This is a genomic window from Ruegeria sp. HKCCA4812, from assembly GCF_013034245.1.
GTDB lineage: Bacteria > Pseudomonadota > Alphaproteobacteria > Rhodobacterales > Rhodobacteraceae > Ruegeria.
Genome location: NZ_WQFQ01000001.1, coordinates 111,431 through 167,025 on the forward strand (window position 1 = coordinate 111,431; position 55,595 = coordinate 167,025).

The window sequence follows — 55,595 nt, forward strand, 5'->3', positions numbered from 1 at the left end:
GTTCTTGGGGTTTCGGCTGCTGCCTCGCAGGCCGCCTGGGCTCAGGGCGCGAAGACCGGAGAGGAACTCTATATGCACCATTGCGCGACCTGCCACGGAATCGATGCAATGGGCCAAGGTCCGATGGCAGCCGTGCTGGTGGTTCAACCGAGCGATCTGACCGCTTTGTCCAACGAAGAGGGCGTGTTCCCGACTGCCCGCGTTGTCTCCCGCATTGATGGTCGGGATCCGCTGGTCAGCCATGGTAGCCCAATGCCGGTTTATGGTCCTTATTTTGACGGGCAGGACACATCCATGAAAACGCCGCAGGGTCAGCCAATTCTGACGAGCCAACCCATCGTGGATTTGGTGGCCTATCTGGAGACCTTGCAGCAGAATTAGGTTCCGCTGCAAATCCCGTCGATCTCGGCCTCGCTCCAGGGAAGCAGGATTGCGCGCTCTCGCCCTTTTTGCGGAAGCGGGGACAGATCAAAATGCGCGCTCAGCATCCTGTGCAGCCGTTTGGTTCGGGTGGCCTGAGGGTCCAGCGCACGGCAGCAAACGTATTCCTCGACGATGGCGCCCTGCTGTTCAAACCCGTAGGACAGGAAGTCCAGCGAGGTTTCGAGGTCAAAAAGATACGGGTCGCTGCGCCCACCATGTTCCGCCGCTGCTCGCAACGGGTGGTAACCGGTGGTCCGGCGATTCTGCCACTGCCAGACATGCGTCAGTTCATGGGCCAGCAGCATCGCGGCCACCAGATTCATCTGATCCGGAAAATCGGACATGTAGTCTTCAAGATACCAATCGCGCGCAAAGTAGACCTTGTTGAACAGGGCCACGGCCGCGGGCCTGCCGGTCACCGGCCCGGGCTCTACCGGAGGAAGGATGCGCTCGCGACAGGCCAGACGTGGCCGCTCTTCGCGGAAATACGTCACATTGGCAACCGGCGCACCTTGGACCAATCGCACGCTGTCAAGATTCAGGGTTTCGCCCTGAATGGCATCCGCAAAGTTGCGCTCTTGCTTTGTCAATGGACGGCCGCAAGAGGACAGCAATAAAAGAGCACATAGGAATACGCGCAGAACCATGAGGTGAATCCTAGTCCTCTGCTTGCGATCCGCAAACCGTTTTCACAGGCTCATGGCCAGAACCCGGCTGATTTCCGTCAAAGACCGCCCGGATTGATCCATCCAGGAATTGAAGGCCCGTTGCACCGCCGCCATGGCTTTTTTCGACGTGGCGGGTTTGTCGATCACACCTTCGGCGATCAGACGGGCGGTGACGTCCCGCGACAGAATGAAACTGTCGCGCCCCGCAAAACGCATCGCATATTGCGCCGAAGCCCCGCCAAGACGAGACCCGCGTTTGGCCAGCATGGCCAAAAGGTTGACATAGTCATCAGAGGGCCAGCCCCCCAGAACCTGGCCCGCGCCGCCTTCGTCGCGCAGTTCCAAAAGGAATGCCGCGTTGTCCCGCATTGCTGCGATCTTGGTTCCATTTCGGACAATGCGTGTGTCTTGCAGCAGGGAATCGAACTTTTCATCATCCATGAACGCACACCGGCCCACATCGAAACCGTCAAAGGCGGCCTCGAATCCATCCCATTTGTTTTCGATGACCTTCCAGTTGAAACCGGCCTGAAAGACGCATTTCGTGATGATCGATAGCCACCGGTCGTCGGGCATCGCCGCCAGTTCTTCGTGGCTTTTGGGCTTGGTCAGCTGTGCTTCAAAGGCTTCGATCCCACCGTGGCGAGAGGCGGCAATATCAAAGATCTCGTCAAATGAACGCATAAACCCAACCTCAAAGCTATCTTAGGAAGAGTGTTTTGTTTTGCCTTCCTTTTGCAATGGGAATTTTCGGTGTTCGAAAGCCACCCGACCGGAATCGAAATTCAGCCCGAACAAGAAAAAACACTGAACTGTCAAAGAAATCCTCGACAAACGGGCTCAAAACGGTTTGTGATTGACTCGTCAGTCAACATTCCGTGCCCCGGGGCGGGGGATAATGGCGGGTCGGGCAGGGGTCCTTGCGGCGCCTGCGGGGGGAAATCAACGCATCAGCGGCAAGAAAGCTGCGCTGTTACAAACTGATCACTTTCCTTTTCCGACCAAATTTGTGCATGTTGCGGCATGGTATTGTCATCAGACAAAGATACCGGCGGGAAACCCCTGCCGGGGTGGGCAAAACAAATAAGACAGGGAGAAAATCCATGAAAAAACTGAGTGTAAGCCTTATGGCCCTGACCGTTGCCGGTGCGGCGCATGCGGCGGATATGGGGGCCGTGGACGAGCCGATCAAACTGGCGATCAACGAATGGACCGGTCAGCACGTGACCACGCATGTGGCGGGTGAAATGCTCAAGGCCGCTGGTTATAACGTGGAATATGTGACCGCCGGCATGATGAACCAGTTCCAGGCGCTGGCCGATGGAGACATCGACGCGACGCTTGAAATCTGGTCGTCCAATGTTTCGGATGAATATGCCAAGAAGATCGAGGAAGGCACGGTTGTCGAAATCGGCGATCTTGGCCTGGATGCCAAGGAAGGTATCGCATACCCGGCGCATGTCGCTGATCTGTGCCCCGGCTTGCCGGCGTGGGAAGCGCTGAAAGACTGCGCGCAGGTGTTCGCCACGGCGGAAACTCTGCCCGGTGGCCGTCTGGTCGACTATCCGGCCGACTGGGGCACACCTGGTGCGGATCGCATGGCCGGCCTTGAGCTGCCGTTCAAGGCTGTCCCCGCCGGTTCCGAAGGCGCATTGATCGCTGAACTTCGCGCATCGACCGAGCGTAAATCGCCGCTGCTGATCACATTCTGGCAGCCGCACTGGGCGATGTCTGCCTATGACGTGCAGTTCGTTGAACTGCCCGCAGGTGAAGAGGCGTGCTTTAACGATCCGGCGTGGGGTCCGAACCCGAACGCGGTAAATGATTGCGACTTTTCGCCATCGCGCATCTTCAAAGCCGGCTGGAGCGGCCTGGAAGAAAAGTGGCCCGCCGCCTATGAAATCCTGTCCAACTATCAACTGGCGGTCGAAGACCAGCAGCCGATGATGGGTGCGATCGATGTTGACGGCGGCCAGGTCGAAGAAGTTGTCGCCGCATGGATGGCCGAAAACGAAGACAAATGGCGTCCTGTTGTCGACGCGGCGACCAAGTGAGCCACTTAGGTGACTGACACGACCATGCCAGCCATTGCCTGCCGGAATCTCTGGCAGGTCTTTGGCCCGGGCGCTGACAAAGCCCTGACCGACGCGCTGTCTCGGTCAGGGAATGACGCTGACAAGGCCGCCGCAGACCTGCGGGAAAACGGGTTCATTCCGGCGGTTCAAGATGCCAACTTCGAGGTCAGGGAAGGCGAATTGTTCGTCATCATGGGCCTGTCGGGCTCGGGCAAATCCACGCTGATCCGCTGTATCTCGCAACTGCTGCCCGGCACGGGTGGTGAAATTCGGGTGGATGGTGAGAATGTCATAGGCGCCTCGAAAAAGGCCCTGACCGAGCTACGCCGAAAAAAACTGGGCATGGTGTTCCAGCATTTCGGCCTGTTCCCCCACATGACCGTAGCTGAAAACGTCGCATATCCTCTGCGCGTTCAGGGCGTTGGCAAAAAGGAACGGCTGGACCGCGCGCAGGAAGTGATTTCGCTGGTTGGTCTGGAAGGGCGCGAAGACAGCTTCCCGCGACAGCTTTCCGGCGGGCAGCGGCAGCGGGTGGGTATCGCCCGCAGTCTTGCCGTAAACCCTGACATCTGGTTTCTGGACGAACCGTTCTCGGCGCTTGATCCACTGATCCGTCGCCAGTTGCAGGATGAATTCCTGCGCATTCAAGCGACGTTGAAGAAATCCATCGTCTTCATCACGCACGATATTCAGGAAGCGCTGAAGCTGGCAGACCGCATCGCCATCATGCGGGATGGCAAGATCGTGCAGATCGGCACGCCCACGGATATCGTCCTGCGACCCGTCGATGACTATGTGCGCGAATTCTCGAAGGATGTCGCCAAGGGGCAGCATGCCAAAGTCGCCTCGGTCATGCGAAACGAGGCAGAGTGTGGCCCGGATGATCCCGGCCTGACTACGTCGATGACACTGGACGCGGCCTTGGCCCATTGCATGGAACTATATGAACCCGTGCCGGTGCGGGATGCCGATGGCTATGTCGTTGGCACGGTGCACCCGTCCGATCTGGCTGCCGCGCTTCAGGTGGACGAAACATGACCGCCTTAACTGAGGTTCCGACGCAGCACGGCGCGCGGCTGACGGCGGGCGCCAAGGCCGCCCTGATTACGGTTGTCGTCGGTGCGGTTTGCCTTGCACTTGAGGGCATCGCCCCATGGCTGGTCAAATGGCCCGCCGCGTGGGAACTGCCTGCAACCCAATGGGTGGGCGCGTTTCTGGATTGGTTTCTGAACCTGATCAAACCGGCGATGCGGTTGTTCTCGGATATGATGACCTATCCGATGAACTGGGCAAATTTCGTTCTTGGCAATACGCCATGGCCCATTCTGATCGGGATCGTGACCGCGCTGGGCTGGTACTTGGGCGGTTTGCCCATGGCGGCGCTGGGCTTTCTGGGCCTCAGCTTTGTCCTGGCGTCGGGTTACTGGGCTGAGAGCATGAACACTCTGGCCTTGGTCGCAGTATCCGTTCCGGTGGCGTTGATTTTGGGTGGTGGCATAGGCATCCTCGCCAACGAGGTGCCGCGGGTGAAATCCTTCGTCCAGGCGGTTCTGGACGTCATGCAGACCGTGCCGACCTTCGCGTATCTGACGCCGTTGTTGTTGCTTTTTGGCTTTGGCCCCGTCGTCGGTCTGATCGCCTCGGCCATCTATGCCGCGCCGCCCATGGCGCGCAACGTGATGCTGGGGCTGGAACGGGTCGAGCCCGAGATCAAAGAGGCCGCGATCATGTCCGGAGGCACGCGGTTTCAGCAATTGTTTCAGGTCGAAATTCCCGCCGCTACGACGCAGATCATGGTCGGTGTGAACCAGTGTCTGATGGCGGCCTTGTCGATGGTCATCATTGCCGCCGTCATCGGTGGGTTCAACGATATCGGCTGGGAGGTTCTGCTGACCATGCGCAAGGCGCAGTTCGGGGAGTCTCTGATGGCTGGTCTGGTCATCGTGGTCTTTGCCGTCGTCATAGATCGCATGAGCGGCACCTTGGCGACCGAGCGCAAACGTTATGACAGCCGGGTTGTCTGGGCGATGTTGGGTTTCGCCGTGGTCTTCACCGCCGCCTTCTGGGCGTGGTTGCCGAACCCATCCGAACTGACCTTGCTGGATCCGATGGCCGAGGCCGTGGACAGCGGCCTGACCGCGTTCACTCAGGCCAATGGCCCGTGGTTGGATGCGCTCAAGAACAACTCACTTTTCTATGTGCTGCTGCCTTTGCGGATCGGTCTAGATCAGGCGGTCCTGCCCTTCACCTGGGGCTTCCAGTGGACGGCGGGCATGAGCTTTGGCCTGTTTGCCGCAGGTGCCGGGATCGCGCTGTTGATGGCATGGCGTGGGCGGCTGACGGGTGGTCTGATCGTACTGATCCTGATTGGAATGCTGGAAACCGGCATTGCCAACCTGCCGTGGCCCTTTGTCCTGACCGGCGCCGCTGCTCTGGGCTGGGTCGCGGGGGGCTGGCGTCTGGCGGCGCTGTGCGTGGGGCTGCTTTGCACCATCCTCGTTTCGGGCCTGTGGGAGAGAGCGCTCTTGTCGCTTTACCTGAGCGGTGCGGCGGTGTTTTCCTGTGCCGTGGTCGGCGGCCTGATCGGCCTTGCCAGCGCGATTTGGGAGCCGGTGTGGAAAGTGGTCCATCCGATCTGCGACATGTTGCAGACAATCCCTCTGTTCGTGTTCCTGATCCCGGTCCTCATGGTGTTCCAGATCGGCGAGTTCTCGGCCTTTCTGGCAATCTGTGCCTATGCGATCGTGCCCATGATCCGCTACACGCGGCACGGGCTGGTCAACACGCCGGACGAGATGATGGAGGCCGCGATCTCAAGCGGTGCGACCGAGTGGCAGATCATGCGCGACGTGCGTGCGCCCTATGCCGCGCCTACGATCCTGCTGGGGTTGAACCAGACCATCCTCTATGCCTTTGCGATGCTGGTGATCGCCGCATTGATCGGCACCACGGGTCTGGGGCAGTCGATCTATCTGGCGCTGGGTCAGGCGGATGTGGGGCTTGGCATTTCGGCCGGGGCCGCGATGGCGATTCTGGCGCTGATTGCCGACCGCATCGTGCAGGGGTTTGCCGAAGAACGCCGCGCGGCGCTTGGGTTGTAAACAGGGCAGGGGCGATGCACCGCCCCTGCGCCGAACTTGATTTTGGACAAGTATACCAGTGCCGTCCTGATCTAGACCGATCCCAATAAAGCGGAGATCACCATGACCGGTTGGGTCCTATTCCTTGCAGCGCTCGTCACATTCCTTCTCAGCCACGCGATTCCGGTGCGGCCCACCATACGCGGATGGCTGATCTATACACTCGGACGCCGGGGGTATTTCACGGCCTATTCGGTTCTGTCGCTGGCCGTCCTGGCGTGGTTGATCATCGCCGCTGCCAACGCTCCTTATGTCGAGGTCATCCCGCCATTTGCGGTTTTGCGCTGGGCGCCGGTTCTGATCATGCCGGTGGTCTGCTGGCTGGCTGTCGCGGGGCTGATCATTCAGAACCCGTTTTCGTTCGGAGGGCTTGGCAATCGGCCCTTCGATCCAGAGCAGCCCGGTATCCTGCGCACCACCCGACACCCGATCCTTGCCGCGCTGATGCTGTGGGCGGTGGCACATCTTCTTGCCAATGGCAGCCTGTCACATGTGATTCTGTTCGGCCTGTTTGCCGGTTTCGCGGTCATGGGCATGGCCCTTGTCGACCGGCGTAAGTCGCGGGAAATGGGCTTTGAATGGGTCCGCTTGTCCCGCAACACGGCGCGGTTCTCACTGCGCGCACCGCGTCCCTGGCCGCGTCCCGGGGTGTGGCTGGCCGCGCTGGCCGCCTATGCGGTTCTGCTTCACCTGCACGCCCCTGTGATTGGCCTGTCCCCGCTTCCGTGAACGAGGGAGTGGCCGGGCGGTGCCTTGCGTGCTATTTGAAACGTCACAAACGAATTACAAGAGGTCCAAGATGCATCTGGCCTATGTCACCACCACCGATCGCGGCGCGACGGACCGCCTGCTGAGCGCCGTTGCGGACCGCCTGCTGGCCTCCGGAGCAAAACTGGCCGGTGTCGTGCAAACAAACACGGAATGTGCCGACAGCAGCAAATGCGATATGGACTTGCGCGTGCTGCCCGACGGTGAAACCATCCGCATTTCGCAGTCGCTGGGCACCCAGTCGCGCGGCTGCCGTCTGGACCCGGCAGCGCTGGAACAGGCGGTGGGATATGTGACCGCCTCGCTGGAGGGCGCGCCTCAGCTACTGATCATCAACAAATTTGGCAAGCACGAATCCGACGGTCGAGGCTTCCGCCCCGTGATCGGCGAAGCGCTGGCGATGGATATCCCGGTTCTGGTCGGCGTGAACGGTTTGAACGAAGAGAAATTCCAGACCTTCGCGGATGGCGCAGCGGAAGCCCTTCCGGCGGATCTGGATGCAATCGAGGCGTGGTTCAACAAGGTCTCGGAACTGCGCCCGGCGGCGGAATAGAAACTTCCAAACTCTTGGTTAAGAGACAAAAAGCGGCGCTGAAAAACAAATCAGCGCCACTTTTTTTAATGTTGGGTGCACTTAGGTTGTCTTAAGCCTGCGGTACCCGAACAGGCCCAGAACGGCACCGAACAAAAGCAGCCCGCTTGCGGGCAGGGGGACCGGTGCAACCTGCAAATTATCCACGTTGAATTCGCCACACCATTGGTCGCACCAAACGGTGTTCGACCCAAGGCCAAAGGGGAATTTGACCGCGTTGGGGACGTTCAGCGTGATCAACAGTTGATCAATGGCCGTGAACCCACTGGAGAAACCAAAAGTGTTCAAAGCCGAAGGTCCGAACGTCTGCGTCGCAACTGTGGCACCGTTCAGAAGCCCCGAAAATGTCAGGGTTGGAACTGTCGCAGCACCCGCCTTGAGCCACTGGTTGTAGGCCTGCGTTCCAAGTGCGGGTGCAGGGCCGGATCCGGTCTTGAACACGCGCGACAATCCTGACAGATCCACGGATTGTGCCGTAAACTTCGTCCCGTTTACGGCCTGCACCACCGTTGACAGCACACCGTTGTCGTCGTGCAAGTTGATCTGATTTCCAAAGTTGTAGACGGGTGCATAGTCAAAAGTGAAACCTTGGCTGGTTCCTTGAAACGTTGTCAGCCCGCTTTGAGGATCATTCGGAAAGTTATTGTCAAATGTAATAGTCAGCGCATTCGCTGCGCCTGCGACACAAACGGCAAGTGCCGCCAAAAGCAGTCTCATAACATGTCCCTCGCAAATACGTTAACAGACTAGCGGGCGATACCCGGTTTCGCAACTTTTACGAGTCTTTGCGGCCGTTATTGCGCAAAAGCATGCACGTAAGCACGCGCGGGCAATGCGTTTTGACCATCTTTGAATTCTACGGGAAAGATGGTGGGCGACCCTGGAATCGAACCAGGCGTGCGTCTCCGCGAGGGAGTTACAGTCCCCTGCCACACCTTGCGGCCTGTCGCCCACTGTCAGGCGTTGCACCTGACGTGGAGGCGTGATTACTAGCGCACCAAAGGAGCGTCAACAGGAAAATTTCGCTTTGGCGCAGGAAACCGAATTCCCGGCCCGGAGGCCCGCAAAATGAAGAAACCCAAATGGGTCGTTGAGAAGGAACAGGCGCGCAAGGCCGCGACTGCTGAAACCGTTTGGCTGTTCGGTCTGCATGCAGTTCGCGACGCTTTGATGAACCCCAATCGGCAGAAACTGCGCCTGATCGTAACGCGCAATGCGCGGGACAAGCTGGCGGAAGCGATTGAATTCTCTGGGATCGAGCCCGAGATGGCTGATCCGCGCAAGTTTACGGCACCCATCGATGCAGGCTCGGTGCACCAGGGTGCCGCGCTGGAGGTAAAGCCGCTGGATTGGGGCGGTCTGGCCGAAAATTGCATCGGTCGTGAAAATCCACGCGTCATCCTTCTGGACCGCGTTACGGACCCGCACAATGTCGGGGCGATTCTACGCTCGGCCGAAGTTCTGGGTGCCAGTGCCGTCATAGGCACCCGCCACCATTCCGCGCCCGAGACTGGGGCCCTGGCAAAAACCGCCAGCGGCGCGCTGGAGCGTCAACCCTATCTGCGGATGCGCAACCTTACCGACACAATTGTAGAACTACAGAATATGGGATTTCTGGTCCTTGGGTTGGACGGTGAAGCAGAGGTAACGATCGAAGGCGCGCTGGGCGACGGTCGGGACCGCCCCGTCGCACTTGTTCTGGGGGCGGAAGGCCCGGGATTGCGCCAAAAGACGAAGGAAACCGTGGATCAATTGGTGAAAATTGACGCAGCCGGGGGATTCGGATCGCTGAATGTCTCAAATGCCGCGGCAATCGCCTTATATGCATCCCGGCCCTGACAAAAAGGAGAGCGTTATTTCCGGTCCATCCAAAATTGCGACCTGCTGCTACTGCGGGACCCGGGCTGCGCTGGTCCTGAGGGGCAAAGAACGGCACGAGCTGAGCTGTTCCAGTTGTGGCGCACCTTTGCATGATCTGAAGATGCTGCCCAAGCGGAAGGCTGCGCCTGCCAAAACGGTGCGATCTGCGGTTTCTCATGCCCCTCCACGGAAGACCAAGCGAAAAAAGAAGAAAAAGAGCATGTTCTCGCGCGTGTTCGATGAAGCCTGGGATGTGATCGAAGACATTTTCGATTGACCGTTTTTGGGTGAAGATCGTTCACATCCACGTCAACAGGGGTTCCGCATGCAGCAAAAAATTGCATCTTGATACCCCAGTGATCTCAGATTCTGACATGGCAATGCTGACCCGACGTTCCACACTTGGCGCGCTGTGCGCTTTTTTTCTGGCGCCTGCCACGTATGCGCAGGAAAGGCCCGTTTACTACACCACCGAAGGGGTGGCGTTGGCCGGGTATGATGCCGTGTCCTTTTTCGACGGTTCTACACCCAACATGGGCATGCCCGAGAATTCCGTGATGTGGAAAGGGGCGCGGTGGCTTTTCACCTCGCAGGAAAACCGCGAGCTGTTCGAAAGCAATCCCCGTGCTTTCGCACCGCAGTTCGGCGGGTATTGTTCATATGCGATGGCGATGGGAGTTCTGAAGAGCTCGGACCCCAAGGCCTGGAAGGTCGTGGATGGTCGTCTGTACCTGACGCACTCGATCCAGATCGAGGAAATCTGGCAGCAGGATCAGGCAGAATACATTGAGTTGGCTGAAGAAAACTGGCCGGCAATCCTTTATCAGGAATGAGCGGGAATCAGCTAATCGTGAAGAGTCATCACAAAAATGCGCTGCCCCTCTTTTTTTTACCAAATATATGCCTAAATGTCACAGTGACCGCGGAATGGAACTGCCGCGGGTCATTTCACTGTCCCTCGTTCCAACAACTGGCGCCCAAGGCTTCTTGGGCGCTTTTTTCTTTTTGGAACCCTGCTAAGGATAGGGCATGCCAGACTATTCCGATCAGCACCTGAGAGCCATTCTGCAACGCACCAAGTCCGTTGCCGTTGTCGGGGTGTCCATGAACCCGGTGCGGCCCAGCTATTACGTCGCCCGCTACCTGTCGTTGAAAGGGTTCAACGTGATCCCGGTCAATCCGGGCCATGCCGGGAAAGACCTGTTTGGCCAGACGGTACGCGGCAGCCTTTCGGAGATATCCGAACCCGTGGACATGGTAGACATCTTCCGACGGTCCGAATCCGTGCCGCCCATTGTGGACGAAGCGTTGGAGGCGTTCCCGTCCCTCGGAACGATCTGGATGCAGATCGGGGTTGAACACCCCGATGCAGCCGCCAAGGCCGAGGCCCGCGGTGTGGACGTCGTGATGAACCGCTGTCCGAAGATCGAGTATCAGCGCCTGTTTGGCGAGCTGCGCATGGGTGGGTTTTCCACCGGGATCATCTCGTCCAAGCTTTAGGGCGTTGCTGGCTGATAGGGTTTCAGGCGGGCAACCTGCTCCTGTCGTCGTTTTTCCAGCACCACGTCCCGAGGGACCCAGTCATATCGGGTATCCTCGACCAGAGGTGACCAGAACAACACCCCGCCATAGCGCCACGGGTCCAGCACGACGCCCTCATAGAGCGATTCACCCTTGCGACTGATAATCGCGGTGCTGTGGTCGATCCTCAGCGGATTGTCGGCGTTGGCGATGGCGCGGTGCAATTCCAGCGTCTGGAAGTTTTCCTGTTTCAAACGACGCTCGATATCCTCGGCCCAATGCCAGCACAGACCACGCGGGCGCAATCCCTTGTTGACCTTCGCATTGTGGATCAGCGGCGGGTCGGTGATCTGGTATTCGTCCACCAGCTGCGCGGTATAGGAATAGGCGACTTGCGCTGCCCGGCGGGCTTCTTCCGGATCGATATCCGGGCCAAGCCGCTGAATCTCGGCTGTCAGGCGTTGTACCTCATCCCCGGTCGAGGGGGGAGGCGCCGCACATGCCGCAACGATGGCAAGCGTTGCCACAAGCATCAAAATTCGGATCATGTCGCGCCCTCGGCCTGCCAATCTGACGCCCGAGTATAGCGGCCGTTGCGGCGGCGCGGAACCCGGCCGTTACCTTTTGGGGCGGGCGGCCTTTTCGGCAATGCCGCTGATGCCCTGACGGCGCGCAAGTTCGGCCAGAACATCCTCCAGCGCCACGTCTCGGGCGGCCAGCATGACCAGCAGGTGATACAGCACGTCTGCGGCTTCGGCAGTCAGCTTGGCCTGATCGCCCTTCGTGGCTTCGATGATGGCTTCGATGGCTTCTTCACCAAATTTCTCGGCGCATTTCTCGGGACCCTTTGCAAGCAGCTTGGCTGTCCAGCTTGAATCGGGGTCAGCCCCTTTACGCGCCTCAATCGTGGCAGCAAGGTCGTGCAGAATGCTCATGTCAGCCTCATCGGAATGCCTGCGGCGGCCATGTGTTCTTTGGCTTCGCGGATCGTGTATTCTCCGAAATGGAAGATCGAGGCCGCAAGCACCGCACTTGCGCCACCTTGGGTGACGCCTTCTACCAGATGATCCAGATTGCCGACACCGCCGCTTGCGATCACGGGCACGTCCACTGCATCGGAAATCGCACGGGTCAGGGGCAGGTTGAAGCCAGCCTTGGTGCCGTCGCGGTCCATCGAGGTCAGCAGGATTTCTCCGGCGCCTTTGGCGACAACGGTTTTTGCGAACGCGACCGCATCAATGCCTGTTGGCTTGCGGCCGCCATGCGTGAAAATCTCCCACTTTCCGGGGCTGACCGTCTTTGCGTCGATGGCGCAGACGATGCACTGGCTGCCGAATTGATCTGCTGATTCCGCGATCACGTCGGGATTGGCAACGGCTGCCGAGTTGAAGCTGACTTTGTCTGCCCCCGCCAGCAACAGGGCGCGGACATCATCCTTGGTGCGAACCCCGCCGCCGACGGTCAGAGGTACAAAGCACTGCTCGGCGGTGCGCTGTACCACATCGAACATGGTGCCGCGGTTTTCGTGGGTTGCGTGGATATCAAGAAAACAGATTTCGTCCGCGCCTGCGGCGTCATACGCCTTGGCCGATTCCACGGGATCGCCCGCATCGCGCAGACCGACAAAATTCACGCCTTTGACCACGCGGCCATCGGCAACATCAAGGCAGGGAATGATCCGGGTTTTCAGCATCTGATCGTCCTTCGTTGCCGGACCTTTACCGGCAAAGCGCCGCCGATGCCACAGACGTTTTGCCGCCCACGGCCCTGGTAGCACGGGCCATGGGCGGAGCGGGGGGCTTAGTGATCCCGGTTCTTCAGCAGCTTCAGTGCCGAAAGCAGGTTTGCCTTGTCATCGGTCCATGGCAGCGCGCCGTCGGTTTCGACGATTTGCCAGTTTCCATCCTGCGCAAAACTCTCAATTCGGGATTTGTCGGGGCTCAGGATCACAACGCTGCTGGTGGCGGCTCCGGTTTCAACCTGCTCTTCACCCACGGCCAGCCGCTGATGCGCAGCGGTCAGGTTCAAACTGTCGGCAATTCGGGCCAAAGGCAGGACCAGATCGTAGAACCGGTTTGTGATGTGGAACACCAAAACCCCATCATCGGCCAGGCGGCTGGTATACATCTCCACCGCCTCGCGTGTGATCAAGTGAAGCGGAATCGCGTCCGAGCTGTACGCATCCAAAACCAGGATATCGAAGGCAAAAGGCTTTTGCTTCAGAACGATTCGGGCGTCACCCAGATGGGTTTCGGAATCGGGCGTGCATTCCGACAGATAGGTGAACAGCGAAGGGTCGCGTGCGATCTGGTCAACGGTCGCGTCGATCTCGAAGAAGTCCCAGTTTTGCGCAGGCTGCCGATAGCAGGCCAGTGCACCTGTTCCAAGACCTACAATTCCGATGCTGTCGGATTGCTTGCCGAAGTCCGACGTGATGACCTGCGCCATCGGTCCTTCGGGGTGATAATAGGACAGCGGAGTGGGCCGAGCGCCATATTCGGATTCGCGTTGCCAGCCATGCACCGTGGTGCCGTTCTTGTAGACACGGTAGCCCTCGCTTGAATACACCGAATGCACGCCGAAAAAGCTGCGATCTTCAAACACCGGATTGTTCTTTACCGCAAATGCGGGCAGCAGAACGACGGTAAGAACCACAGGGATACGCATGGCCTGTGCCCGAAACAGGTACAGCACCGCGAATATCAGCGCGAACAGGGCACCTGCACGCGGGATATCCGCGCTCAGGGCTGCGACGCCGCGTGTCGCACCTGCGATGACGAGGATGAAAACACTTGCCGCGATGCCCATGATGACATGGCGAAGGGCAAATCCCGGCGCGCGGACAAGAAACAATCCTCCGGCCAGGATCATGGTGATTGGCGCCTCCAACTCACGTGTGAAGGCAATCGGCGCAACGATCGAGTTGAACAGCCCGCCAATCGCTCCGCCCACGGAAAGGGCGATGTAGAACACGGTCAATTGCTCGGCGGATGGGCGCATGTCGTACAGCAGGCGGTGCGCAAAAAGGGCGATGATGAACAGCACCGGGACATAGAGCAGAATAACCACCGGCGCGTCATGCTCGCTGACCACCTTGGACACCAGTACGACACCCGCCGCCAGCGCCGCCAGCATGGGCAGGTTCAAGGCGTCAAGGGTCAGGTGTTTCCATTTGGCAAACGCGATGATGAAGGACAGGATATAGACCGCCAGCGGAACAACCCAGATCAACGGGAGAGCACCCAGATCCGTGCTGACCCGCGTTGTGAAGGACAGCATCAAGGAAGAGGGGATGAAGGCGACGAACACCCAGACAGCGATCTGCCGCAGGGTCGGGAAACTGGCCTTGAGCGCCGTTTGGGCCGACGGCTTCGTGTGCCGTGATCCCCGCAAGGCGATCATGCCACTGCCAAGCAAAAGCGCGCCGAACAGAACGAAGCCGACCAGCCAGGCACGGCTGATCTCGGCCGCGCCAAAAAATGGATCCGCAACCAGGGGGAAGGCCAACAACGCCAGCAAGGATCCGACATTGCTGGCGCTGTAAAGAAAATACGGATCATCCGCCGAAGGCCCGCCCGACCTGGCGTACCAGGCCTGCAACAGGGGCGCATTTGCCGACAATACCGCAAAAGGTACACCCACACCTACGGCGAACAGGCCAAGCGTTTGCAGCGCGGTCGAGGTCGAGGCGTCATAGCTCCAGCTTTCGCTGGTGGACAGCGGCAGGAAAGTCAGCGCCGCCGCCCAAAAGGCAAAATGGGCGATGATCTGCCAGCGCAAAGGCAGAAACTTGGTCAACAGGTGCGCGTACACATACCCGAGTATCAACACCACTTGAAAAAACAGCATTGCGGTCGTCCAGACCGCCGGGGCGCCGCCGATTTTTGGAAGAACCAGTTTGGCAAAAAGCGGCTGGACAAAGAACAGCAGACTGGCGCTCGTGAAAATCGCCGCGCAGAAGATCGCAATGGTTGCTGATCCGAATCTGGACGTCTTGGGAACGTCTAGGTTGGAAATACTCACGTTTGCCACCCGGGTTGTTGTGTTTGACGAAGGAGTTAAGCGGGGATTCCGCCCGAATTATGGCTCAACACAGTAAAATGTTTGGCTTCTGGTCGGATTGTTCTCGAAAGCAAGGGTAAAATGGGGGCCTTCAATTCTGGCAAAGCTTTGCTGATGCCAGACTTGTGATTGTCAGATTTCCAAAACCTGTGAGAATTGGAGTGAATATTACAGAAGGAATACCAACATGCGTAGCTTGATACTTGCTTCAATTTTTTCGCTCGGAGGGGCTTTGGCCGCCATGGCTGACGACATCATCAAAGTTCAAACGAACAAATCCGTAGCCGAGGCGCTGGATGCGCTGGAAGCGGCGGTTGGCAACGCAGGGGCCACTGTCTTCGCCCGTATCGACCACGCGGCCGGGGCGGAAAAGGTCGGTACGCCCATCCCGGCCAATCAAGTGCTGATTTTCGGCAATCCTGCGCTGGGCACGCCGGCCATGCAGATCGATCCGCGTGCAGGGTTGTTCCTGCCGCTCAAAGTACAGGCGTATGAGGATGGGAACGGTCAGGTCTGGTTGGCCTATGAAGACCCCAAGGAAACGATGGACGAGCTGGATGACGTCGAAAAGTCACCAGTCATCGAGAAGATGCGCGGTGCGCTCGCCAAGTTGACTGCTGCGGCCGCGGGTTAAGACCTTTTGGGTCATGTGCTTGCGCTTTTCACACGCGCAAGCGCGTTTCGCGCGATCAGGATGTGAAATGGCAGGATCGCAGCCAGGTACAGGCGCCCGCCAAGGTTATGGCGTCGGACCCACGTGGCCAGCGAGATGCGGCCGTTTTCCGACAGGACGGAAACCCGGAAATCCAGGTGGCGATCGTTGAATCCTGCGATCACCTCGGTCCTGCCATCATGTTCGACCGGGAAGATCCCCAGCTTGTCGCCAGCATCCGGGCCTGTCGTGCTGAGGCCAAAGGGTGTCACCAGCAGGCCGCGCAGCCGAACCAGTGCCATCGCCCATCCGGGGAACGCGGTAATGATTTCCGCGGCCCGGCGCGGCGGAAGATTGGATTCAACACTGAAGCAGTCCAGAAAGTCGCCGGTTTTGAACCGTTCGTTCAGCAGGCTGTGCGCGGACAGTTCGGAACGCTTTACCGGCGAATGAAACATAAAGCTATCCTCTGAGCGTGGTCAGAGCCTCTTTCAGATCAATCGCTCCATCATAAAGCGCGCGGCCGGAAATGGCACCGTTCAAAGCTGCGCCACAATCGCGCAGCGCGATCAGATCGGCGATCGAGGACACGCCGCCAGATGCGATGACCGGAATATCGACCGATTTGGCAAGCTCTGCGGTGGCCTCGACATTGGGGCCCTGCATCGCGCCGTCCCGGTTGATGTCGGTGTATATGATCGCGGCGACGCCCGCGTCTTCGAAGCTGCGGGCCAGATCCGTTACCTGAACGTCGGTTTCTTCGGCCCAACCCTTGGTGGCAACCAGACCGTTGCGCGCGTCGATGCCCACGGCGACCTTGCCAGGAAAGGCTTTGGCCGCTTCGCGCACCAGATCGGGGTTCTCGACCGCGACCGTGCCCAGAATCACGCGGGCCAGACCTTTGTCGATCCAGGTCTCGATGGTGGCCATGTCGCGGATGCCGCCACCCAATTGCGCGGGCACGTCGCAGGCTTTCAGAATCGCCTCGACCGGGGCGGCGTTGACCGGCTCACCTGCAAAAGCGCCGTTCAGATCGACCAGATGCAGCCACTCGCACCCGGCCTCGACAAAGGCGCGGGCCTGCGCGGCGGGGTCTTCGTTGAACACGGTGGCCTTGTCCATTTCACCACGCAGCAGGCGCACGGCATTGCCGTCTTTGAGGTCGATGGCGGGGTAGAGGATCATGTCGGGCGGCCCTATATCTGTGTTGCACGCGCGGGATATCGCACAGGCGGGGCAGGGGATGCAACGCGACGCTGGGTCATTCTTGCCCGCAGCTGGCTGCCGGGTCAGACTGCCATCAAAACAGGGAGACAATCATGAAGAAATTTACGTTTGCAGCGGGTTTGATGTTTCTTGCGACCAGCGCGATGGCTGCGGATCCCGTCGATGGTCTGTGGAAGACTGCACCCGGTGATACCGGCGGCTATCTGCACGTGACGATTTCCGGATGCGGCAGTGCGATCTGCGGAACCATCGACAGCGCCTTTGATGCGGATGGCAACGAGCAGCTGGAATATGAAAACCTGGGCAAGCAGATCATTTGGGACATGGTGCCCGATGGCGGCGGAAGCTATGGCAGTGGCAAGATCTGGGCACCGGACCGGGACAAAACCTACAATTCTAAAATGTCACTGGACGGCCAGAACAAATTGACCGTCAAGGGATGCGTGGCGGGCGGTCTGATCTGTCGCGGTCAAACCTGGACACGTGTTCAGTAAGCCTCAGGGTTTCCAGGTTAGGAAGTTTCCCAACATGCGCAGGCCAACGTCCTGGCTTTTCTCGGGGTGAAACTGCATTCCAACCATCGTGTCACGGCCAATCACGGCCGTGACCTCCTGCCCGTAGTCCACATAAGCCAATCGCTGTGCCGGGTCGGATACCCGGAAGTGGTACGAATGGACGAAATAGGTGTGATCGCCGGATTTCACCCCGTCGAACACCGGGTGATCGCTGTCCAGAACAAGATCGTTCCAGCCCATATGCGGCACTTTCAGCGATGTGTCTGACGGCTCGATCCTGACGACATCGCCGGCAATCCAGCCCAGACCATCCGTTTCGCTGTATTCATGGCCGTTGGTTGCCATCAACTGCATGCCCACACAGATACCCAGAAACGGGCGGCCTTTCTGCTCGACCGCCTCGACCATCGCGTCATAGATGCCCTTGTGCCCACGCAATTCGGCAGCGCATGCCGGAAACGCCCCGTCGCCGGGCAGAACCAAGCGATCGGCGCGTGCCACAACATCCGCGTCCGAGGTGACGACAACCTCACCCGCGCCGACCTCTTGCGCCATGCGCTGAAACGCTTTTTCCGCCGAGTGCAGGTTGCCGCTTTCGTAGTCGATAATGGCGGTCAGCATTTACAACGCGCCTTTGGTCGACGGAATCGCATCTGCCTTGCGCGGATCGGTCTCAACGGCGTCACGCAGCGCGCGGGCAACGGCCTTGAATGCGGCCTCGGCAATGTGGTGGCTGTTGAAGCCGTGCAACTGGTCGATATGCAGCGTGATGCCGCCATGGGTGCTGAGCGCCTGAAAAAACTCGCGCACAAGTTCTGTGTCGAATGCACCGATTTTCTGTGTCGGCAGGTCCACGTTCCAGATCAGATAGGGGCGGCCCGACAGGTCCAGCGCACAGCGTATCTGAGCATCGTCCATCGGCAGGTGGCATTCTCCGTACCGCCGGATCCCTTTCTTGTCGCCCAGGGCCTGCGTCAAAGCCTGCCCCAGCGCGATGCCGGTATCTTCGACCGTGTGGTGATCATCAATGTGGTAATCGCCCTTGGCGCGGATCGTCATGTCGATCAGGGAATGGCGCGCCAATTGATCCAGCATGTGATCAAAAAAGCCAACTCCGGTCTGGTTGTCATACATGCCGGTGCCATCCAGATTGATCTCGACCGAAATTTCGGTTTCGGCAGTCTGGCGGCTGATCTTTGCGCTGCGCATGGGCGAATTCCTTTTGCTACAGGCGCGCTTATAGACGGGGAAGGTCGGGGTTTTCCAGACCGCGCGTTGCGATCGCTGCAAACTGTTGCAGGGGATTGCGCCCGGCTTGGCCCCGTGTCAGCTTGCCAACAACACGAACCGATAGGGTCAATCCATGTCCACCTGCGTTTTCATCCAGATCCGTTGCAAGCCCGGAACCACCTACAAAGTCGCCGAGGAAATCGCCCTGCGCGAAATCCACTCTGAACTGTATTCCACCAGCGGTGAATATGATCTGCTGCTCAAGCTCTATATCCCCGAGACCGAGGATGTGGGCCATTTCATCAACGAACACCTGCTGGTGATTCCCAATATCGAACGCTCGCTGACCACAATGACGTTCAAGGCGTTTTAACCCAGTTCGAATGAGGTGACGCCAAAGACTCGGCTCAGATCGATATCCGGCGCGCGGCCGGAATACATCCGGGCCGTTTCAAACACCTTTTCCAACCCGAGCTTTGCGGCCAGCACAAACGCGGCCGTGTTGGGCAAAGGCATGTCGATGAAAACGGCATCCTGTGAATGGTGGGCTGGCACGGTTTCCAGCAAACCGGCCAGCAGGGCTTCGGCGATGCTCTCGCGATCTGCAAAAAGCGGCCCGATCTTGTACCCTGTCCGGCAGGGGCGCAACGTTGCGTACCCCTTGATCTGACCATCCTCGGAATACACGCGGGACATATGGCCCGGCGCGCTGATCCAGCCCTGCAAGAACGCGTCGCGGCGGGCCGGAAAAAGGTGCCGGTCGTAGGCGAACAAAGCCTCGGACGCCGCCGTCAGGGGCTCAACGCCGGTTGATGGGGTCAGAGCCTGCTGCAACTTCTCTACAGTCGCCGTGAAACGATAGTTGTTATAGGCGAAAGAAAATCCCGAACTGCGGTAGTTGTGTTGCTGGTCGACGACCCCATCCAGACCGATGTTGTCCGTATTGCAGTTTTCCAAGGCGTGCTGCCAGATTTTCAGCCCGTGGCCCGATCCGCGAAACTCGGGCCGGACGATGTAGAAGCCAAGGAACGCAAATGCGTCATCATACTGAACGACCGAGATGGAAGCGATCATTTCGCCATCCAGGAATCCCCCGAGAAACCCGCGAGTATCCGTGCCGTGGAAGCAACGAGCATCGTGATGCCCCGGGTTCCACCCTTCGCGCCCGGCCCAATCAACGGCCTTTTGGACCTCGTCAACGGTAAGAGGGCGGATGACGTAATCAGACATGGGTGAATCCTGCGTTGGGCAATGCAACCAGAATGACGCAATGTCATGTGAAGAACCAGCATGTCTGGAGAATTTTGTATCTGGAGCGGGCGAGGCGATTCGAACGCCCGACCCTAACCTTGGCAAGGTTATGCTCTACCCCTGAGCTACGCCCGCATCAGATACATATGTGGTCCGAAGACCTCTCAATGGAGCGGGCGAGGCGATTCGAACGCCCGACCCTAACCTTGGCAAGGTTATGCTCTACCCCTGAGCTACGCCCGCGCCGTTGAGTGAGGAGGGATTTATAAATTCCCACGCGGGGCTGCAAGCGGAAAAACACAAAATAGAGGAAAAATATTTCGACGGAACCCGGCATCTGGCCCGTTCAATCTCAAACACGGATCAAAAAAGGACACAGGCAGAGGGGCTTTCATGATTTCTGTTGCAGACATGAAGATAATGGCGCTGGCCGCAATGATCTTGCTGGTCACCGCGATGCCGAAATCGGACGATCACGAACACGGTCAGATCACGCCCGTTTTGTCGAAAGCTCCCCATGTGATGATTACGGATCTGACGGGATAACACCCGCCAACCGAGCTACAGCGCCAGAATCAGGTTGGCGATGGCCGCAACCATAATGGCCAGGAACGTCAGGCTCATGCCAGCCTGCCGCAGGATGACGATCTGGGGCGTGCGCCCGAATCCGTAAGCGTGCAGCAGACGCCCGGCCAGCAACATCAAACCCAGTATATGCACAAGCAACCCTCCGGCGCCCTGCAACTCCACCATGGCGATCAGCAAAAGGGCGATAGGGGCGTATTCGGCGCAATTGGAATGTGTCCGTATCGCCTTGATCATCAATTTGCTGCCCCCATCCCCGACCGAGATTTTGTCGCTGCGGCGCTGAAGGATCACTTTGACGCTGAGTGCCACATAAAGAATAGCGATCAGGGCCGCATAGATCGGGGTGATAGCAAGCATGGTGGGTCTCCGTTCCAGCATAGAAAAAGGGCCGCGCGGTTTCCCGCGCGGCCCTTTGAACTGTAACCGGTTCGGCAGGTTATTCCAGCTCGACCAGAAGGTCCTTTGCGTCAATCTGGCCACCGGGCTGCACATGAACGGCCTTGACGGTCGCATCGCGCTCGGCGTGGATGCCGGTTTCCATCTTCATCGCCTCGATGGTCAGCAACATGTCGCCTTCCTTGACCTGCTGGCCCGCTGTTACGGCGACGGTGGCAACAACACCGGGCATCGGCGCACCGACATGATCCGGGTTGCCGACCTCGGCCTTGGGCCGCGCCTGCGTGGTCGAGGTGACCAGCCGGTTCGGAACCCGGATCACGCGCGGTTGGCCGTTGAGTTCAAAGAACACTTTGACCTCGCCCTTTTCATCCGTTTCGCCGATGGCCTGACACCGGATTTCCAGCGTCTTGCCGGGGTCGATTTCCGCGGTGATCTCTTCGCCCGGCTCCATGCCGTAGAAGAAGGTGCGCGTTGGCAGGGTACGAACCGGGCCGTAGATCCGGTGGCGACCCATGTAGTCCAGGAACACCTTGGGATACATCAGATAGCCGTTCAGATCCTCGTCATCGACCTCTTTGCCTTCCAGCTGCTTGGACAGCTCGGCGCGGGTGGCTTCAAGATCGACCGGGGGCACGTCCTTGCCGGGTCGCTGCGTGTTGGGAACCTCGTCTTTCAGCACCTTTTTGATGATGGTCTCGGGGAAACCGCCCGGAGGCTGACCCAGATTGCCGCGCATCATGTCCACGACCGAATCGGGGAAGGCCACGTCGGTATTCGGGTCCTCGACCTGTTCACGTGTCATGTTCTGGCTGACCATCATCAGCGCCATGTCACCAACGACCTTGGAAGACGGCGTGACCTTCACGATATCACCGAACATCTGGTTCACGTCAGCATACATCTGGGCCACTTCGTGCCAGCGTTCTTCCAGACCCAGGCTGCGTGCCTGCGCCTTGAGGTTGGTGAACTGACCGCCCGGCATCTCGTGCAGATAGACCTCGGACGCAGGGGCCTGAAGGCTGGATTCGAAGGCCGCATACTGGCCACGCACAGCCTCGAAGTAATCGCTGATTTCACGAATGGCCTTGATGTCCAGCCCGGTGTCGCGGTCGGTATGGCGCAGCGCCTCGACCACGGTGCCCAGCGTCGCCTGGCTGGTATTGCCCGAGAAGCTGTCCATCGCGCAGTCAACTGCGTCCACGCCCGCCTCGGACGCGGCCAGAATGGTGGCGCTGGCAATACCGGCGGTGTCATGGGTGTGGAAGTGTATCGGCAGCCCGACCTCTTCTTTCAGCGCACGGATCAGGATCTTGGCCGCGGCCGGTTTCAGCAGGCCCGCCATGTCCTTAAGGCCCAGAATATGCGCGCCGGCGTCGCGCAGCTCTTTCGCCATGCCGACATAGTATTTCAGGTCATACTTGGCGCGATCCGGGTCAAGAATATCGCCAGTGTAACAGACGGTACCTTCGCAAATCTTGCCGCTATCGACGACCGCATCCATTGCTACACGCATGTTTTCGACCCAGTTCAGCGAGTCGAAGACACGGAACACGTCAATTCCTGTCGCCGCCTGACGCACGAACTCCTGCACCACGTTGTCAGGATAGTTCGTATAGCCCACGCCGTTTGCGCCGCGCAGCAGCATCTGGGTCATCAGGTTCGGCATCGCCTCGCGCAGGTCCCGCAGGCGCTGCCACGGGCATTCCTGCAAGAACCGATACGCCACGTCGAAAGTCGCGCCGCCCCAGCATTCGACTGAGAACAGCTGCGGCAAGTTCGCCGCATAGGAGGGAGCCACCTTGATCATGTCGATCGAGCGCATCCGGGTCGCCAGCAGAGACTGGTGCCCGTCGCGCATGGTGGTGTCGGTGATCAGCAGTTGGCGCTGTGCCTTCATCCAGTCGGCCACCGCCTGCGGGCCCTTCTGCTCCAGCAGGTTGCGGGTGCCCATCTGCGGTTCGGCCTTCAGCGCCGGAGGCCTGGCCTCTTTCAGGTCGGCGCGCGGGCGCGGGCGGTCCTTGGTTTCGGGATGCCCGTTCACGGTGATGTCCGCGATATAGGTCAGAACCTTGGTGCCGCGGTCGCGCCGCTTCTTGAAGGTGAACAGTTCGGGCGTCGTGTCGATGAACTTGGTGGTGTATTCGTTCGACAAGAAGGTCGGATGCTTCAGCAGGTTGATGACGAAGTCGATATTCGTCGAAACCCCGCGGATGCGGAACTCGCGCAGGGCGCGGTCCATCCGGGATATCGCCTTTTCGGGCGTGGGGGCCCAGGCCGTAACCTTGGTCAGCAGCGAGTCATAATAGCGCGTAATCACCCCGCCAGCATAGGCCGTGCCGCCATCCAGACGAATGCCCATGCCGGTGGCCGAACGATAGGCGGTGATCCGGCCATAATCGGGGATGAAGTTGTTCTGCGGGTCCTCGGTGGTGATCCGTGTCTGCAACGCGTGACCGTTGAGCTGGATATCCTTTTGACTGGCCATGCCGGTCGCCTCGGCCAGCGTCTTGCCTTCGGCGATCAGGATCTGCGCCTGCACGATGTCGATACCGGTGACTTCTTCGGTCACGGTGTGTTCGACCTGTACGCGCGGATTGACTTCGATGAAATAGAACTTGCCGGTGTCCATATCCATCAGGAACTCGACCGTGCCGGCACATTCGTAATTGACATGCGCACAGATCCTGCGGCCAAGCTCGCAGATCTCGGCGCGCTGTTCGTCGCTCAGATACGGGGCAGGGGCGCGTTCCACGACCTTCTGGTTCCGGCGCTGGACCGAGCAGTCGCGTTCATACAGGTGATAGATTTCACCGTGCTTGTCGCCCAGGATCTGCACCTCGACGTGGCGCGCACGAATGATCATCTTTTCCAGATAACCCTCGCCGTTGCCGAATGCGGCCTCGGCCTCGCGACGGCCTTCCAGCACTTTCTCTTCCAGCTCTTCTTCCGACTGGATCGGGCGCATGCCGCGCCCGCCGCCGCCCCAGGACGCCTTGAGCATCAGCGGATAGCCGATTTCGGCGGCCTCCTTGCGGATCGCGTCCATGTCATCGCCCAGAACTTCGGTGGCAGGAATGACCGGAACGCCGGCTTCGATGGCTACGCGTCGCGCGCTGGCCTTGTCGCCAAGCGCGCGCATGGTTTCCGCCTTGGGGCCGATGAAGGTGATGCCGTTCTTGACGCAGGCATCGACGAAATCCGGGTTCTCGGACAGCAGGCCATATCCCGGATGAATCGCGTCGGCGCCACATTGCTTGGCAACACGGATGATCTCGTCGATCGAAAGATACGCGGCAACCGGCCCCATGCCTTCACCGATCTGATACGCCTCGTCCGCCTTGAACCGGTGTAGGCCCAGTTTGTCTTCTTCAGCGTAGACGGCGACGGTTCGTTTTCCCATCTCGTTTGCTGCGCGCATGACGCGGATGGCAATCTCGCCGCGGTTGGCGATCAGGATCTTGTTGAAGTCTGTCATGATAGGTCCCGGTCTTTTGTGTATGGGCGTCTTATTGGGCGGAGAATACGCGCAGGTATATCCGTTCTTCTGGGTAGAACCGGCATGTTATCGCTCGCAAACGCCCTATGATCGCAGCGCCCTTATACTTTTGCTGCGCCGCAGCATCAAATGTTTAACGTTAACTCTCAATCTGACACAGGCTTGCCAGGCCCATCTGGCCCATATTTGCATGCAGGTCCTGCCTGAGAATCTCGATGACATGTGCAGGCCCCCGCGCGCCAAGTGCCGCAAGACCATACAAAAAAGCCCGCCCGAGCATCACGAAGTCTGCGCCCAGCGACATGGCCCGCAAAATATCCAGACCGCCTTCGACACCACTGTCGAAGATCAGGGGCAGGCGGGTTGCATCCCGGACAGAGGGCAGAACCTCGATGCTGGCCGGGGCCGCATCAAATTGACGGCCGCCATGATTCGACACCCACAAGGCATCGACACCGACCTGTTCCAGCCTGCTCGTATCCTCAGGTCGCAGGACACCCTTCAGGACAAGCGGACCGTCCCAATGGTCGCGCAGCCATTTGACATAGTCCAGATCCGGCGAGGTTCGAAGCAGGTAACCGATATGAGCCGTGGGCGGCAGGTTTCCAGGGTTTTCGATATATTTGTCCAGCGTTCGCATGTGCGGCACACCGTTGCGCAGCATGCCCATCGCCCACGCGGGTCTTTGGGCGATCTGCGCCAGAATGCGCGGGGTCAGCTTTGGCGGTTGCCGTAGGCCCGATCGTGTCTGCCTTTCCCTGCGCGATGCGACGGGAACATCCGCGGTAAGGACCAGGGTTTTGAACCCGGCCTTGCGGACCCGGTTCAGCAGGTCTTTTCGAATATCCTGATCCCGGGGCGGGTAAAGCTGGAACCAGGCATTGTCCCCAAGATGCGGTGCCATGTCTTCGGGGCTTTGGCTGGCTACGGTCGACAGGGTATAGGGAATACCCGCCTCTGCGGCCGCGCTGGCAAGCAGTTGCTCGGCGCGGGGCCAGACCAGCCCGGACATTCCGATCGGCGCGATTCCGAACGGCAGCGGATACGAAGCGTCGAGAAACGACTTTGACGTATCAAAGTTCAGCTCGCCATGCAGGATCGAGGGGCAGAGGCGCACCTCATCCAGCGCCTGGCGGTTCCGGTGCAGTGTCGTTTCAATCCCGGTTCCGCTGTCGATATACTCCCACACGAAATGCGGCAGACGACGGCGCGCACGGTGTTTCAGATCCGGTATGCCGGGATAGGTGCTGTGCAAGTCCATGCAGATTGATCCGACCTGCCATGCGATTCGGCAAGTTTTTTAAGCTGCATCCTTAGGTGGTTGCCGGTGTTCAGGCGGCGCATTTTTGGTCTGGTTCCTGGTGCCGCTTGCAACATGCACCTGGTTGCGCCCCTTGTCCTTGGCGACATAAAGCGCATCGTCTGCCGCGCGCATCAGGTCCTGCGGCATGGTGCCGTGGGCCGGGTAATGTGCGACCCCGACCGATATCGTAATGCGCGGCAATGCCTTCTCGCCATATCGTACGGTTACGGCTTCAACCGCCTGGCGCAGTAGTTCAGCGCGGGTCACGGCATCTTCGGGGCTGTTGTCAGGCAGGATCAGCATGAACTCTTCCCCACCGATGCGGCAGGCGACTTCGTCCCGGTCGCACCCTTGTTCCAGGGCGGCGCCGACGGCGCGCAATACCATGTCGCCCGCATCATGCCCATGAGTATCGTTGAACTTCTTGAAGTGATCCACGTCCACGGCGATCAGGCTTAGCGCGGCACCCGTCTGATGACTGCGGCTGATGGACTTGCGCAGCGTCTCGGTCATATGGCGGCGATTGAACAGCCCGGTCAGGGGGTCTCGTACCGATTGGTCGTGAAGCTGATCCCGCATGCGGACATTGGCGATCGCCATACTGATCTGTTCGGCGCACAATTGGGCCAGCTTGCGGCTCTTGTTGAAGCAGTCTTCGCGCCCCTGCAGTGCCCGCAGATGCAAAAGACCAACGGTTTCGCCATGGGCCAGAATGGGAAAGCAGAAATAGGGCCGCCCGTCATGCGGTTCGGCGTGTTCGCATACAAAATCAATCTCGGATGCGCCGAACTCGTAAGTCCGGCCGCGCCGCAAGCCCCAGCAACCTTCGGGGTGAATGTGGGATTTATGAGTTCCACCGTTCCAGCTGGCGCAGCCATCCAGCACATCGCGTGAGTTTGAATAGACATACACGCTGCCTTCTGCCTCTGGCAGGATGTGGGTCATAAAGCGAGACACCATGTCGAACAGTTCATCCAGCGACCGGCTTGATTGCAGCCATTCGTTCAATTCACCCAACAGGCGGACCTCTCGGGCCAGGCGCAGTTGCTCGTCCATCAGTTCCCTCTCTTTCTGGGCCCGTTTGCGAAGGTCGCGAACCTGACGACGGTTGGTGCGATGGACAATCAGGATGACAGTCGTCAGCGCCAGCAGGGCGACCCCGCTCAGCAGCGCCAGAGACAGGCGAACGCGCGTGATGAACAGGTTCCGCAGGTCGGTTATGTCGGAATAGAACTCGATCGCGCCCATGAACGTCGCATCCTTGATGATCGGCGTGTAGACCTCGGCCACATGGCGGCTGCTCAGTTCCGAATCCCAGGGATTGTCGACAACAAAGGACTCGACTTCGGTAATCGGCTTCTCTTCGTGTTTGTAAAAAAGCCCTCCGGCGGCGACGATCGACTGGAAATAGGGTTTCGTATTCACGAACCCGACGTCGCTGGCTCGGGTCGACCAGAACACCTGCCCCGAAGCATCAAACAGCTTGAAGCGGTAAATGTCTGTGGTTTCGGGCAGTAGCTCCAGAAACTCCCGGTCATGATCGGTCAATGCGTGAAAACGGAATGTCTGTTCAAGATCGTTCAGATGGCTTTCGACCTGGCGGCTCATCCGCATCGCGTTTTTTCGCAGGTCTGCTTCCAGCATGCGATCAACCACTGGCGCCGGGGCGGCGTAGATTCCCCAGCCCGCTGCTGCCGTCAGCGCGAGCAGCATCAGGGCCACGCCCATCATCTTAAGCCTCGAGGACTGACCCGTCAGTTCCGCCTGTTTCATTTGTCCGCTCCCACTACACTGTGCCAAACATCCCAGTCAGGATTTGACAGAGAGTTAACGGGGGTGCGGGGCGGTGGCGTGTTTGTTGAGAATTGAATGTAAAAAGAAGTGCGAAAAGTCTGTGAACAAGCCGTGAACAAACCCTTTCCCTTCGCGCTTATCCGGCGTAGTTTGGGGCTATGAGCAGTTTTGACGAAATGGACGCCTTCGAGGGCGCATCGCTGTCGGCGCGGGCCATGGCCGTGCGCCCTTCGCCCTATCTGGATGAACTGAACCCGGCGCAACGGGAGGCGGTCGAGCGTCTGGATGGCCCGGTTCTGATGCTGGCAGGTGCCGGGACGGGCAAGACCAAGGCTCTGACCACCCGGATCGCGCATCTTCTCAACACTGCGCGCGCACGTCCGAATGAGATTCTGTCGGTAACGTTCACCAACAAGGCCGCGCGCGAGATGAAGGAACGGGTTGGCCGCCTGCTGGGACAGCCCGCCGAGGGGATGCCGTGGCTGGGCACCTTTCATTCGATCTGTGTCAAACTGCTGCGACGCCATGCGGAACTGGTCGATTTGAAATCGAACTTCACCATTCTGGATACCGACGACCAGCTGCGCCTGCTCAAGCAGTTGGTGCAGGCCGCAAATATCGACGACAAACGCTGGCCTGCACGGATGTTGCTGGGAGTCATCGACGATTGGAAGAACCGTGCGCTGACACCCGACAAGGTGCCAGCCGCCGATGCCGGGGCTTATGACAACAAGGGCATTGAGCTGTATGCCCAATATCAGACCCGCCTGCGCGAACTGAATGCGGTGGATTTCGGCGATCTGCTTCTGCACATGGTTACGATCTTCCAGACCCACCCAGACGTGCTGGAGCAATACCAACGCTGGTTCCGCTATATCCTGGTGGACGAGTATCAGGACACCAACATCGCCCAATATCTGTGGCTGCGGCTGCTGGCGGGCGGGCACAAGAACATCTGCTGCGTCGGCGACGACGATCAGTCGATCTATGGCTGGCGCGGGGCCGAGGTGGGCAACATCCTGCGGTTCGAAAAGGATTTTCCCGGCGCGTATGTGGTGCGGCTGGAACAGAACTACCGCTCGACCCCGCATATTTTGGCGGCTGCTTCGAACGTCATTCGCGGCAATGAAAACCGTCTGGGCAAAGAGCTGTGGACCGAAGCCGAAGAAGGCCACAAGGTCAATCTGATCGGCCATTGGGATGGCGAGGAAGAGGCCCGCTGGATCGGCGAGGAAATCGACGCGATGCAGGGCGGTACGCGCGGTTTTCGCCCGATGAACCTTGATGAGATCGCTATCCTCGTGCGCGCCAGCCACCAGATGCGCGCCTTCGAAGACAGGTTTCTGACCATCGGTCTGCCCTACAAGGTGATCGGCGGCCCGCGCTTTTATGAGCGGATGGAGATTCGCGATGCCATGGCCTATTTCCGGCTGGTGGTCAGCCCCGAGGATGATCTTGCGTTTGAGAGAATCGTAAACACGCCGAAACGCGGCCTTGGCGACAAGGCGCAGCAAACCATCCAGATGACCGCGCGCGAAAATGGGGTGTCACTGGTCGAAGGGGCTCGGATTGCGGTCGACAACGGGCTGATCAAGGGCAAGGGAGGCAAGGCGCTGCGCGAACTGATCGACGGTCTGGCGCGTTGGAATGCGATGACGCGTGGGCCACGGATCGAGGTGGACGACGATTCGGTGATCGATGACGGTTCGCTCATGCGGTTCGGCGCACCCGAGCATACGCATATCGAACTTGCGCAGATCATTCTCGACGAATCCGGCTATACCGCCCACTGGCAGAACGACAAGACGCCCGAAGCGCCGGGGCGCCTTGAAAACCTCAAGGAACTGGTGAACCAACTGGACAATTTCGAGAACCTGCAAGGGTTTCTGGAACATGTCAGTCTGGTCATGGACAACGAACAGGACAGCGACGGGGCCAAGGTTTCGATCATGACCCTGCATGCGGCCAAGGGGCTGGAGTTTCCCGCCGTCTTCCTGCCGGGCTGGGAGGACGGGCTGTTCCCCTCGCAGCGGTCAATGGACGAATCCGGGCTCAAGGGGCTCGAGGAAGAACGGCGCCTGGCCTATGTCGGCATCACCCGTGCCGAAGAAGTGTGTACCATTTCTTTTGCCGCCAACCGGCGGGTGTTCGGGCAGTGGCAGAACTCCATGCCGTCCCGGTTCATCGACGAATTGCCGGAAGATCACGTTGAGGTCCTTACGCCTCCGGGTCTCTATGGTGGCGGCCAGCCCGCTGCGGGCATTGAAACCCGTGCGGCCGAAGCGAATGTCTACAACTCGCCGGGCTGGAGGCGGATGCAGGCGCGCCAGGGGCAATACGGCATGTCGCAGCCGCGCGAATCCCGCAACACGGTGATCGACGCGACCGCCGTGGCCAGTTTCACGCTGGGGGAACGGGTGTTCCACCAGAAATTCGGCTATGGCGCGGTTGTCGGGATCGAGGGCGACAAGGTCGAAGTCGAATTCGACAAGGCAGGCACAAAGAAAGTGGTCTCGCGTTTTCTGACCAACAAGGATAACGTCCCGTTCTGAGGCGTCATATCCCTTCGACCAGAACCAGATTGGTCGAGGCGGTGGCTTGCCGGATCTTCGCCAGCTCGATGTAATCAGGGTCGTCTTTCCAGGCTTTCGCCGCGGCAAGGTCCGGAAACTCCATCAGCACAATGCCACCTTCGGGCCAATCGCCTTCGATCCGTTCGACCGGTTTCGATGAGACCGTGAGCAGGCGGCCTTTGTGACGGTCGAAGATCGGCATGAAACCTGCCAGATAATACTGATACCCATCCGGGTCGTGGATGTCGATCTGCGCGATGAAACAGGCGGCCATTGTTTCCTCCGGATCAGAAATCAGAGGGCCATCTTACACCTATGTCAGAAAAACAAAAAAACGGCGGTTCCCAGGGAGGAGGAAGTGGAACCGCCGTCTTGTCAACATCAGAGCAGGGAGGAGGAGAGCCCCGATGTATTCGAACCCGGGTTTGAACCCGGTATGGAGAAGACGCGGCGACGTCAGGGAGGAGGAAGGCGTCGCCGCGCGCTTTCAACATCAAGGCAGGGAGGAGGAGAGCCTCGATGTATCAGGATCCGGCGGGTTGAGGCCGGTATTTGGTGCGGCAACGTCAGGGAGGAGGAGAGACGTTGCCGCTGATAACAGACCCTAAGGGAGGAGGAAGGGCCTGATCTCGGTATTCGTGGCGCGCTTATTGCGCAATGTGATCATTGGCGGCCTGCATGGCCACCCGACGGATCATGGACCGATGCAGGCCCAGATCGGCCAGTTCACGGTCCGACAGTCCTGCCAGCTCATTGACGGTCTGGCGATACATACGATAGCGGGCAAAACGCGCCTTTGCGTTTTCGATCAAAGTTGCGATTCCGAACGCCGGTGCGCTCTTCGAGGCTGTATGTGTGCTTGCGACTGCCATGCTCATCATCCGTATTTATCTGCTTTGCCGATTACGCTCGGCCCTTGCTTGAGGTTGAAAATAGGCAAATGCTGCGATTGCACAATAGGTCGCGTCGTCAATGCTGCTATGCAGCAAGCGCATAGATTGGTTCAGTTTTTTCCTTCAACTCTAAATGCGCCTTGAAACATTGGGCCTTCCCTTGGGTCACGGGTAACAGCGGAAACATGGCCTTCCCACGGCTTGCCCTCTAATTGAGCGGTGTTGGCTGGAATTTGTGCGCAATAAAACGATTTTAGACGTGCGTGTGACCGAAGCGCCAGGCAAAGCGCGGCGGTTCAACTATTCCCTGTTGCCCAGTTTACCGGTTTCGCAGGTCGTAGGGCGTACTGCCTGAACGCCACGGGATTTCATGGGCCGATGTGGTTGTCGGGGGCGAAGTCCCGTCGGAATTGCGCGCGAAAAGCGAATGATTCTGCGAGATCGCTGCCCAAGGATGCTGGGTTTTTCCAATCAAAACGGCAATTCTTTAGATTTTTTGGGAAATCGTGGGAAAAAAATTTCAGCCTCAAATCATCTATATCTAGGGGGTGTTGTGTTGCTCTGGCCTATAGTTGGTGTTATTGTGTTCAAGTTTCATGGTAGTATTGTTCCTGAAGCGTGATACATGGAACACGGTTCGCAAAATTCCTGTTGATTTCCATGAATTCCCATGGCATCCCTAATACATCCGATGAGGACGAGGCAGCAGGGGCACCAAACGACCCCGACCAAAAATAATCAGGTTTCATACAGGCATCTCGCTTTCATCAATCAAGAGATCCGGCGCGCGGGCGAGCAGACATCCCCCCAGGTGGCGCGTGCAGCTGGACATCCCGCACAGCGGGTCAATGCGGCGGGTTGATCAGTGGCAGCAGATCAACCCGCCGTTTTTCATCCGGGGGGAACGCGAATTTCAAGTGGGGCGCAAGCGAAAGGGACAGTCGTCTTGGCGCGCAGGTTTAGAGGTGAAAGCCACCATAAAGTGGATGCGAAAGGCAGGGTGTCGATCCCGGCCTCGTTTCGCCGCGTGCTTGAATCCTCCGATCCCAACTGGCAACCCGGCGACAATCCAGAGCTTGTGATCGTCTACGGGGATCATCGCCGCAAATACCTGGAATGCTATACCATGCAGGCCATCGACGAGGTCGATGCCAAGATCGACGCGCTGCCTCGCGGTTCGATGAAGCGCAAGATGTTGCAGCGCCTGTTCCACGGGCAGTCCTTCCCGACCAATGTCGACGAAACCGGGCGGCTGGTCCTGCCGGCAAAGCTGCGCAAGAAGATTGGCCTTGAGGGCGAGGCGTTTTTTATCGCCGCCGGGGATACTTTTCAGATCTGGAAGCCCGAGACCTACGAATCCGAAGAATTGGCGGCGACCGAGGAATGGCTGGACGGCCTTGGCGACGATGTTGATCCTTTGCAATTCCTCGATGAAGTCGAGGGCGGGTGACGGCATGGCGGCCGCGGATCACCCAAAACCGGACGCTCCTCACATCCCTGTCTTGCTGCGCCCGCTCCTGGCGGCGGTGGCGCCGGTCACGGGCGTCTGGCTGGACGGAACCTTCGGCGCAGGCGGGTACACCCGCGGATTGCTGGAGGCCGGGGCCGACAAGGTGATTGGCGTGGATCGCGACCCGCTGGCTTTTGAGATGGCGTCAGACTGGGCGGGCGCCTATGGTGATCGGCTGGTGATGCAGCCCGGCGTGTTCTCTCGTATGGATGAATATGCGCAGAACCTGGACGGCGTTGTTCTAGACCTTGGCGTTTCCTCGATGCAACTGGACCAGGCCGACCGTGGATTTTCGTTCATGAAGGATGGCCCTTTGGACATGCGCATGAGCCAGGATGGCGAAAGCGCCGCCGATCTTGTCAATACCGCGACCGAGGCGCAACTGGCCGACATCCTGTTCCACTATGGTGAAGAGCGCGCCAGCCGCCGGATTGCCAGGGCGATCGTCAAAGCGCGCGCGGAAGAGCAGATCACCACGACTCTGCGTCTGGCCGAGATCATCGAATCCTGCCTGCCGCGTCCTAAACCGGGTCAATCCCACCCGGCCACGCGCAGCTTTCAGGGGCTGCGGATCGCCGTGAATGCAGAATATGAAGAGCTGTTTCAGGGGCTGATGGCCGCTGAACGTGCTTTGAAGCCCGGCGGGCAACTGGCCGTTGTCACTTTCCACTCCATTGAAGACCGAATGGTGAAACGGTTTTTCCAGTCCCGCGCGGGCAAGACGGGGCGCGCGAACCGCTATGCGCCCGAGATTGAACAGGAACAGCCGCAATTCACACTGAAGACCCGCAAGGCGGTGGGGCCTGACGAACAGGAATTGCAGGAAAACCCGCGCGCGCGCTCGGCCAAACTGCGCGTGGCGATCCGAACCGATGCTCCGGCAGGGGAAATTGAAGCGCGGGCCATCGGGATGCCGCAACTGGGGGGAAGGGCAAGATGAAGAGTGTTTTGTATGTGTTGACTGCTCTGTCCGTGTTCGGGTTGGCGTTGTGGGCCTATCAGGAAAACTACCGGACCCAGCAAGTGGTAAAGGAAACCCAGTCTTTGCAGCGCGAGATCGGAATGGCACAGGTGCGATTGGCCGTTCTGAACGCGGAATGGGCCTATCTGAACCGCCCGGACAGGCTGCGCGAACTGGCCGACCTGAACTTTGAACGCCTTGGTCTGCTGCCGTTGCGGGCCGAGCAGTTCGGACGCGCGGATCAGATCGCCTATGCCGAAGACCCGGACCTGCCCGTCGTCGATCCGATTGAATTGCAGGCCATCACTGACATTCAGGCTTTGGGCGAGGTGCAAATTCCATGACACGCACCCCTCTGCGCCCCCTGGCCCGAATCCTGGATGCCCGCGCGCGGGGCGAAAACCCCAAGGCAATCGAGCGCGAGAACATCCGCAAGCGTCACGAGGATATGAAAGATCGCGCCCGCGCCCGTGCCGAAGGGCGTCTGCTGGTGCTGGGCCTGTTCTTCTTCTGCGCTTTTTCCGTTGTCGGCTTCCGCATGGGCATGCTGGCGACCTCGGAAGCACAAGAGCCTCTGGCCAGCGCGCCGGGCGCAGCGATTGCCATGCAGCGCGCCAACATCGTCGATCGCGAAGGGCGCATACTGGCCACCAATCTGGACACCTATTCCGTTTACGCGCAGCCCCCTTTGATGATCGATCCCGTCGCCGCCGCAGAGCAGTTGGTTGCGATTTTTCCTGATCTGGACAAAGAGCGGCTGATCAAGGACTTCACCGGCAATCGCAAGTTTCTGTGGATCAAGAAACGCATTTCGCCCGAGCAGAAGCAGGCCGTGCACGACATCGGTGATCCCGGCATCCTATTCGGTCCGCGTGAAATGCGGCTTTACCCCAACGGGCGGCTGGCCGCTCATATCCTGGGCGGGTCCGGTTTTGGTCGTGAAGGCGTCAGCGCCGCCGAAGTGATCGGCGTGGCTGGTGTGGAAAAGCAGTTCGACGATTATCTGCGCGATCCGGCCAACGGTAACAAGCCGCTGCAACTGTCGCTGGACCTGACGATTCAAGCCGCAGTTGAACAGGTTCTTTATGGCGGTATGAAGATCATGAACGCCAAGGGGGCTTCGGCCGTTCTAATGAATGCGCATACGGGCGAGGTTATTTCCGCTGCTTCGCTGCCTTCTTTTGATCCGAATGACCGTCCGCGCCCGCCGACCTCGGGCTTTGACCCCTCGGACAGCCCGCTGTTCAACCGTTATGTACAAGGCGTGTATGAACTGGGATCTGTTTTCAAGATTTTCACCGCGGCCCAGGCCGTTGAACTTGGATTGGTGAATTCGAACACCATCATCGATACGTCCGGGCCGATGAAGATCGGCCGCTTTCCCATCGGCGAATTCAACGGCAAGAATTATGGCAAGATCAGCGTGGCGGATGTGATCGTCCACAGCTCGAACCGAGGCACGGGGCGTCTGGCCTTGCAAATCGGTGCCAAACGGCAGCAGGAGTTTCTGGACTCGCTTGGCATGTTCGATCCGACCCCATTCGAGATTGTCGAGGCCAAGGGCGGTGTGCCGCTGAAGCCGAAGAAATGGGGCGAGCTCAGTACCGTGACAATTTCTTATGGCCATGGCCTGTCGACCAGCCCGATGCATCTGGCCGCGGGATACGCGGCGATTGCCAATGGCGGGCATTACGTCAGCCCGACCATTCTACGCCAGAACGGCTCGCAATACGGGCCTCGTGTCATGTCGCAGAACACTGCACGGCAGGCGCAAAAGATGCTGCGCAAAGTCGTAACGGACGGCACCGCCAGTTTCGCCGAGGTCAAGGGCTATGACGTGGCGGGCAAGACCGGTACGGCCGACAAGCCCAAACCGCGCGGCGGGTATTATGATGACAAGGTCATTGCCACCTTCGCGACGATCTTCCCGGCCTACGATCCGCAATACGTTCTGATCGTGACGTTGGACGAACCTTCGATCGTGGCCTACGGTGAAAAACGTCGCACGGCCGGTTGGACCGCCGTACCTGTTGCCGCCGAACTGATCGGACGCGTCGCACCGTTGTTGGGGTTGCGTCCCCGGCTTGAGCCTGAGGCGGGCGCTGCTATAACGCTGACCTCAAACTAGGCTGTCCGGCAAGAGGTGGGTCATGGGCACAAGGACGAAGAAACTCAGCCAGCTGGCCCTGACCGCAAGAGAGGGCGCAAACCCGGATATCACTGGTCTGGCCGTTGACAGCCGCGAGGTGAAAGAGGGCTTCCTGTTTGCCGCGCTGCCCGGGTCCCGCGTTCATGGCGCAGAGTTCATCCAGTTTGCCCTGCGCATGGGGGCCGCTGCGATCCTGACCGATGCCGAAGGGGCAGAGATCGCCGAGGCCGAACTGGCAGCCTCGGACGCAGCGCTGGCCGTGGTGGAAGACCCGCGTCAGGCGCTGGCCGGTGCCGCGGCGCTGTGGTTCGGCGCGCAGCCGCAAACCATCGTGGCCGTCACGGGAACGAACGGCAAAACATCTGTTTCCACCTTCGTCCGGCAGATCTGGTCCGCGCTTGGCCACGCCGCCGTCAACCTCGGCACCACCGGGGTTGAAGGTGCGTGGACAGCGCCACTGGCCCATACCACACCCGAGCCGATCACCTTGCACCGCTGTCTGGCCGAGGCGGCCGAGAACGGCGTGACCCATGCCGCTATGGAGGCTTCGTCCCACGGCCTTGAACAGCGCCGCCTTGATGGCGTTCACCTGACCGCCGCCGGTTTCTCGAACTTCACGCAGGACCATTTGGATTACCACGAAACCTTCGAGGCCTATTTCAACGCAAAGGCCGGTCTGTTCGACCGGGTTTTGCCGCAGGATGGAACGGCCGTCGTCAACCTGAGCGATCCGAAAGGGGCCCAGGTCCGGCGGATCGCCGAGATGCGCGGCCAGTCGGTGCTGTCGGTGGGGCTGGGCGATGCCGACCTGTGTCTGATCAACCAACGGTTCGACGCCACGGGGCAAGACCTGCGCTTTGCGTGGCAGGGCCGAACGTTCCAGACCCGCCTGAACCTGATCGGCGGGTTCCAGGCCGAAAACATCCTGCTGGCCTGTGGGCTGGTGATTGCTGCCGGGGACAGCCCTGAAAGCGTGTTCGAAACTCTGCCCCATCTGACGACGGTTCGCGGGCGGATGCAACTGGCAGCCACGCGTGACAATGGCGCGACGGTGTTTGTGGATTATGCCCACACGCCTGATGCTGTTGCCACGGCACTCAAGGCGCTGCGCCCGCATGTGATGGGCCGTCTGATTGCCGTTATCGGTGCGGGCGGGGATCGCGACGCCAGCAAACGCCCTTTGATGGGCAGGGCGGCAGCCCACCATGCAGACGTGGTCTTTGTCACCGATGACAACCCGCGAAGCGAAGATCCCGCAGTCATCCGCGCGGCCGTGATGGCAGGCGCGTCAGAGGCAGCAGGCGACGCCAGCGTGACCGAAGTCGGCGACCGCGCCGAGGCCATCCTGCGCGGCATCGATGCGCTGCAACCCGGTGATGCGCTGCTGATCGCCGGAAAGGGGCATGAAACCGGTCAGATCGTGGGGGATCAGGTTCTGCCCTTCGACGATGTGGAACAGGCCAGCATTTCCGTTGCAGCGCTGGACGGGAGGGTCGCATGACGCTCTGGACTGCATCCGAAGCGGCCGCGGCGACGGGCGGTCAGGCGACGACCGACTGGACCGCAAATGGCGTATCCATCGACACCCGCACCCTTCGACCCGGCGATCTGTTCGTGGCGCTGAAAGCGGCGCGGGACGGGCATGATTTCGTCGCACAGGCGCTGGAAAAAGGAGCAGACGCCGCACTGGTTTCCCGTGTTCCGGACGATGTGCCCGAAGGTGCCCCCCTGCTGATCGTCAAAGACGTTCAGGCGGGGCTAGAGGCCCTGGGGAAAGCAGCACGGGCCCGAACGGATGCGCGCGTGGTCGGCGTGACAGGCAGTGTGGGTAAAACATCGACCAAGGAAATGCTGGCGACAATTCTGGAAACCCAAGGGAAAACCCACGCCAGCGTCGCCAGTTACAACAACCATTGGGGCGTGCCCCTGACCCTCGCGCGGATGCCTCGCGATACGGAATTTGCGGTGATCGAGATCGGCATGAATCATCCCGGTGAAATTGCCCCGCTCGCCGAACAGGCCCGCCCGCACGTGGCGCTGGTGACGACCGTGGCGGCAGTGCATCTGGAGGCTTTCGAGTCGGTGGCTGGTATTGCCCGGGAAAAAGCGGCGATCTTTGAAGGGCTTGAACCTGGCGGGGCTGCGATCGTCAATGCAGATATCGACCACGCGGACATCCTGCGCCAGACAGCGCAGGCGCATGGGGCGGGGATTGTTGATTTTGGGCGCAGCGCGGCGGATTACCGGCTGACCGATGTTCAACCCGAGTCCAACGCAGTGAAGGCCAGGGCACTGGTCGGTGATCAGGTGATTCAATTCGAGGTGAACTCCGCCGGCACGCATTTCGCGATGAACGCGCTTGGCGCTTTGGCGGCCTGCGTCGAATTGGGGGTCGATCTGGATCAGGCCATCGCGGGCCTGCCAGCGTGGTCACCCGTCAAGGGGCGTGGGGTACGCGAAAGCTTGCCATTGTCAGGGGGTGGGCAGATCGAGCTTTTGGATGACAGCTACAACGCCAACCCGACCTCGATGGAGGCTGCGCTGGATGTCTTGGCCGCCTCCAAAGGCACCCGCCGCATTGCGTTTCTGGGTGACATGAAGGAACTGGGCGCCCAGGAAGAGGCCATGCATGCCGCCATGGCGGATATCGAGGCGATGGCGCGGGTGGATCAGGTTCATTGCATCGGGCCGTTGATGCAGGCGATGCATCGCGCGCTGCCCGAGAAGAAACGTGGGCTCTGGTTCGCAACCAGTGCGGAAATGGCAGAACATCTGCCTGCTTTGATCCGGGATGGAGACACGGTGCTCGCCAAGGGCTCACTCAGCATGGCGTTGGCCGCGATTGTTGACGGTCTGCGCAAAATGGGGCAAGGGGGCGCGCTTGATGGGTGAACTTGCCCGCGCGCCTCGTGTGAGAAAGGTATTGTCATGCTGTACTGGTTGACCGCTCTGTCGGACGGAGGGGATTTCTGGAACCTCTTCCGGTATATCACCTTCCGCGCAGGCGGTGCCTTCATGACCGCGCTGATCTTTGGGTTCATCTTCGGAAAACCCCTGATCAACGTGCTGCGCAAGAAACAGGGCAAAGGCCAGCCGATCCGTGACGACGGCCCCGAAGGGCATTTTTCCAAGGCAGGCACACCGACGATGGGCGGATTGCTGATTGTAGGAGCTCTGGTCACGTCAACCCTTGTCTGGGCGCGGCTGGACAATCCGTATGTCTGGATGGTTCTTTTTGTGACCTTGTCTTATGCGGCCATCGGATTTGCGGACGACTATGCCAAGGTTTCAAAACAGAATTCGCAAGGGGTCTCGGGCCGGATGCGCCTGGCGTTGGGCGTGATCATCGCCGTGCTGGCCTCGCTTTGGGCGACGTTGCACCATCCCGAAGCCTTGCAGAACCAACTGGCTGTCCCCGTATTCAAGGACACGCTGGTCAATCTGGGCATCTTCTATATCCCCTTTGCGATTGTCGTGATCGTGGGGGCCGCCAATGCGGTGAACCTGACCGACGGTCTGGACGGGCTGGCCATCATGCCTGCGATGATCGCAGCCTCGACCCTGGGCGTGATCGCCTACGCGGTCGGTCGGGTCGACTTTACCGAATATCTCGATGTGCATTACGTCCCGGGCACCGGTGAGATCTTCATATTCACCTCCGCGTTGTTCGGAGCCGGCCTCGGGTTTCTCTGGTACAACGCCCCTCCGGCGGCAGTGTTCATGGGTGACACCGGATCGCTGGCCCTGGGCGGCGCGCTGGGTGCCATCGCCGTGGCCACCAAGCACGAGCTGGTTCTGGCCGTGGTCGGCGGCCTGTTCGTGGTCGAGGCGCTGAGCGTGATCATTCAGGTCCTCTACTTCAAGCGCACGGGCAAGAGGGTCTTTCTGATGGCCCCGATCCATCATCATTATGAGAAAAAAGGCTGGGCCGAGCCGACTATCGTGATCCGCTTCTGGATCATCTCGCTGATCCTGGCGATGATCGGTCTGGCGACGCTGAAGGTAAGGTGAAGTGATCGAATTTCTCGAACGCCTACGGCCCCATATTGAGTGGATAGCCAATTCAATTCAATCGCTTGTTGCCGCTTTGGTTCTGGCGTGGGGCGTGTGGTACGTGGCTGAATTGTTTGTCACTGAAAGTAATCCAAAGAGGTGGCTAGCCTATATTCCAGCAATGGCGCTGATTTTGCTGATCATTTATTGTTTGATGTGCAATGCACTTCTTATTCCACTTCGAGGGTTGAAGTTTATTTTGCCGGATCAGGGCTTTAAAGCCGTTGAGAAGTTGGGCTGGGGACTGCAGTTGCGGATCTTAGCCATAGCCTGGGGCGTCGTACTAATATTGTTGCCTTTTTCGGTGGTAACTATCTTTGACGGTTACAAAGCCGCTCTCTCGATTTCTTGGGGTATCTTAATATTCTACACGATCACTTTGTCCCTATTAATAGGGATGTGGGTTAAAAAGGACCGAAGTGAATGATCCCGGTCAAAGGCTTTGCAGGGCAGAAAGTGGCCGTTCTGGGGCTGGGCCGGTCCGGTCTGGCCACTGCGCGTGCGCTGCGTGCGGGCGGGGCGGAGCCGGTGTGCTGGGATGACAACCCGGCAGCCCGTGAAACCGCCGAAGGCGAGGGTTTCACCTGCGCCGACCTGCGCAAGCATGGGGCGTTTGACGACATCGCCTCGCTGATCGTTTCGCCGGGCATTCCGCATCTCTATCCTGAACCGAACCCCGTGGTGGCGGCAGCCCTGGATGCAGGCGTGCCGGTGGACAACGACATCGGCCTGTTCTTCCGCTCCTTTGCCGGACCGGAATGGAACAACTACGACACCTCGCCGCGCGTGATCGCGGTGACGGGATCGAACGGGAAATCCACCACGGCGGCGCTGATCCACCACATTTTGACCGAGGCCGGTCGCGAGGCGCAGTTGGCGGGCAATATAGGGCGCGGTGTTCTGGATATCGATCCGGGCGGAGATGGCTCGGTCGTGGTGCTGGAGCTTTCCAGCTATCAGACCGAGCTGGCCCGCGCTCTTACCCCCGATGTGGCGGTGTTCACCAATCTGTCGCCAGATCATCTGGACCGCCACGGCGGCATGGGTGGATATTTCGCGGCCAAGCGGCGCCTCTTTTCCGAAGGCGGCCCGGATCGTGCGATCATTGGCGTCGACGAAACCGAAGGTGCGTTTTTGGCCGGGCAACTTTCCGAAGGGCCATCGGATGACCGGGTGATACGTATCTCGGTGGCGCGGAAACTGACCGGGCCGGGCTGGCAGGTCTTTGCGCGCAAAGGGTTCCTGTCGGAATACCGCAAGGGGCGGCAGGCGGGGTCTATCGACCTGCGCGCCATCCAGGGCCTGCCCGGTGCGCATAACCACCAGAATGCCTGCGCAGCTTACGCCGCCTGTCGGTCGCTGGGCCTTGCCCCGCGCGTGATCGAAGATGCGCTGCATTCCTATCCGGGCCTGCCGCATCGCAGCCAGATCATCGCCGAGGCCGATGGGGTTACCTATGTCAACGACTCCAAGGCGACCAATGTCGACAGCGCCCTGAAAGCGCTTACGGCGTTCAAAAAGATCCGATGGATTTGCGGCGGTCTTGAGAAAGAGGGCGGCATATCAGCCCTGAACACGGCGGCGGGCGAGGTCATCAAAGCATATGTCATCGGACGCGAAGCCGCGAGTTTTGCGATGCAGCTCGAGGCTGATACGCAGGTCTGTACGACGATGGAGGCCGCCGTGGCGCAGGCCATGGAAGATGCGGAGGCAGGCGACACTGTGCTGCTGGCCCCGGCTGCTGCCAGTTTCGACCAATATGACAATTTCGAACAGCGCGGCGAGGATTTTGCAGCGCAGGTCAAGCGCAGGCTGACAGAATAGCCATTTGCAATAGACCGCCGGCTGGGCCAAGCTTGGATGCTATCAGCTTGACGCGGCACCATTATTGGTTTTGCCTGCCAGCAGATTCAACACGAGGTTATGACCATGCCATTTCGTAGACTTTCTCTGATCCTGCCTGCCATTCTTGTTGCTGGGGCCTGTACGAACACGGGTGCCAACTATCAGCCCATCGTGGACGGCCCGGTCGGTCCGAACTACAACGTGGACCTGCAGCAATGCCAACAACTGGCGGCATCGCAGAGCAGCGTTGATGGCTCTACCGCAGGGAACGCAGCAATTGGCGCAGCGGGTGCCGCGGCCGTTACCGGGATCGTTCAGGACAGCAGCGACAATCTTGGTCGCGCGGCTGTGGCAGGTGCCCTGGTTGGCGCTGGCGCAGACGTCATCAATAAAAACCAGAACAAGGAAGTGATCGTGCGCAACTGCATGCGCGGGCGCGGCTACAACGTCGTAGGCTAACACCCGGCGGCAATTGCAACACCTGCGGCATGGCCTGACGACCATGCCCACTGGAAGTTGTAGCCGCCCAACCAGCCGGTGACATCCACCGCTTCACCGATTGCATAGAGGCCGGGGACATCCTTGGCCTCCATCGTTTTCGAGGACAAGTCATCCGTGTCGATCCCGCCCAAGGTGACTTCGGCGGTGCGATACCCTTCGGTTCCCGACGGCACCAGTTGCCACGCAGACAAGGCCAAGGTCAGTTCGGTCAGTTTCGCGTCCGACTGATCCGCCAGCTTCCCGGACATCGGAATGACCCGGCGCAGGTAATCGACCAGCCGGGCCGGCAAATGCCGCGCCAGTTCAGTGGTCAGCGCCTTGCGGCTCGCGCTTTGCCGCTGTGCGCGCAACAGATCCAGAAGAGGCAGGTCGGGGATCAGGTTCACCCGGATTGCCTCACCTTCGCGCCAGTATGACGACAGTTGCAACACCGACGGCCCGCTGAGACCGCGATGGGTGAACAGCAGCGCCTCGTCGAAGCTGGCGCGATCATTCGACAGTCGCACGGGCAGTGAAACGCCGGACAGGTCCTTGAACCGCCCGTCCGAGAAGGTGAACGGCACCAGCGCCGCCCGAGTCTCGGTCATCCGCAACCCGAACTGGCGCGCGATGTCATAGGCCAGCCCGGTTGCGCCCATCTTGGGAATCGATTTCCCGCCCGTTGCCAGCACCAGATTGGTGCAGGTCAGGTGCTGCCTTTGCCCGTCACGCTCCACCTCCAGTACAAAGCCGCTTTCGGTCTTGCGCAGATCGCGCAGCGAGGTTTGAATCCACAGCTCTGCTCCTGCACCGCTCATTTCATCCAGCAACATCCGGATGATCTGTTTCGAAGAGCCATCGCAGAACAACTGGCCCAGGGTTTTCTCATGCCAGGCGATGTTGTGACGTCCGACCAGATCGATGAAATCCCATTGCGTGTAACGTGCAAGGGCGGATTTGCAGAAATGCGGGTTTCGCGACAGGAAGTTGCCCGGCCCAGCATGGATGTTGGTGAAATTGCAGCGCCCCCCGCCCGAGATGCGGATTTTCTCGCCGGGTGCCTTGGCGTGGTCAATCACCAGCACGCGCCCCCCGCAATGGGCCGCACACATCATGCCGGCAGCCCCGGCCCCAAGGATGATCGTGTCGTAGGTCATGCGCGGGGGATGGCGTGGATTAAACAAGATGGCAAGAGCCCATGCCGAAGTCGCGCGGCGCGCGCTCGCCGCGTTCTCGCAAATCTCAGGTCGGCTGACAGGGCGATTGCCAGAGTTTCAGCGCACTGACATGCTGTGGCCATACCGCAAAGATGTTTTGACAAGACAAACTGGCAAAAGGAACTCTGAATGCAATTCCCCGAATTTATTTCGTCATTTCCAAAACTGGATGTGCCTTTTCCTGAAGATGTGGTGCAGACGGCCGTCATTCGATCAGATGCAGGGCTGGTCGCTTTCTTCACTTTTCTCAAAGACATGGAGCTTCCCCTGCATTCGCATGGTGCCCAATGGGGGACGGTGGTTGAGGGTGAAATTGAACTCACGATCGGTGGCCAGACCCGCATCTACCGCCCCGGCGACAGCTACTCGATCCCAAGTGGAGTCGCGCACGGAGGGACCATCAAGGCGGGGTCTCGTGTCATTGACGTGTTTGAGGAACCCGACCGATATGCGATCAAGGAATAACGCATAACAACCCGCCTTGTGGATCAACGCGCGCCACTCCGCTGAGCGGCGTGTCCAAAGCTGCAATAACCACAGGCCGCCACGTGCAGCCGGGGGTGCTTTGGGCCTGGAAGGTCGATTTATGCCTTGTGGCTTCATCCTACTAGCCCAAACACAAAAATCCCTGTAGAGTCTCAACCAGACCCCGAAAACGGGGCGTTGACGAGGCAGAGAGTGGCGGTATCTCATGACTGAGATGGTGTATGGCGCGGTCCAGGACCAGCGCGGAGAACCGATTCTACCGAAATGGTGGCGCACAATCGATCGCTGGACGATGTCCTGCGTTCTGATCCTGTTTGCCATCGGTCTATTGCTGGGGCTGGCGTCTTCGCCACCGCTGGCCGGGCGAAACGGGTTCGATCCGTTCCACTATGTCGAACGTCAGGCCATCTTCGGCGGATTGGCGCTGATTGCGATGCTTCTGACCTCGATGATGTCGCCGACGCTGGTGCGTCGTTTGGCGGTGCTGGGTTTCCTGGGGGCCTTCGTGGCACTGGTTTTCCTGCCCGTGTTCGGGACCGACTTTGGCAAGGGCGCGGTGCGCTGGTATTCGCTGGGGTTCGCCTCGCTTCAGCCGTCCGAGTTTCTGAAGCCCGGCTTCATCGTCGTTGCTGCATGGCTGCTGGCGGCCTCACAAGAGATCAACGGCCCGCCGGGGCGGATCTGGTCATTTGCCCTGTGCATGGCGATTGTCGGCATGCTGGTGATGCAACCTGATTTCGGTCAGGCCTGCCTGATCCTGTTCGGCTGGGGGGTGATGTATTTTGTCGCCGGGGCGCCGATGCTGCTGCTGGTCGGAATGGCCGGGTTTGTTGTTCTGGGCGGTATGTTCGCCTATTCCAATTCTGAACACTTTGCCCGCCGTATCGATGGCTTTCTGAATCAAGAGGTCGATCCGACCACCCAGTTGGGCTATGCCACCAACGCCATCCGCGAAGGGGGGCTGTTCGGCGTCGGTGTGGGTGAGGGGCAGGTCAAGTGGTCGCTGCCGGACGCGCATACCGATTTCATCATTGCCGTCGCGGCCGAAGAATACGGCCTGATCCTGGTACTGATCATCATCGCGCTTTATTCGTTGGTCGTGGTACGCTCGTTGCTGCGCCTGATGCGGGAACGCGACATGTTCATCCGGCTGGCGGGCACCGGTCTGGCCTGCATGTTCGGCGTGCAGGCGATGATCAACATGGGTGTTGCGGTTCGTCTGTTGCCCGCGAAGGGCATGACGCTGCCTTTTGTCAGCTATGGCGGCTCATCCCTGATTGCAGGGGGTATTGCGATCGGAATGCTGCTGGCCTTCACCCGAACCCGCCCACAGGGCGAGCTTGGCGAAATTCTGCGCGGACGAGGATAATGGGGACTCCATACCTGTTGATTGCGGCTGGCGGTACCGGGGGGCACATGTTCCCGGCTCAGGCGCTGGCCGAGGCGATGCTGAACAAGGGCTGGCGTGTGCGCCTGTCTACCGACCTGCGCGGCGCCCGCTATACCGGTGGTTTCCCGCATTCGACCGAGATCGTAGAGGCATCATCGGCCACTTTCGCGCGTGGCGGTCTGGCGGCCAAGGCCATGGCCGGCCCCAAGATTGCCGGTGGCGTGGCTGGCATGGTGTTCCAGATGATGCGGGACAAGCCCGACGTCGTTGTCGGTTTCGGCGGGTATCCCTCGATCCCGGCGCTGAGCGCTGCGACCATGCTCAAAATCCCCCGCATGATCCACGAACAGAACGGGGTGCTGGGGCGTGTGAACCAGTTGTTCGCCACCCGTGTCGCGCAGGTGGCCTGCGGTGTGTGGCCCACGGACCTGCCCGAGGGCGCGCATGGTATCCACACCGGAAACCCGGTCCGGTCCGCCGTTCTGGACCGCGCCGCGGCCGGTTACATTCCGCCCGGTGATTATCCGATGTCGGTCCTTGTCATGGGCGGGTCGCAAGGCGCACGCATCCTCAGCGATGTGGTGCCCGGTGCCATCGCCGCACTGCCCGAAGAAATCCGCACTCACATCCGCGTGGCACATCAGGCCCGGGACGAGGACGGCGAGCGCGTCACAGCCTTCTACAACGAACACGGCATCCGCGCCGATGTGCAGCCCTTCTTTGATGATGTCCCCCGTCGCATGTCGGATGCCCAACTGGTGATCTCGCGGTCTGGCGCGTCCAGCGTTGCCGATATCTCGGTCATCGGGCGCCCGTCGATTCTGATCCCCTTTGCCGCCGCCGCCGGAGATCACCAGACAGCCAACGCACGGGGCTTGGTGCAGGCGGGCGGGGCCATCATGATCCCGGAAAAGGCTCTTGACGTTCCCGCGCTGACACAGCAAATCACCACGGTTCTCACGAACCCCGAAGCCGCACAGAAAATGGCCCATGCAGCCTTGTCCGTTGGGGCACCTGACGCCACCGAGCGTCTGACCGCCCTTGTCGAACAATTGGCGCAGAAGGAGACCACATGAACCCAGCAACCAAACTGCCGCAGGACGTAGGGCCGATTCACTTTGTGGGGATCGGCGGGATCGGAATGTCAGGTATCGCCGAGGTGCTGCTCAATCTGGGGTATCAGGTGCAGGGCTCGGACCTGAAGGCATCGAAGATCACCGACCGGCTGGCAGGTCTGGGGGCCGAAATCTTTGTCGGTCAGCGCGCGGAAAACCTTGAAAACGCGGCCGTTGTGGTGGTCTCGACCGCGATCAAACCGGGCAACCCCGAGCTTGACGGCGCCCGTGCCCGCGGCCTTCCGGTGGTGCGCCGGGCTGACATGCTGGCCGAACTGATGCGGCTGAAATCCAACATCGCCATCGCCGGGACTCACGGCAAGACCACCACGACCACGATGATGGCCGAACTGATGGTGGCGGGGGATTTTGACCCGACCGTGATCAATGGCGGCATCATCCATGCCTATGGCTCGAACGCCCGGATGGGGCAGGGCGAATGGATGGTGGTCGAAGCGGACGAGAGCGACGGCTCGTTCAACCGCCTGCCCGCGACCATCGCAATCGTCACCAATATCGACCCCGAGCATATGGAGCATTGGGGCGATTTCGACACCCTGCGGGATGGGTTCCACGAATTCGTCTCGAACCTGCCCTTCTACGGGCTGGCCGTCTGCTGCACCGACCATGCCGAAGTGCAGGCCCTCGTGGGCCGTATCACCGACCGCCGCGTGCGCACCTATGGCTTCAACGCGCAGGCTGACGTGCGGGCCGAGAACCTGACCTACAAAGGCGGCGTCGCGCATTTCGACATTCACCTGCAATACGAAGACACGGTGATCGAAGGTTGCACGCTGCCGATGCCGGGCGACCACAATGTCTCCAATGCGCTCAGCGCCGTTGCTGTTGCCCGCCATTTGGGCATGAAAGCCGCTGAAATCCGTGAGGCGCTGGCCAATTTCGGTGGCGTCAATCGCAGGTTTACCAAGGTCGGAGAAGTCGACGGTGTCACCATCATCGACGACTATGGCCACCACCCCGTTGAAATCACCGCAGTCCTGAAGGCCGCGCGACAGGCGACCGAAGGTCGCGTGATCGCCGTGCACCAGCCGCACCGCTATTCGCGCCTGTCCAACCTGTTTGACGATTTCTGCACCTGCTTCAATGACGCCGACGTCGTGGCCATCGCCGATATCTTCGCCGCCGGAGAGGACCCGATCGAAGGCGCATCGCGCGACGATCTGGTGCAGGGCCTGATCCGTCACGGCCACCGCCACGCCCGCGCGCTGTTTGACGAAAACGATCTTGAGCGGCTTGTGCGCGAGCAGGCCCGCCCAGGCGATATCGTCGTCTGTCTCGGGGCCGGTACGATCAGCGCCTGGGCCAATGGTCTGCCCGAGAGATTGCAACGAAAACAAGCTGTTTGACTTCCCTTCTGTTTGGTGCACAACCTGAAAGTGAAAAAAGTTGCCCGCAGCCGCCGCATGTCCTCGGAGGGGACAGATGGACTATTCGATGATCCTTGCCGCCCTTTGGGTGATCTGCGCCACGATCGTGGCGTTCTTGCCGATGCGAATGCAGTTTCCACCGGGCGTGACCCTGCTGATCTGCGCTCCGGTTCTGATCGTCTGGCTGGGTTATGATCACGGTTGGTTCTGGTCGGTTTTCGCCTTCGGCGGATTCGTTTCGATGTTCCGCAACCCCATCCGGTATTACTGGCGAAAATGGGTGCGCGGGGAGGTCATGGAATGAACTGGTCCATCGCCCTTGCCGGTCTGTGGGGTGTTTCCGCGAATCTGCTGGCAATGATCCCAAGCAAAGACAACCACTGGACACGCGCCTATATCCTGATCGCCGTGGGCATTCCGATTCTGGGGTATGTCACCTATCAGAACGGCCCGTGGATCGGCTTGCTGGTGCTGGCCATGGGTATGTCCGTGCTGCGCTGGCCCGTGATTTATCTGACCCGTTGGACAAAGATGAAAATGCAGGGCATGAAGGCGGCTGACGAATAACCGGCCAGTTTCAGGAGGTCCGCCATGGCGTCCGTCGCCACATTTGCCTATCTGCCAATTCTTTCTTTCCTGCTAGGTGCCGCCGCCGGTTTCACGGCGGGCCGTTGGCTGGGCCTGCGCGGCTTGTTGTGGCTGATCGGTCTGGCCTCGGCCGCCGGGCTGGCGTTGATCGTGGTGCTGGCCGGTATTGGCACCGGCGAAGAAGAACAGGCGTTCGGCCCACTGGTCTGGCTGACCGCCGGCGTTCTTCCCTTTCTGTTCGCTGCAATCATGGGCGGTGTGGGCGGACGTAGCCTGGCGGTGCGTGCAGACGCATGACAACGTTTCCCGTTCCGAAAGGTCGCCTGTCTCGGGCGCGGCCTCTCTCTGAGCTCACATGGCTTCGCGTTGGCGGCCCGGCCGATTACCTGTTCCAGCCTGCCGATATCGAAGACCTGCAAGCGTTCCTGCGGGAACTGCCGGCACAAACCCCGGTCTTTCCGATGGGTGTCGGTTCGAACCTGATCGTTCGGGATGGGGGGCTGCGGGCCGTGGTGATCCGGCTGGGGCGCGGGTTCAATACTATCTCGGTCGAGGGCAACACAGTCACCGCAGGAGCCGCTGCGCTGGACGCGCATGTTGCGCGCAAGGCGGCGGATGCCGGTGTCGACCTGACCTTTCTGCGCACCATTCCGGGCTCGATCGGCGGCGCGGTGCGGATGAACGCGGGCTGTTACGGCAGCTACACGGCGGATGTTCTGCGCAAGGCCACGATTGTCACCCGGCAAGGCGCGCTTGTGGACCTGACACCCGAAGAGTTGAATTTTCGTTATCGCCAGACGGACCTGCCGGAAGGCGCAGTGCTGATTTCGGCTGTGTTCGAGGGCCCTTCAGGCAATCCCCAAGATCTCCATGCCCGTATGGCGGCGCAGTTGAAAAAGCGCGATGAAACCCAGCCGACCAAAGATCGCAGTGCGGGGTCGACCTTTCGCAATCCAGCCGGGTTTTCTTCGACCGGGCAGGCGGATGACGTGCATGACCTCAAGGCGTGGAAAGTGATCGACGACGCCGGAATGCGCGGCGCGACGCTTGGCGGTGCGCAGATGAGCCCGAAGCACTCGAATTTCCTGATCAATACCGGCTTGGCCACCGCTGCCGACCTCGAACGTCTTGGCGAAGAGGTGCGAAAAAAGGTTTACGAAACAAGCGGCATCACGCTAGAGTGGGAAATCATGCGGGTCGGTGATCCGCTGACAGAATAAAGCCCCAACCGTCAGACCATAACAGGCAAATTCAGGCGACGGATCAAAGGCATAAACACAGTACGGACCACCACATAAGGTCCGGGGACATTGAGGCGCACATTGGGTATGTCGAGCAGGACAAACCCCAAAGTGGCGGTATTGATGGGTGGACCCTCGGCGGAACGCGAGGTGTCTCTCAGCTCTGGGCGCGAATGCGCGGCCGCCCTTGTGGGAGAAGGCTTTGAAGTGGTCGAACTGGACGCAGGTCCCGACCTCTGCGCGCGCCTTGTGGACATCAAACCGGATGTGGTTTTCAACGCCCTGCATGGCCGCTGGGGCGAAGATGGGTGTGTGCAGGGCCTGCTGGAGTGGATGCGTATCCCTTACACCCATTCCGGTGTGCTGGCCTCGGCGCTGGCAATGGACAAGCAGCGCAGCAAAGAGATTTACCAAACCGAAGGGCTGCCCGTCGTACCGAGCGTGATCGTGCCCAAGGTCGAGGTGGTCGAAGTTCACGTGATGGAGCCGCCCTATGTGGCCAAGCCGAACAATGAAGGCTCCAGCGTTGGGATTTACATCGTCCACGAAAATGCCAACGGCCCGCCGCAGCTGGACGAGGCGATGCCTGATCTGGTGATGGTCGAGAAATACGTGGCAGGCCGCGAGTTGACCGTGACCGTGATGGGCGACCGCGCCCTGACCGTGACCGAAATCATGACAGATGGCGGCTGGTACGACTATGACGCCAAATACAAGCCTGGCGGCTCGTGGCATGTCCTGCCCGCCGACATCCCACAGGACATTTTCGACCGCTGCATGGACTACGCTGTGCGGGCGCATAACGTGCTGGGATGCAAGGGTGTGTCCCGCACGGACTATCGCTGGGATGACAGCAAGGGTGCCGATGGGTTGTTCCTGCTGGAAACCAATACCCAGCCCGGCATGACGCCAACCTCTCTGGTCCCGGAACAGGCCGCTCATCTTGGAATGACATTCGGCCAGCTCTGCGCCTGGATGGTGGAGGACGCCTCATGCGACCGCTGACCGCCAGCCGTTCACTGGAAATCCACCGCAGCAAACCACTTGCGGGACCGGATGCCGATTTCGCCTCGGCCGACACGGACTCGCACGAGGCCGAACCGCTTTTGCGCCTGCGCGGTGCGCGTGTGTTTTCCCGCTCCGCAAGACGCAGTGACCCTGCGCCGTCCCGTCTCAGCTATCGGCTGCAACGCTGGATGCTGACGCCGGGCATTCGCCTTGGTGTCAAGGTGGGCCTGCCGATCTGCGCCATCGCTGCCGCGCTTGGCATCTTCTTTGCCTCGCAGGACCGTCGCGACGCACTTGCCGCTTATATCGCCGATGTGCGCACTTCGATTCAGGAGCGCCCCGAATTCATGGTCAACCTGATGGCCATCGACGGGGCCGGAACCGACCTGTCCGAAGACATCCGCGAAATCGTGCCGCTGGATTTCCCGATCAGTTCCTGGGATCTGGATGTGGAACAGATCCGCGACACGATCACCGGGCTGGACCCGGTGAAATCCGCAACCGTCAGAATCCGCCCCGGAGGCATCCTGCAAGTCGATGTCGTCGAGCGTCAGCCGGTGATCGTCTGGCGAACGCGCGAGGGGCTTGAACTGCTGGATGAGACAGGCGCGCATGTCAAGGAAGCCAACTCTCGCAAGGATCACGCCGATCTGCCGCTGATCGCGGGGACGGGCGCCGACGATCATGTCGGAGAAGCACTGGAGCTTCTGCGGACTTCGCGCAGCCTGGGCAATCGCGTGCGCGGCTTGGTGCGCGTGGGAGAGCGGCGCTGGGATCTGGTGCTGGACCGTGGCCAGCGCATCATGCTGCCGACCGAACGCCCGGTGCGTGCGTTGGAACGCGTGCTTGCCGTGAACGAGGTACAGGACCTTCTGGAACGTGACGTGGCCGTGGTCGACATGCGCCTCGGGCAGCGTCCGACCATCCGAATGACCAAAGCCGCCAGCGAAGACTGGTGGAACACAAAAGTGACAGTGAGTAACGGGCAGTAACGACCATGATGACCGATCTTTATCAGTCCCAACGTGCCATGCGTCAGATGCGGCGACAGGCTTTGCAACGCGGCGTGATTGCGATTCTGGATGTGGGCAGCTCGAAAATCGCTTGTCTTGTGCTGCGCTTTGACGGAACCGGTCGGCTGAGCGAGGACAACACCATCGGTTCCATGGCGGGGCAGACGGGTTTTCGCGTCATCGGTGCCGCGACCACCCGGTCGCGGGGCGTCCAGTTCGGCGAAGTCACAGCCATGCAAGAAACCGAACGTGCCATCCGCACCGCGCTTCAGGCCGCACAGAAGATGGCCGACATCCGCGTCGATCATGTGATCGCCTGTTTCTCGGGCGCGAACCCGCGCTCTTACGGGCTGGATGCGCAAGTCGATCTTGACGGTCAGATCGTGACCGAGGCCGAAGTGGGCCGGGTTCTGAACGCTTGCGACGTGCCGGATTATGGTGACGGGCGTGAAGTGCTTCATGCTCAACCGGTGAATTTTGCGCTCGACAACCGGTCTGGCCTGATCGACCCGCGCGGGCAGATGGGCCAGAGCCTTGCGGTCGACATGCATATGCTGACCGTGGATTCGTCAGCGATCCAGAACATCGTGCGCTGTATCAAGCGCTGTGATCTTGAACTCGCGGGTATTGCCAACTCGGCCTATGTCTCGGGCATCTCGGCGCTGGTCGAAGACGAGCAGGAACTGGGCGCCGCCTGTATCGACATGGGCGGCGGCACCACAAGCGTGTCGATCTTCATGAAAAAGCACATGATCTATGCCGATTGCGTGCGCATGGGCGGCGATCACGTGACCGCCGATATCTCGATGGGCCTGGGTGTACCTGCCGCCGTGGCGGAACGGATCAAGACATTCAATGGCGGCGTTCATGCTACCGGGGCCGACGACAGGGATATGATTGATATCGGTGGTGACACCGGCGATTGGGAACACGACCGCCGCACCGTCAGCCGTGCCGAGCTGATCGGCATCATGCGCCCGCGTGTCGAGGAAATTCTTGAAGAGGTCCGCGTCCGGCTGGACGCCGCCGGGTTTGAACATATGCCAAGCCAGCAGATCGTGCTGACCGGCGGCGGCAGCCAGATCATGGGGCTGGACGGGTTGGCCACGCGCATCCTCGGTCAACGCGTTCGCCTGGGCCGCCCCTTGCGCGTGCATGGCCTGCCGCAATCAGCCACCGGGCCCGGGTTCTCATCCGCTGTCGGCCTCAGCCTGTTTGCGGCCCATCCTCAGGATGAATGGTGGGATTTTGAAATCCCGGTCGACACCTATGCCGCGCGCCCGTTCAAGCGCGCCGTACGGTGGTTCCGTGACAACTGGTAGAGTCCTGCGCGGGGGTGCTCTGTGCGCGGCGCTGCTGCCTTGCTGGGCCTCGGCCCAGACCATGATCACGCCCGAAGCGTTTCTGGACGCGGCGGTCGGCAAAACTCTGACATTCTACGAAATCCGCAGCGGTGGCCTGGTGGGAACCGAACAATTCCTGAATCGCCGCATGTCGGTCTGGCGCGAAGAGGGGCAGGGCTGTGTCTACGGGCAGATCACGACGCCAAACGGTCAGTTGTGTTTTCTGTACGACAATGACCCGGACGGCATTCCGGTCTGTTGGTGGCCATTTTTGCATGAAGGTCGTTTGATGGTGCGGCTTGCCTCATTCGTCGATGGGGAAATACAGGAAGTGCGATCCATGACTGACCGCGGCCTGGACTGTCCAAATGCACCGCTCAGCTGAAGAAATCGGTTGCAGCGTTTCGATTTATCCCGCAAAATATCCACAAGGCCCGAAAGAGGCCTCGCGGCAGGACCTGAGCAGTGTTCCGCAATGTAGATGACAGTCGATCAGAGCGCGATGAACGAATGTGTCCTCGCGTTCATGCCGGTTGTCTAGTGATGGGCGCCGTTGTTTCCGCTATATCTGGCATGACCTGCGAAATGCCGCCGGTTTATGCCTTATTTCCTCCATATTTTGTGGGAAAACGCGATTTTTGACGTGACCTTTTGGCATCAGGCCGTTAGAATCGTGCAAGGATAGGTAAGAAAAACACCGCTTTGGCGGGACATAAATACAGGCGGACAGAGCATGACATTGAATCTTTCGATGCCCGGGCACGACGAACTGAAGCCTCGGATTACAGTATTTGGCGTTGGCGGCGCAGGCGGGAACGCCGTCAACAACATGATTGAAAAACAGTTGGACGGCGTTGATTTCGTGGTCGCCAACACCGACGCACAGGCGCTGCAACAAAGCCAGTCCTCTGCGCGGGTGCAGCTGGGCGTGAAAGTCACCGAAGGTCTGGGGGCAGGGGCCCGCCCGACCGTAGGCGCGGCCGCCGCCGAGGAAAGTATCGAACAGATCGTGGACCACCTTGCTGGCGCTCATATGTGCTTCATCACTGCTGGTATGGGCGGCGGTACCGGAACGGGGGCTGCTCCGATCATCGCGCAAGCCGCGCGTGAGCTGGGTGTACTGACCGTCGGTGTCGTAACCAAGCCCTTCCAGTTCGAGGGTGCCAAGCGGATGCGTCAGGCCGAAGATGGGGTTGAGGCGCTGCAGCAGGTCGTCGACACGCTGATCATCATCCCCAACCAGAACCTGTTCCGCCTGGCCAATGAAAAGACCACCTTTACCGAGGCGTTCTCGATGGCTGACGACGTTCTGTATCAGGGCGTCAAAGGCGTGACCGACCTGATGGTGCGCCCCGGCCTGATCAACCTCGACTTTGCCGACGTTCGCGCCGTGATGGACGAGATGGGCAAGGCGATGATGGGCACCGGCGAGGCAACAGGCGAAGACCGCGCCATCCAGGCGGCGGAAAAGGCCATTGCAAACCCGCTGTTGGACGAAATCAGCCTCAAGGGCGCCAAAGGCGTGCTGATCAACATCACCGGGTCGCACGACCTGACCCTTTTCGAGTTGGACGAGGCCGCCAACCGCATCCGCGAGGAAGTGGATCCCGAGGCCAATATCATCGTCGGCTCGACGCTGGATACCGCCATGGAAGGCGGAATGCGCGTGTCTGTTGTTGCAACCGGCATCGACGCCAGCGAAAAAACGACCGAAGTCCCGGTGGCGCGCCGTTCGATGTCCGAACCGCTGACCCGCACGGTTTCGGCTGAAGAGCATGTTCAGGAAGAAGCGCGCGTAGCTGCCGACGCAGCAGAGCCTGCCCCGCAGCCGGAAGAAAACCGCGAACCTTCGCTGTTCGAAGCCGCCGAAGAACCGGCGCGGCCGCAATTCCAGACGCGCGACGAGCGTGACGATGACGGCCTGCCGCCACCCGCTTATCAGCCGCGTGTGGCCGAATTCGAGCCGCAGCCAGAGCACGTTGAGCCCGCGCCCGAGGCATTCGTGGCACCGCGCGGGCATGCTGCCGGCACCCCGTCGCCCGAGGCATTGCAGCGTTTGCAGGCTGCTGTGCAGAAGGTTCCGTCGTCGCCACAGCGACCGGCAGCGCCTCGCCAACCCGAAGCGGTTTCGCAACCGGAACCTGAGGAGCGGTCGCGTTTTGGCTTCAATCGTCTGATCGATCGGATGACAGGTCATGCCTCGGATACACCGGCCCAACCGCCCCGGCAGCAGCCCGTTTTGCGACAGTCCGAGGCGACCGCGCCGCTTCAGGAAGAGGCCGATCCGGATCAGGACCGTATCGAAATTCCGGCCTTCCTGCGCCGTCAAGCCAACTGATCGCGGTAACAAAATCCACTCAAAGGGCTGCCATTTGGCGGCCCTTAATTGTTTATTAACAGTAACTTGCAACTATGTAAGCAGGGTTTTGCCGATCTGTTACATACATGTTTCAATCGGTTGCAAAGAGTGAGTTGAGCCTTGACGCGGGCTTCCTTAACTCAGTGTCCAACACGGCCCAAGCAGGCTGGACACTACTCACCGAGGCCCATTTTGCAACATACGCTCAAATCTCCGGTCACGTTTAAAGGCGTCGGGCTGCACAGTGGTAAGCCGGCGACCATGGTCCTGAAACCGGCGGCGGCTGGTCATGGCATCTGGTTCAAGCGGACGGATATTCAACTGGGCGACGCGATGATCCCGGCGATCTACTATGCGGTTGAACGGACCCCGCTTTGTACGCGTCTGGTGAATGATGCCGGTGTTTCGGTTTCCACCGT

Annotated in this window: 58 protein-coding genes and 3 tRNA genes (2 of these 61 running past the window's edge); 39 read left to right on the forward strand and 22 right to left on the reverse strand. The window is 59.9% G+C overall.

Annotated features, from left to right (window positions below; genetic code table 11):
* Positions 1-381 carry the 3' portion of a cytochrome c gene (locus GOW04_RS00575; protein WP_171231232.1) on the forward strand. It extends 27 nt beyond the left edge of the window, so the window shows 381 of its 408 coding nt (coding positions 28-408); its start codon lies off the left edge, out of view; the stop codon is at positions 379-381.
* On the opposite strand, the gene GOW04_RS00580 is transcribed toward GOW04_RS00575, so the two are convergent.
* Positions 378-1,070: a hypothetical protein gene (locus GOW04_RS00580; protein WP_171231233.1), complete on the reverse strand. Its 693-nt coding sequence runs from the start codon at positions 1,068-1,070 to the stop codon at positions 378-380. The two genes, GOW04_RS00575 and GOW04_RS00580, sit on opposite strands and share 4 nt — an antisense overlap.
* Before the next feature lie 42 nt (positions 1,071-1,112).
* The gene (locus GOW04_RS00585; protein ID WP_171231234.1) at positions 1,113-1,775 is read right to left on the reverse strand and encodes a DNA-3-methyladenine glycosylase I; all 663 of its coding nucleotides are present in this window, start codon (positions 1,773-1,775) and stop codon (positions 1,113-1,115) included.
* Positions 1,776-2,194: 419 nt separating this feature from the next.
* On the opposite strand from GOW04_RS00585, the gene GOW04_RS00590 reads away from it, so the two are divergent.
* The 5 genes from GOW04_RS00590 to GOW04_RS00610 all read left to right on the forward strand — a co-directional run bounded on the left by GOW04_RS00590 (position 2,195) and on the right by GOW04_RS00610 (position 7,627).
* Positions 2,195-3,145, forward strand: a complete 951-nt coding sequence (locus tag GOW04_RS00590; protein ID WP_171114863.1) for an ABC transporter substrate-binding protein — start codon at positions 2,195-2,197, stop codon at positions 3,143-3,145.
* A 9-nt stretch (positions 3,146-3,154) separates the two neighbouring features.
* Positions 3,155-4,204, forward strand: a complete 1,050-nt coding sequence (locus GOW04_RS00595) for a betaine/proline/choline family ABC transporter ATP-binding protein (protein ID WP_171205398.1) — start codon at positions 3,155-3,157, stop codon at positions 4,202-4,204.
* Complete coding sequence (locus GOW04_RS00600) at positions 4,201-6,267, forward strand: proline/glycine betaine ABC transporter permease (RefSeq protein ID WP_171231235.1); 2,067 nt, start codon at positions 4,201-4,203, stop codon at positions 6,265-6,267. The genes GOW04_RS00595 and GOW04_RS00600 overlap by 4 nt, the downstream gene beginning before the upstream one ends.
* Positions 6,268-6,369: 102 nt before the next feature.
* Positions 6,370-7,035: an NnrU family protein gene (locus GOW04_RS00605; protein ID WP_171231236.1), complete on the forward strand. Its 666-nt coding sequence runs from the start codon at positions 6,370-6,372 to the stop codon at positions 7,033-7,035.
* Between the two features lie 70 nt (positions 7,036-7,105).
* Positions 7,106-7,627 (forward strand): DUF2478 domain-containing protein, encoded by a 522-nt coding sequence (locus GOW04_RS00610; protein ID WP_171114871.1) that lies wholly within the window; start codon positions 7,106-7,108, stop codon positions 7,625-7,627.
* An 81-nt stretch (positions 7,628-7,708) separates the two neighbouring features.
* On the opposite strand, the gene GOW04_RS00615 is transcribed toward GOW04_RS00610, so the two are convergent.
* Positions 7,709-8,383, reverse strand: coding sequence for a hypothetical protein (locus GOW04_RS00615; RefSeq protein WP_171167185.1), 675 nt, complete (start codon positions 8,381-8,383; stop codon positions 7,709-7,711).
* Between the two features lie 151 nt (positions 8,384-8,534).
* Positions 8,535-8,618, reverse strand: a tRNA-Tyr gene (locus tag GOW04_RS00620).
* A gap of 116 nt (positions 8,619-8,734) precedes the next feature.
* Here GOW04_RS00620 and rlmB point away from each other — a divergent pair.
* From rlmB to GOW04_RS00635, 4 genes are all read left to right on the forward strand, one after another.
* Positions 8,735-9,505: a 23S rRNA (guanosine(2251)-2'-O)-methyltransferase RlmB gene (gene rlmB / locus GOW04_RS00625; protein WP_171231237.1), complete on the forward strand. Its 771-nt coding sequence runs from the start codon at positions 8,735-8,737 to the stop codon at positions 9,503-9,505.
* Positions 9,489-9,803: a hypothetical protein gene (locus GOW04_RS21845; RefSeq protein WP_253283489.1), complete on the forward strand. Its 315-nt coding sequence runs from the start codon at positions 9,489-9,491 to the stop codon at positions 9,801-9,803. Before rlmB ends, GOW04_RS21845 begins: the two co-directional genes overlap by 17 nt.
* Positions 9,804-9,900: 97 nt before the next feature.
* On the forward strand, positions 9,901-10,359 hold the full coding sequence (locus GOW04_RS00630) for a YHS domain-containing (seleno)protein (protein ID WP_171231238.1): 459 nt from the start codon (positions 9,901-9,903) through the stop codon (positions 10,357-10,359).
* Positions 10,360-10,555: 196 nt separating this feature from the next.
* Positions 10,556-11,026: a CoA-binding protein gene (locus GOW04_RS00635; protein WP_171231239.1), complete on the forward strand. Its 471-nt coding sequence runs from the start codon at positions 10,556-10,558 to the stop codon at positions 11,024-11,026.
* Here GOW04_RS00635 and GOW04_RS00640 read toward each other — a convergent pair.
* From GOW04_RS00640 to GOW04_RS00655, 4 genes are all read right to left on the reverse strand, one after another.
* A complete protein-coding gene (locus GOW04_RS00640) occupies positions 11,023-11,595 on the reverse strand; it encodes a hypothetical protein (RefSeq protein ID WP_171114881.1) in 573 nt (190 codons plus the stop codon). The genes GOW04_RS00635 and GOW04_RS00640 overlap by 4 nt on opposite strands.
* Positions 11,596-11,664: 69 nt before the next feature.
* Complete coding sequence (locus tag GOW04_RS00645) at positions 11,665-11,982, reverse strand: phosphoribosyl-ATP diphosphatase (RefSeq protein WP_171231240.1); 318 nt, start codon at positions 11,980-11,982, stop codon at positions 11,665-11,667.
* A complete protein-coding gene (hisF, locus tag GOW04_RS00650) occupies positions 11,979-12,740 on the reverse strand; it encodes an imidazole glycerol phosphate synthase subunit HisF (RefSeq protein ID WP_171114883.1) in 762 nt (253 codons plus the stop codon). Before hisF ends, GOW04_RS00645 begins: the two co-directional genes overlap by 4 nt.
* A gap of 107 nt (positions 12,741-12,847) precedes the next feature.
* A complete protein-coding gene (locus GOW04_RS00655) occupies positions 12,848-15,070 on the reverse strand; it encodes a fused MFS/spermidine synthase (protein WP_371814333.1) in 2,223 nt (740 codons plus the stop codon).
* A gap of 280 nt (positions 15,071-15,350) precedes the next feature.
* Here GOW04_RS00655 and GOW04_RS00660 point away from each other — a divergent pair, with 280 nt between their 5' ends.
* Positions 15,351-15,743 (forward strand): DUF302 domain-containing protein, encoded by a 393-nt coding sequence (locus GOW04_RS00660; protein ID WP_171116471.1) that lies wholly within the window; start codon positions 15,351-15,353, stop codon positions 15,741-15,743.
* Between the two features lie 11 nt (positions 15,744-15,754).
* On the opposite strand, the gene GOW04_RS00665 is transcribed toward GOW04_RS00660, so the two are convergent.
* Positions 15,755-16,219 (reverse strand): DUF2867 domain-containing protein, encoded by a 465-nt coding sequence (locus GOW04_RS00665; protein WP_152458685.1) that lies wholly within the window; start codon positions 16,217-16,219, stop codon positions 15,755-15,757.
* 4 nt (positions 16,220-16,223) lie between these two features.
* Positions 16,224-16,946, reverse strand: a complete 723-nt coding sequence (gene hisA / locus GOW04_RS00670; RefSeq protein ID WP_152458684.1) for a 1-(5-phosphoribosyl)-5-[(5-phosphoribosylamino)methylideneamino]imidazole-4-carboxamide isomerase — start codon at positions 16,944-16,946, stop codon at positions 16,224-16,226.
* 134 nt (positions 16,947-17,080) lie between these two features.
* Here hisA and GOW04_RS00675 point away from each other — a divergent pair, with 134 nt between their 5' ends.
* Complete coding sequence (locus tag GOW04_RS00675) at positions 17,081-17,482, forward strand: DUF2147 domain-containing protein (RefSeq protein WP_171231241.1); 402 nt, start codon at positions 17,081-17,083, stop codon at positions 17,480-17,482.
* A 3-nt stretch (positions 17,483-17,485) separates the two neighbouring features.
* Here GOW04_RS00675 and hisH read toward each other — a convergent pair whose 3' ends face one another.
* Both hisH and hisB read right to left on the reverse strand, forming a co-directional pair.
* The gene (gene hisH, locus GOW04_RS00680) at positions 17,486-18,124 is read right to left on the reverse strand and encodes an imidazole glycerol phosphate synthase subunit HisH (RefSeq protein ID WP_171231242.1); all 639 of its coding nucleotides are present in this window, start codon (positions 18,122-18,124) and stop codon (positions 17,486-17,488) included.
* Complete coding sequence (hisB, locus tag GOW04_RS00685; protein WP_171231243.1) at positions 18,125-18,712, reverse strand: imidazoleglycerol-phosphate dehydratase HisB; 588 nt, start codon at positions 18,710-18,712, stop codon at positions 18,125-18,127.
* Between the two features lie 154 nt (positions 18,713-18,866).
* On the opposite strand from hisB, the gene GOW04_RS00690 reads away from it, so the two are divergent.
* Positions 18,867-19,106, forward strand: coding sequence for an Lrp/AsnC family transcriptional regulator (locus GOW04_RS00690; RefSeq protein ID WP_050602861.1), 240 nt, complete (start codon positions 18,867-18,869; stop codon positions 19,104-19,106).
* Here GOW04_RS00690 and GOW04_RS00695 read toward each other — a convergent pair.
* From GOW04_RS00695 to GOW04_RS00705, 3 genes are all read right to left on the reverse strand, one after another.
* Positions 19,103-19,963 carry a GNAT family N-acetyltransferase gene (locus GOW04_RS00695; RefSeq protein WP_171231244.1) on the reverse strand — a complete coding sequence of 287 codons (861 nt, stop codon included), beginning with the start codon at positions 19,961-19,963 and terminating at the stop codon, positions 19,103-19,105. The genes GOW04_RS00690 and GOW04_RS00695 overlap by 4 nt on opposite strands.
* Positions 19,964-20,044: 81 nt before the next feature.
* Positions 20,045-20,119 (reverse strand) — tRNA-Gly (locus GOW04_RS00700).
* A 33-nt stretch (positions 20,120-20,152) separates the two neighbouring features.
* A tRNA-Gly gene (locus GOW04_RS00705) sits at positions 20,153-20,227 on the reverse strand.
* A 150-nt stretch (positions 20,228-20,377) separates the two neighbouring features.
* Between GOW04_RS00705 and GOW04_RS00710 the strand changes: the two genes are divergently transcribed.
* Entirely contained in the window at positions 20,378-20,530 is a 153-nt protein-coding gene (locus GOW04_RS00710) for a hypothetical protein (RefSeq protein WP_171114892.1), read from the forward strand.
* Positions 20,531-20,545: 15 nt separating this feature from the next.
* On the opposite strand, the gene GOW04_RS00715 is transcribed toward GOW04_RS00710, so the two are convergent.
* The 4 genes from GOW04_RS00715 to GOW04_RS00730 form a co-directional block, all read right to left on the reverse strand.
* Positions 20,546-20,929 carry an MAPEG family protein gene (locus tag GOW04_RS00715; RefSeq protein ID WP_171227888.1) on the reverse strand — a complete coding sequence of 128 codons (384 nt, stop codon included), beginning with the start codon at positions 20,927-20,929 and terminating at the stop codon, positions 20,546-20,548.
* Between the two features lie 79 nt (positions 20,930-21,008).
* Positions 21,009-24,446: a pyruvate carboxylase gene (locus GOW04_RS00720; RefSeq protein ID WP_171231245.1), complete on the reverse strand. Its 3,438-nt coding sequence runs from the start codon at positions 24,444-24,446 to the stop codon at positions 21,009-21,011.
* A 160-nt stretch (positions 24,447-24,606) separates the two neighbouring features.
* Positions 24,607-25,728 carry an alpha-hydroxy acid oxidase gene (locus GOW04_RS00725; protein ID WP_171231246.1) on the reverse strand — a complete coding sequence of 374 codons (1,122 nt, stop codon included), beginning with the start codon at positions 25,726-25,728 and terminating at the stop codon, positions 24,607-24,609.
* A 39-nt stretch (positions 25,729-25,767) separates the two neighbouring features.
* Entirely contained in the window at positions 25,768-27,543 is a 1,776-nt protein-coding gene (locus GOW04_RS00730) for a diguanylate cyclase (RefSeq protein WP_171231247.1), read from the reverse strand.
* A 179-nt stretch (positions 27,544-27,722) separates the two neighbouring features.
* Here GOW04_RS00730 and GOW04_RS00735 point away from each other — a divergent pair, with 179 nt between their 5' ends.
* A complete protein-coding gene (locus GOW04_RS00735; protein ID WP_171231248.1) occupies positions 27,723-30,116 on the forward strand; it encodes an ATP-dependent helicase in 2,394 nt (797 codons plus the stop codon).
* Positions 30,117-30,120: 4 nt separating this feature from the next.
* On the opposite strand, the gene GOW04_RS00740 is transcribed toward GOW04_RS00735, so the two are convergent.
* Both GOW04_RS00740 and GOW04_RS00745 read right to left on the reverse strand, forming a co-directional pair.
* On the reverse strand, positions 30,121-30,411 hold the full coding sequence (locus GOW04_RS00740; protein ID WP_171231249.1) for a DUF1330 domain-containing protein: 291 nt from the start codon (positions 30,409-30,411) through the stop codon (positions 30,121-30,123).
* A 373-nt stretch (positions 30,412-30,784) separates the two neighbouring features.
* Entirely contained in the window at positions 30,785-31,009 is a 225-nt protein-coding gene (locus tag GOW04_RS00745; RefSeq protein WP_152458673.1) for a DUF1127 domain-containing protein, read from the reverse strand.
* Between the two features lie 1,003 nt (positions 31,010-32,012).
* Between GOW04_RS00745 and mraZ the strand changes: the two genes are divergently transcribed.
* From mraZ to GOW04_RS00795, 10 genes are all read left to right on the forward strand, one after another.
* Entirely contained in the window at positions 32,013-32,480 is a 468-nt protein-coding gene (gene mraZ / locus GOW04_RS00750) for a division/cell wall cluster transcriptional repressor MraZ (protein ID WP_371813684.1), read from the forward strand.
* 4 nt (positions 32,481-32,484) lie between these two features.
* On the forward strand, positions 32,485-33,480 hold the full coding sequence (gene rsmH, locus GOW04_RS00755) for a 16S rRNA (cytosine(1402)-N(4))-methyltransferase RsmH (protein ID WP_171232008.1): 996 nt from the start codon (positions 32,485-32,487) through the stop codon (positions 33,478-33,480).
* Positions 33,477-33,845, forward strand: coding sequence for a cell division protein FtsL (locus tag GOW04_RS00760; RefSeq protein ID WP_152458671.1), 369 nt, complete (start codon positions 33,477-33,479; stop codon positions 33,843-33,845). The genes rsmH and GOW04_RS00760 overlap by 4 nt, the downstream gene beginning before the upstream one ends.
* Positions 33,842-35,629 carry a penicillin-binding protein 2 gene (locus GOW04_RS00765; protein ID WP_171231250.1) on the forward strand — a complete coding sequence of 596 codons (1,788 nt, stop codon included), beginning with the start codon at positions 33,842-33,844 and terminating at the stop codon, positions 35,627-35,629. The genes GOW04_RS00760 and GOW04_RS00765 overlap by 4 nt, the downstream gene beginning before the upstream one ends.
* 22 nt (positions 35,630-35,651) lie before the next feature.
* Positions 35,652-37,151, forward strand: a complete 1,500-nt coding sequence (locus tag GOW04_RS00770) for a UDP-N-acetylmuramoyl-L-alanyl-D-glutamate--2,6-diaminopimelate ligase (RefSeq protein WP_171231251.1) — start codon at positions 35,652-35,654, stop codon at positions 37,149-37,151.
* Positions 37,148-38,542 carry a UDP-N-acetylmuramoyl-tripeptide--D-alanyl-D-alanine ligase gene (murF, locus tag GOW04_RS00775; protein WP_171231252.1) on the forward strand — a complete coding sequence of 465 codons (1,395 nt, stop codon included), beginning with the start codon at positions 37,148-37,150 and terminating at the stop codon, positions 38,540-38,542. Before GOW04_RS00770 ends, murF begins: the two co-directional genes overlap by 4 nt.
* Positions 38,543-38,578: 36 nt before the next feature.
* On the forward strand, positions 38,579-39,661 hold the full coding sequence (gene mraY, locus GOW04_RS00780) for a phospho-N-acetylmuramoyl-pentapeptide-transferase (protein ID WP_171231253.1): 1,083 nt from the start codon (positions 38,579-38,581) through the stop codon (positions 39,659-39,661).
* A gap of 1 nt (position 39,662) precedes the next feature.
* Positions 39,663-40,130, forward strand: coding sequence for a hypothetical protein (locus tag GOW04_RS00785; RefSeq protein ID WP_171231254.1), 468 nt, complete (start codon positions 39,663-39,665; stop codon positions 40,128-40,130).
* Positions 40,127-41,527 carry a UDP-N-acetylmuramoyl-L-alanine--D-glutamate ligase gene (gene murD, locus GOW04_RS00790; RefSeq protein WP_171231255.1) on the forward strand — a complete coding sequence of 467 codons (1,401 nt, stop codon included), beginning with the start codon at positions 40,127-40,129 and terminating at the stop codon, positions 41,525-41,527. Before GOW04_RS00785 ends, murD begins: the two co-directional genes overlap by 4 nt.
* Positions 41,528-41,632: 105 nt before the next feature.
* Positions 41,633-42,007, forward strand: a complete 375-nt coding sequence (locus GOW04_RS00795) for a glycine zipper family protein (RefSeq protein ID WP_245217959.1) — start codon at positions 41,633-41,635, stop codon at positions 42,005-42,007.
* Here the strand turns inward: GOW04_RS00795 and GOW04_RS00800 are convergent.
* On the reverse strand, positions 42,004-43,185 hold the full coding sequence (locus GOW04_RS00800) for an NAD(P)/FAD-dependent oxidoreductase (RefSeq protein WP_171231256.1): 1,182 nt from the start codon (positions 43,183-43,185) through the stop codon (positions 42,004-42,006). The two genes, GOW04_RS00795 and GOW04_RS00800, sit on opposite strands and share 4 nt — an antisense overlap.
* Positions 43,186-43,374: 189 nt before the next feature.
* Here GOW04_RS00800 and GOW04_RS00805 point away from each other — a divergent pair, with 189 nt between their 5' ends.
* The 14 genes from GOW04_RS00805 to lpxC form a co-directional block, all read left to right on the forward strand.
* Positions 43,375-43,710 carry a cupin domain-containing protein gene (locus GOW04_RS00805; protein ID WP_171231257.1) on the forward strand — a complete coding sequence of 112 codons (336 nt, stop codon included), beginning with the start codon at positions 43,375-43,377 and terminating at the stop codon, positions 43,708-43,710.
* A 226-nt stretch (positions 43,711-43,936) separates the two neighbouring features.
* Positions 43,937-45,100 carry a putative lipid II flippase FtsW gene (gene ftsW, locus GOW04_RS00810; RefSeq protein WP_152458661.1) on the forward strand — a complete coding sequence of 388 codons (1,164 nt, stop codon included), beginning with the start codon at positions 43,937-43,939 and terminating at the stop codon, positions 45,098-45,100.
* On the forward strand, positions 45,100-46,197 hold the full coding sequence (locus GOW04_RS00815) for a UDP-N-acetylglucosamine--N-acetylmuramyl-(pentapeptide) pyrophosphoryl-undecaprenol N-acetylglucosamine transferase (protein WP_171227901.1): 1,098 nt from the start codon (positions 45,100-45,102) through the stop codon (positions 46,195-46,197). The genes ftsW and GOW04_RS00815 overlap by 1 nt, the downstream gene beginning before the upstream one ends.
* The gene (gene murC / locus GOW04_RS00820) at positions 46,194-47,603 is read left to right on the forward strand and encodes a UDP-N-acetylmuramate--L-alanine ligase (protein WP_152458659.1); all 1,410 of its coding nucleotides are present in this window, start codon (positions 46,194-46,196) and stop codon (positions 47,601-47,603) included. Before GOW04_RS00815 ends, murC begins: the two co-directional genes overlap by 4 nt.
* A gap of 76 nt (positions 47,604-47,679) precedes the next feature.
* Entirely contained in the window at positions 47,680-47,928 is a 249-nt protein-coding gene (locus GOW04_RS00825; protein ID WP_152458658.1) for a DUF2484 family protein, read from the forward strand.
* Complete coding sequence (locus tag GOW04_RS00830; RefSeq protein WP_171114920.1) at positions 47,925-48,191, forward strand: DUF2484 family protein; 267 nt, start codon at positions 47,925-47,927, stop codon at positions 48,189-48,191. The genes GOW04_RS00825 and GOW04_RS00830 overlap by 4 nt, the downstream gene beginning before the upstream one ends.
* 24 nt (positions 48,192-48,215) lie before the next feature.
* Positions 48,216-48,509: a hypothetical protein gene (locus tag GOW04_RS00835; protein WP_171231258.1), complete on the forward strand. Its 294-nt coding sequence runs from the start codon at positions 48,216-48,218 to the stop codon at positions 48,507-48,509.
* Entirely contained in the window at positions 48,506-49,432 is a 927-nt protein-coding gene (gene murB / locus GOW04_RS00840; RefSeq protein WP_171231259.1) for a UDP-N-acetylmuramate dehydrogenase, read from the forward strand. The genes GOW04_RS00835 and murB overlap by 4 nt, the downstream gene beginning before the upstream one ends.
* 108 nt (positions 49,433-49,540) lie before the next feature.
* Positions 49,541-50,458, forward strand: a complete 918-nt coding sequence (locus tag GOW04_RS00845; protein ID WP_171167228.1) for a D-alanine--D-alanine ligase — start codon at positions 49,541-49,543, stop codon at positions 50,456-50,458.
* Complete coding sequence (locus GOW04_RS00850) at positions 50,446-51,453, forward strand: cell division protein FtsQ/DivIB (protein ID WP_171231260.1); 1,008 nt, start codon at positions 50,446-50,448, stop codon at positions 51,451-51,453. The genes GOW04_RS00845 and GOW04_RS00850 overlap by 13 nt, the downstream gene beginning before the upstream one ends.
* Before the next feature lie 8 nt (positions 51,454-51,461).
* Positions 51,462-52,796, forward strand: a complete 1,335-nt coding sequence (ftsA, locus tag GOW04_RS00855) for a cell division protein FtsA (RefSeq protein ID WP_170344711.1) — start codon at positions 51,462-51,464, stop codon at positions 52,794-52,796.
* Positions 52,783-53,202 (forward strand): hypothetical protein, encoded by a 420-nt coding sequence (locus tag GOW04_RS00860; RefSeq protein ID WP_152458652.1) that lies wholly within the window; start codon positions 52,783-52,785, stop codon positions 53,200-53,202. The genes ftsA and GOW04_RS00860 overlap by 14 nt, the downstream gene beginning before the upstream one ends.
* Positions 53,203-53,550: 348 nt before the next feature.
* Positions 53,551-55,155 (forward strand): cell division protein FtsZ, encoded by a 1,605-nt coding sequence (ftsZ, locus tag GOW04_RS00865; RefSeq protein ID WP_171231261.1) that lies wholly within the window; start codon positions 53,551-53,553, stop codon positions 55,153-55,155.
* Between the two features lie 213 nt (positions 55,156-55,368).
* Positions 55,369-55,595, forward strand: partial view of a UDP-3-O-acyl-N-acetylglucosamine deacetylase gene (gene lpxC / locus GOW04_RS00870; protein WP_171231262.1) — the start only. It continues 694 nt past the right edge of the window; 227 of the gene's 921 nt are visible here — the first part of the coding sequence; it begins with the start codon at positions 55,369-55,371; the stop codon falls past the right edge of the window.

Coding starts and splice junctions, on each gene's coding strand:
- GOW04_RS00580 (WP_171231233.1), bottom strand. CDS start 1,070: ATGGTTCTGCGCGTATTCCTATGTGCTCTTTTATTGCTGTCCTCTTGC.
- GOW04_RS00585 (WP_171231234.1), bottom strand. CDS start 1,775: ATGCGTTCATTTGACGAGATCTTTGATATTGCCGCCTCTCGCCACGGT.
- GOW04_RS00590 (WP_171114863.1), top strand. CDS start 2,195: ATGAAAAAACTGAGTGTAAGCCTTATGGCCCTGACCGTTGCCGGTGCG.
- GOW04_RS00600 (WP_171231235.1), top strand. CDS start 4,201: ATGACCGCCTTAACTGAGGTTCCGACGCAGCACGGCGCGCGGCTGACG.
- GOW04_RS00605 (WP_171231236.1), top strand. CDS start 6,370: ATGACCGGTTGGGTCCTATTCCTTGCAGCGCTCGTCACATTCCTTCTC.
- GOW04_RS00610 (WP_171114871.1), top strand. CDS start 7,106: ATGCATCTGGCCTATGTCACCACCACCGATCGCGGCGCGACGGACCGC.
- GOW04_RS00615 (WP_171167185.1), bottom strand. CDS start 8,383: ATGAGACTGCTTTTGGCGGCACTTGCCGTTTGTGTCGCAGGCGCAGCG.
- rlmB (WP_171231237.1), top strand. CDS start 8,735: ATGAAGAAACCCAAATGGGTCGTTGAGAAGGAACAGGCGCGCAAGGCC.
- GOW04_RS21845 (WP_253283489.1), top strand. CDS start 9,489: ATGCATCCCGGCCCTGACAAAAAGGAGAGCGTTATTTCCGGTCCATCC.
- GOW04_RS00630 (WP_171231238.1), top strand. CDS start 9,901: ATGGCAATGCTGACCCGACGTTCCACACTTGGCGCGCTGTGCGCTTTT.
- GOW04_RS00635 (WP_171231239.1), top strand. CDS start 10,556: ATGCCAGACTATTCCGATCAGCACCTGAGAGCCATTCTGCAACGCACC.
- GOW04_RS00640 (WP_171114881.1), bottom strand. CDS start 11,595: ATGATCCGAATTTTGATGCTTGTGGCAACGCTTGCCATCGTTGCGGCA.
- GOW04_RS00645 (WP_171231240.1), bottom strand. CDS start 11,982: ATGAGCATTCTGCACGACCTTGCTGCCACGATTGAGGCGCGTAAAGGG.
- hisF (WP_171114883.1), bottom strand. CDS start 12,740: ATGCTGAAAACCCGGATCATTCCCTGCCTTGATGTTGCCGATGGCCGC.
- GOW04_RS00660 (WP_171116471.1), top strand. CDS start 15,351: ATGGCTGACGACATCATCAAAGTTCAAACGAACAAATCCGTAGCCGAG.
- GOW04_RS00665 (WP_152458685.1), bottom strand. CDS start 16,219: ATGTTTCATTCGCCGGTAAAGCGTTCCGAACTGTCCGCGCACAGCCTG.
- hisA (WP_152458684.1), bottom strand. CDS start 16,946: ATGATCCTCTACCCCGCCATCGACCTCAAAGACGGCAATGCCGTGCGC.
- GOW04_RS00675 (WP_171231241.1), top strand. CDS start 17,081: ATGAAGAAATTTACGTTTGCAGCGGGTTTGATGTTTCTTGCGACCAGC.
- hisH (WP_171231242.1), bottom strand. CDS start 18,124: ATGCTGACCGCCATTATCGACTACGAAAGCGGCAACCTGCACTCGGCG.
- hisB (WP_171231243.1), bottom strand. CDS start 18,712: ATGCGCAGCGCAAAGATCAGCCGCCAGACTGCCGAAACCGAAATTTCG.
- GOW04_RS00690 (WP_050602861.1), top strand. CDS start 18,867: ATGTCCACCTGCGTTTTCATCCAGATCCGTTGCAAGCCCGGAACCACC.
- GOW04_RS00695 (WP_171231244.1), bottom strand. CDS start 19,963: ATGTCTGATTACGTCATCCGCCCTCTTACCGTTGACGAGGTCCAAAAG.
- GOW04_RS00710 (WP_171114892.1), top strand. CDS start 20,378: ATGATTTCTGTTGCAGACATGAAGATAATGGCGCTGGCCGCAATGATC.
- GOW04_RS00715 (WP_171227888.1), bottom strand. CDS start 20,929: ATGCTTGCTATCACCCCGATCTATGCGGCCCTGATCGCTATTCTTTAT.
- GOW04_RS00720 (WP_171231245.1), bottom strand. CDS start 24,446: ATGACAGACTTCAACAAGATCCTGATCGCCAACCGCGGCGAGATTGCC.
- GOW04_RS00725 (WP_171231246.1), bottom strand. CDS start 25,728: ATGGACTTGCACAGCACCTATCCCGGCATACCGGATCTGAAACACCGT.
- GOW04_RS00730 (WP_171231247.1), bottom strand. CDS start 27,543: ATGAAACAGGCGGAACTGACGGGTCAGTCCTCGAGGCTTAAGATGATG.
- GOW04_RS00735 (WP_171231248.1), top strand. CDS start 27,723: ATGAGCAGTTTTGACGAAATGGACGCCTTCGAGGGCGCATCGCTGTCG.
- GOW04_RS00740 (WP_171231249.1), bottom strand. CDS start 30,411: ATGGCCGCCTGTTTCATCGCGCAGATCGACATCCACGACCCGGATGGG.
- GOW04_RS00745 (WP_152458673.1), bottom strand. CDS start 31,009: ATGGCAGTCGCAAGCACACATACAGCCTCGAAGAGCGCACCGGCGTTC.
- rsmH (WP_171232008.1), top strand. CDS start 32,485: ATGGCGGCCGCGGATCACCCAAAACCGGACGCTCCTCACATCCCTGTC.
- GOW04_RS00760 (WP_152458671.1), top strand. CDS start 33,477: ATGAAGAGTGTTTTGTATGTGTTGACTGCTCTGTCCGTGTTCGGGTTG.
- GOW04_RS00765 (WP_171231250.1), top strand. CDS start 33,842: ATGACACGCACCCCTCTGCGCCCCCTGGCCCGAATCCTGGATGCCCGC.
- GOW04_RS00770 (WP_171231251.1), top strand. CDS start 35,652: ATGGGCACAAGGACGAAGAAACTCAGCCAGCTGGCCCTGACCGCAAGA.
- murF (WP_171231252.1), top strand. CDS start 37,148: ATGACGCTCTGGACTGCATCCGAAGCGGCCGCGGCGACGGGCGGTCAG.
- mraY (WP_171231253.1), top strand. CDS start 38,579: ATGCTGTACTGGTTGACCGCTCTGTCGGACGGAGGGGATTTCTGGAAC.
- murD (WP_171231255.1), top strand. CDS start 40,127: ATGATCCCGGTCAAAGGCTTTGCAGGGCAGAAAGTGGCCGTTCTGGGG.
- GOW04_RS00795 (WP_245217959.1), top strand. CDS start 41,633: ATGCCATTTCGTAGACTTTCTCTGATCCTGCCTGCCATTCTTGTTGCT.
- GOW04_RS00800 (WP_171231256.1), bottom strand. CDS start 43,185: ATGACCTACGACACGATCATCCTTGGGGCCGGGGCTGCCGGCATGATG.
- GOW04_RS00805 (WP_171231257.1), top strand. CDS start 43,375: ATGCAATTCCCCGAATTTATTTCGTCATTTCCAAAACTGGATGTGCCT.
- ftsW (WP_152458661.1), top strand. CDS start 43,937: ATGACTGAGATGGTGTATGGCGCGGTCCAGGACCAGCGCGGAGAACCG.
- GOW04_RS00815 (WP_171227901.1), top strand. CDS start 45,100: ATGGGGACTCCATACCTGTTGATTGCGGCTGGCGGTACCGGGGGGCAC.
- murC (WP_152458659.1), top strand. CDS start 46,194: ATGAACCCAGCAACCAAACTGCCGCAGGACGTAGGGCCGATTCACTTT.
- GOW04_RS00825 (WP_152458658.1), top strand. CDS start 47,680: ATGGACTATTCGATGATCCTTGCCGCCCTTTGGGTGATCTGCGCCACG.
- GOW04_RS00830 (WP_171114920.1), top strand. CDS start 47,925: ATGAACTGGTCCATCGCCCTTGCCGGTCTGTGGGGTGTTTCCGCGAAT.
- GOW04_RS00835 (WP_171231258.1), top strand. CDS start 48,216: ATGGCGTCCGTCGCCACATTTGCCTATCTGCCAATTCTTTCTTTCCTG.
- murB (WP_171231259.1), top strand. CDS start 48,506: ATGACAACGTTTCCCGTTCCGAAAGGTCGCCTGTCTCGGGCGCGGCCT.
- GOW04_RS00845 (WP_171167228.1), top strand. CDS start 49,541: ATGTCGAGCAGGACAAACCCCAAAGTGGCGGTATTGATGGGTGGACCC.
- GOW04_RS00850 (WP_171231260.1), top strand. CDS start 50,446: ATGCGACCGCTGACCGCCAGCCGTTCACTGGAAATCCACCGCAGCAAA.
- ftsA (WP_170344711.1), top strand. CDS start 51,462: ATGACCGATCTTTATCAGTCCCAACGTGCCATGCGTCAGATGCGGCGA.
- ftsZ (WP_171231261.1), top strand. CDS start 53,551: ATGACATTGAATCTTTCGATGCCCGGGCACGACGAACTGAAGCCTCGG.